This window comes from Methanosarcina sp., from assembly GCF_049706645.1.
Lineage (GTDB): Archaea > Halobacteriota > Methanosarcinia > Methanosarcinales > Methanosarcinaceae > Methanosarcina.
Window position 1 is genome coordinate 173,014 of the sequence record NZ_JBNAKP010000010.1, and the last position, 57,671, is coordinate 230,684.

Below are 57,671 nucleotides of genomic sequence, written 5' to 3' on the forward strand. Positions count from 1 at the left end.
GTCATCAAATAAGAATATCCATATCTGTGGCGAGGCTTATTCGGATTTTCAGGGTTTTATCGAAGGCGGTTTACGCACAGCCCTGCAAGTTATAAATCACATTACTGATTCTGGTAAAGACGTCTCGCCTTCATCGAGCGTGACAAAAACGACCCTGTATGGCGAATAAAGTTTTAAGGGTCAGAATTAAGGTTCAAATTTATGACCGGCTCTAAATTGAGATTCAAATTTATAACCGGCTCTAAAAAAAATAAAATAAAAAGCCGGCGTGAGTGAGGACTATTTTCATACGTCCTCAACTGTGCCGTTATCTTCAACCGTGCCGCTGCCTTCAACTGTGCCGTTGCATGAGACCTGCCAGTTTTTAACCTTCTTTACGCTCATCTTTATTGTTTTTGCAAGTTCTATGGGATCGGCTTCTGCCAGGGCTTCCACGCTTGTAATTCCGGCTTCTTCCAGTTTTCCTGCTGTGGCTTTTCCAACGCCTTCGAGATCCTTAATTGATTTCGGGCGCTCCTTTTTGGGCTGCTGGGCCTGCTCTTCCTGCTGGGTTTTCTGCCATTCTATGAAATTGCACTGAGGGCAGCCGAGGTCCCAGGGTCGTTTTCCGGAATTGATTATGCGAATATGGTGCAGTCCGTGGGCTTCACACATCTTGTCTATAACCACGATCTGTCCGCTTTTTGGCAGGGGGAGGGAAAAGGTACAGTTCGGATAGTTGCTGCAGCCTATAAAACGGCCTCCCCTTTTCGAACGCCTGATCATAAGCTCGTTTCCGCAACCTGAGCAGGTGCCTATTATCTTGTCTTCCCTGAGGCCCGCCTGGAGGGATTCCACGATATTATCCCGGTTTTTGTCGAGTTCCGAGAAGACCTGTTTTAACATCTCCCGCGACTCCTCAAGCACTGACAGCTCTTTGATCTTGCCCTCGGCAATCCGGTCCATGTTTTCTTCAAGCAGCTTTGTCATGTCCGGTTTTGTGATGGTAGGGGAGTACTTCTCAAGGGTATCCATTACTGCAAAAGAGGTATTCGTGGGCTGCACGGGGTTTCCGTGGATGTAAGCCCTGGAATAAAGCTTGCTGATTATCTCGTGCCGAGTTGCTTTAGTTCCGAGCCCGAGCTCTTCCATGATATTGATAAGCCTTCCCTGCCCGTAGCGGCCCGGAGGTTGGGTTTCTTTATCCAGCATCTCTTTCTTTATCACTTTCAGAGAATCGCCTTCATGAAGTTCGGGAAACAGCCTGTCTTCAGGTGCATTATAAGGATAATACCATCTCCAGCCCGGTTCTACAAGCCTTGCTCCGTTTGCCCTGAATTCTTCCCCCTGAATCTCAAGTTTCAAACGCATGGTTTCCCACTCACTTGGCCCGGCAAAAGTTGCAAAAAATCGCCTGATTACAAGTTCATACACCTTCCATTCTTCCTCTTTTAAGTCGGCCTTTTTTGCGAGTGAAACAGGAAAAATCGGAGGGTGGTCAGTAGTCTCTTTCTTGCCTCGCGTAGGAACAAGTTCGGCTTTCTCAAGCAGGGCGTTTGCATATTCTTTAAAGGGGCCCTCCCTGAAAATCTCGATCTGGGCTTTCAGGTCCAGGGTATCGGGATAAACCGTATTGTCGGTTCTGGGGTATGAAATATAACCGTTAGTGTAAAGAGATTCGGCTATGCGCATTGCGTTTGAGGGACTGAGCCCGATTGAGTTCGCTGCGCTTATGAAACCTGTAGTATTGAATGGAATCGGGGGCTGGTCAGTCTTCTTCCCTTTTTCGATTTCCTTTAACTGAGCCTGTTTCCCCATTTTCTTAAAGGCTCTTGCTGCCTCCTCTTTGTCCAGAAAGCGGCGGGTTGAGTGCTGAGCTGAAAAAATTTCTCCTTCGGCATTTTGAAGTTCGGCATGGATCTCCCAGTAAGGAGTCGGGACAAAAATATTCCTTTCTTTTTCCCTGTCAACAATAAGAGAAAGTGTTGGAGATTGTACCCTGCCTACCGACAGGAACATCTTCCCAAGCCTGCCTGCGGCAAGAGAAATGTAACGGGTAAGGGCTGCACCCCATACGAGGTCAATGACCTGCCTGGAATGGCCTGCATCCGCGAGATTAAAATCAACATCTGTAGGGTTTGAAAAAGCGGCTTCGATTGCTTTTGGAGTTATTGCACTGTAACGGACGCGGTCAAAGGGAGCATCCGGATTCACCTTTTTTATAATATTGAGGGCTTCGACTCCTATCAATTCGCCTTCCCGGTCGTAGTCAGTCGCGATCGTGACCCTGCCTGCCTCTTTTCCCAGGCTTTTCAGGGCAGTTACGATCTTCCGGTTGATAGGAGTTGTTATTATATCGGCGTCGATGAGGGCTTTAGCATCCACCTTCTGCCAGTTATTGTACTCCTTGGGGAAATCGATCCCTACGATATGGCCCGACAACCCTACAACCGCAGTCTCCTGCTTCTTCCCATCGGACGTGATCTCATACCGGTATACGTCCACTCCGCTGACTCTATCCTTCTTCGGGTTCTTTGGAGCCAGAATCGCAGCTATCCTCCTTGCTGCTATATTTTTTTCCGTTACGATAAGGTGCATTTAAAACTCCGGTATAATTTTTTTATATTCTGAGGAGGAATACTGGCGTACCCCAAAACTCCTGCCAGTCTGAGACAAAGCCTGCCTCCTAATTCTTGAAGTTTCCTTTTGCAATATAAATTTTTGGATTGACTCTCTAAATACACTGTCATCCGTGACTAAAATTATCCTCAGAGCTCTTTATCCCAGGCCTTTTTTTAAAAGGCTTGAGCGCAAACCTTTTTAAAAAAGGTTTGATCGAAAACCCCAAGAAACGGCGTGATCAACCGGCGCAACGGTTGGTGATAAACCGGTGCAACGCAAGCCTTTTTAAAAAAAGCTTGAGCGAAAACGCCTTCTTCCGTCTATTAGGATTTAGGATTTTTCATCACCTTCAATCAGGCTGAAAACAAGTTCTACTGCTTCTTCCGGACTTTTTGCCCTGTGAACGCCTTCGATTTTCCAGCCTGGTTCGAGAACCACTACAGGCTTTCTCATCTTAAGGCCCAGCGCTATCTCCGAAAGCGTTCCGTATTCTCCACTAACTGCAATCAATGCATCTGAGGACTGGGCTATGAGAGCGTTTCTGGCATGTCCCATTCCACTGACAACCGCGATATCTATCCAGAGATTTGCTTCCTCTCTCAGGGTGCCGGGCAGAATTCCCAGGGTTATTCCTCCTTCCTGCTTTGCTCCGTATGCTGCGGCTTCCATAACTCTTCCCAGGCCTCCGCAGAGCAGAACCGCCCCTCTTTTTGCTACCTCTCTCCCGACCGCCTCTGCAACTGCCCTGGACTCGCTGCCGCAAACCCCTGCGCCTATAACTCCTATCTGCTTTCTGGCCGCTATTTTCATCAATGCTCTCATAAAGTAGACACCTTTTTCTTTATTTCAGGTCTTTGATATGAAGTCTCCTTTTTCCAGGCAGTCCGGGCTTGCTGGCTTTCAAATATAATCAGATATAGTGGCTCTGGATTTCCACAATCTCAGTACTGTTCTTCGCGGTTGCATACTCCTCAAGCGGCTCTTTATTCAGCTCGAGAAAACTGTGCCCCCAGTTAAACTTGGAGAGGACTTTCTCAGCCTGTTCTTTATGCCCCAGAATGTAGAGAGCTGCTGCAAAGGCTTCGGCTGAGTTGAGTTTGAAGGGCCTTCCGAAATTAACAGGATTGCCTGCAAGCAGGTAAGGAAGGGCCCTGTGCTCAAGGTTCAACTTCGAAAGTTCGGGAAATATCCTTTCTACTTCTTCCCAGGAACAATCAAGTACGATAATCCCTTTACCGGCGTCATCGGCAGGAGAAAGAGCTTTTTCTGCAGTCGGGTCCAGAAGAATCGCTGATCTGGGCAGCCTTGATATCCTGTCGTAAAGACGGGCAAGGTCAAAGCGAGCCAGCTTCCTTCCGGTGCACTTTTTCGGGTCACACTGCCCGGCATGGTAGATGTAGAGGGAAATATCCCGTTGATTTGTCGGATTCATCACTGATCCTCTGAGATATAGAATTCTATTTAAACAGCTTCCTTATTTACCTGTTTCCTTGTTTTTCGTTTTTATCTGTTTCTTTGTCTATCTTTCTCGAACATTTATTCCCAACTAGCAAAGCATTTTGTGAGAATTAATAATAAGTTAATTTATATATAATAATTTGTATATAATTTTATATATTACTGCTTCGTGTTTGGCCAAGTGTGGAGAGGGAATTAATATTGAAATTGATGTCGTATAACATCCTCTCTTCATCATCCGAAGTGGTGGATAAGCAGTTTATTTTAGCCAGCGTCTTCCAGTGCTTTCATGATGGAAAAAATACGGTCAGTTAATACTCTTTCATAGCGAGGTTTGGGGTTTATTAGGGGTAGATTGCAAAGGTTGGTGAATTCCATTGGTTAATTCCATCAATGAATTGCTCCGGAAAGAGAATATTATTCTTCCTCGTGGGGGAAGGCTATATTCTCTTTAATTCTGGCTATTCCTGAGTGTAGATAAATCATCCGGAAACATGAAATCCGTATCCAGATAAGTGATACCTCTTTAGCTTTGCACACATCTGTATTCTGGCTGCGGAAGTTATGGCTGAAGAACTAAAGTTTGGGGAGATGGATTCTAATGGAACAACCAGTTGATGTTATGGAACAGTCAATTGATTCTGATTACGAGACTGGGTATGATATACTGCAGGTACCCTGGTGGGTGGTCCTTCTGGAAGGCATTATTGCTATTCTTGTAGGCTTATTCCTCTTATACAGGCCTGCAGCAACCACTATCTTTCTCGTACAGCTTCTGGGTATTTTCTGGCTGGCGGAAGGGATTCTTTCTGTTATAGGAGCGCTGATATTTTCGGGGAACAGGGTATGGAAACTGCTTTCGGGTATCCTGAGCATTATTGCAGGAGTCGTTATACTGACGTATCCGATCTACAGTCCTTTCATAGTTCTTACGTTGTTCATTATTTTCATAGGGGTATGGGCTGTTATCAACGGGGTCGTAAAAGTTGTCCTGGCCCTTAAAGGAGGGGGATGGGGTACGGGAATCCTCGGTATTCTTACCATAATCCTCGGCCTGCTCCTTCTAACCAACTCGCTGGCAGGAGTCCTGATACTACCCTGGATATTCGGTTTTTTCCTTATTATCGGGGGAATCGGGTCACTGATCTGGGGGCTAAAAATGCGAACCTGAAGAGGGAGTTTTTCAAGATAAAGACAGGAGACAAAGAAAAAAATAGGAGACAGGAATATGGATAGACCTATTGGTGTTACTATACTAGCCGCTCTGGCTGTATTGCTGGCATTTATAAACGCTATTGTAATGCTTCGTTTTCTTGGATTTTTGCCCTTTCTAGGGGCTTTGGATATCCGCATTTTCAACTTCTGGTACGCGCTATTATACGGTCTGCTCGCCTATATATGGGCGTGGGTGGCTCAGATGCTCTGGCAGGTAGACCGGGAGGCCTGGATGTTTCTGGCCATTATCACGATATTTAATCTGTGCCTGAGTTTTGTGGTGCTGGTTACAGGCGGCTCATGGTATGATGTAAACTTTACAGTTATCGTGAACGCCCTTATCCTCATCTATATCATGCTACCGGGGGTTAGGGAAGCATTCGGGACTGATTAAGGAGTAGCTGTGCCCTGGCTGTAGATTATGATTTTCAGAGTGATGAAAAAAAGGCTCCTGACTTCCAGTTCTATTTATCTGGAGGGATTTATCTGGAGGGCAGCCTGCCTGCGACTGGATAAGAGGATCTTCTTTACCGCAGGTCTCGGGTCTTATTCCCACTTATAGGGGGCGATAACATAGAGAGAAAGACTGTACTTGCTGCACTCGTACTTGCAATGTTTATACTCGTTATTGACACGACAATTATGAATGTTTCAATTTCGGCACTTATCGAGGAGTTTAATACGGATGTTGCCACTGTCCAGGCTGCCATTACACTCTATGCCCTCGTAATGGCGTCATTTATGATCACCGGAGGGAAGGTCGGAGATATTATTGGCAGAAAAAAGGCATTCAGGGTAGGACTGGTCATCTACGGTACTGGTTCTCTCCTTACTTCAATCAGCCCGACAATGGCTGTACTGTTTTTAGGCTGGTCGATCCTTGAAGGGTTTGGGGCAACCCTTGTCATGCCTGCTATCCAGACACTAGTGACCTCAAACTACAGTGGGAAGGACCGTGCCCTTGCTTACGGCATAATAGGGGGAATTGTTGCAGGCGCAATTGCCCTCGGGCCCATTATAGGAGGCTGGCTGACAACCTGGTACACCTGGAGGCTTGCCTTTGCCGGGGAGGTGGTGATCGTGGTCATTGTCCTGTTTTTAAGCCGATATATTCTTGATGCGCCTCTTGAGACTGAAGGGAAACCAAAGCTGGATATAACTGGTACTATACTCTCTGCACTTGGGGTGGGGCTTATTGTTTTTGGCGTATTACTGGCAGGGATCTATGGGTGGTGGAATGCACGTCAGCCTTATTATATAGGAGGGATTGAAATTTCCCCGTTCGGTCTTTCCCCTACCCCGGTGTTTGTTTTTGCAGGAGTTATTATCCTGCTGATTTTTGCCCTCTGGGAACGTCACGTCATCAGTCTGGGGAAGACGCCACTCATAAGGCTCGATGTACTCAGGGACCGTGGGGTTACTTCAGGCGTTTTTACTCAGATGGTTCAGACCCTTCTTTTTGGAGGTTTTCTGTTCAGCATGGCTCTCTTCTTTCAGATCGCCCTGGGCCTCAACGCAATGCAGACAGGCTTTCTCTACCTCCCCCTCTCCATACCGCTCTTAATTGCTTCGCTTGCAGCATCCCGGTTATCTGCCCTTATATCTCCAAAGCGCATCATCCAGGCTGGGTTACTCATACTTATTGCAGGGCTTTTTCTGGCTGTCGCTACCATTAATGTGGAGGTCAGAGGGCTCGGCCTGCTGACCGGGTTTGCCTTAATTGGTATAGGTGGGGGGCTTATAGCGTCTCAGGTAATGAACCTGGTACTTTCGCAGGTAGTTCCTGAAAGAACGAGCGAGACAGCTGCCCTTATGAGCGCTTCTCAGAACCTGGGTATGTCCCTCGGGACTGCCCTGATGGGCTCCATTGTCATTGCAGGTCTGGTGGTAGGAGCCACTGCCCTCATCGATGACAGTACTGTTATTCCGGAAGATCTCAAGCCCTCTGTGATATCGTCAGTAGAGGAGAATGCCCGCTTTTTGAGCGATGAAGAACTGCAGGCTGTCCTGAAAGACGCCCCTCCTGACGTTTCACAGGAGATCTTGAGGATCAACGAAACCGCCCGCATTGAGGGGATAAAAGCTTCGCTCTGGGGGCTGGTGATTTTTGCTGTAGTGGGCTTAATCGTTTCGATCTTCCTGCCACCTGAAATTCTGGTTCCTCCGCAAACCGAGCAGTAAGGCAGCCTATATTTGAAAAAACCTGAAAAGATTTAAGGCTGGAAGAATAATTTCTGAACTATATTTCAGTATGAAAATGCTTTTTCTTTTTTTCATTCATTTTATTGAGGGTAAAAATCTGTTTATCATTCTCGTGGCAATTCTCTTTTAAAAACAGGGCTTTTCTGCCAATTAAGCTCTTGTGTAATTTGCCATGAAATTAATAGATCGGGAATGAATAAATATATATATCTACAGTTCTTGCAGTAGAGATGATGAGATCTTCCCTGATCACAGTGCTCCTCTCTTCCGAAAAAAGGACCGAGCTGCTTCTCCTTCTCAAAGATAAGCCTCGGACCATTGAAGAAATCAATGATGAGCTAGATACAAATTCAGTCGCGATCCTGCCCCAGCTTAAAAAGTTAAAAGAAAACGGGCTCGTGATTCAGGAGGATAGGGTATATGAGCTTTCCCTGCTCGGGAGAATTATTGTCCGAAAAATGGAGTCCCTTGTGAAAGCCTTCAGGCAGCTTGAGGATGACCACGATTGAGCCGGTATTCAGATATATTCAGATATTTAGATATATTGTAACTTCGAGTTTTACAGAACCTTTTTTCCTGAGGCTGCGAATCCGGCAGACTGCTGAATACTAAAATCAAGATTCGGAGATGTATCCCGATTGCCAGTAATCTCCGCTGCCATCGGTCTTCACTGCCATTAATCTCTGCTGCCGTTAATCTCCGCTGCCATTAATCCTGCTGCCAGCTACCGAAAATTACTGATTTCATTCCGATTTGAAGCCGCTTTTAAGTTTATTTCCATATTTCAAGCTTTCCTGTCCTTACTCCTGCTTTTCCAGTTGCTTTTGAGCTTTTTCCCTTACCTCTGCAAAGATATCCTTTCCTTTTGCGTCAATTCCCACAATAAGCGGCCCGAACTCTTCCACCCTGAGCACCCAGACTGCTTCAGGCATTCCAAGGTCAAGCCAGTGGACGGCTTTTACTTCTTTGATTAACTCTGCGGCAAGGGCTGCACATCCGCCTGTATATGCCAGATAAACACATCTTTTCTTTAGGGCATAGGCTACGCCTTTCATTCCGCCTTTTCCGATGATTGCCCGAATTCCGTGAGCTTTCAGGAGAGGAGGCGTCATTTTTGACATCCTGCCGCTGGTTGTAGGGCCTGCTGAGACAACTTTCCAGCCACTTCCGGTTTGCTGCATAAGGGGGCCGCAGTGGTAGATTACTGCCCCTTGAAGAGAGAAAGAAAGTTCTTTTCGCTTTTCTCCCATTTCGAGAATTCTTGCATGGGCTTCATCCCTGGCAGTCAGGATTTCTCCTGAGATATAGACTATATCTCCGGCCCTGAGTTTCTCGATATCCTCGATTTTCAGCGGAGTTTGCAGGTAATATTCCATTATTCTTCCCCCCTGAACACAACCGAAGCATGCCTGTTCGCCCAGCACTGGATATTTACTGCAACCGGAAGGGATGCTGTATGGCAGTGAGAGGTTTTTACGTGCACTGCTAGGGTGGTTGTGCTGCCTCCAAGCCCCATGCAGCCTATCCCGAGAGCATTTACAGCCTCAAGGATTTCTCTTTCCAGGCCTTCCATAGGGGCATCAAGGGGCTCAAGCAGTGCTTCTTTTGCAAGCCTGGCTGCCGCATCAAAAGAACCTCCTATCCCGACTCCTATGGTCAGGGGAGGGCAGGGCATTCCTCCGGCGTTTACTACGGTTTCGAGCACGAAGTTTTTGATACTCCCGGCTTCTGTCGGATTTAACATACGTAGCGAACTCATATTTTCCGAACCTGCGCCTTTAGGGGCAGCAGTGATCTTTAACTGGTTCCCTGGTACGAATTTCCAGTGAATATCCGGAATTCCGGCTCCTGTATTGTTTCCACTGTTCTTTCGGGTCAGCGGGTCGACTGCATTCGGGCGGAGAGGGATTTCGGCTGTTGCCAGGATTACTGCCTCCCTGATTGCTGCCTCCAGGTCAAAGCCGGGCTGAAATTCGGTCCCGATTTCTGCAAAAAAGATCATTATTCCCGTATCCTGGCACATGGGAACTTCGTGCTTTTTTGCAATCTCAATATTCTTCAGGATTGCCTGGAGCTGGGATTTTGCAACAGGATTTTCTTCTACGGCTTCGGCTTTCCTGAGTGCGTCCACTACATCGTCAGGAAGTTCTATTTCCGCTTTTCTTAAAAGGTCTGCAATAGACCGGATAAAGGTTTCACGACTGAGTTTCGAAGACAAAGAATCACCAAAAACGGATCAAATAATAGAAAGATAAGTGCAGGAGAGGGAATTAATTTCCTTCATCGCCTGCAGAAATAAATTCTGAGTTTTTTGAGATTACATGCCTGGATTTAAATAAATCTTATCCTTATATGCCGGGGCCTGACTCTGTTTTATTCTCGCATGTTTTTAACTGTCGGCTTGTTTATGGCTATACGATTCTCAGGATACGCTATCCTGCTCCGCTTGCAGATAAAAGATTCTTCCAGGTCGGCTCCCATCTGCTGCGCCAGCCCCGAAGGAATGCCCATGATCATCAATTCGGGAGGCAGCCAGGGGTTTCCGGTAGGATCGACAGGCCCGACATAAGCCGAGTCTTTGGGCGCATTTTCTGACATGCCCGCAGGAAAAGCGATCATTGTAACGCAGGTAGGTCCTCCGGAGATTACAGTTTTAAAAAAGGGATCTGAGTTACTGAACTGCGCCAGTCCGCAGAGATTCCTTATTTGCTCGGCGCCTGCAAAGACAATAAAAGACCTGACAGTTTCCGGCATAAGGTCGGCAGTGCACGGGGCAATGACTGTGTATTTGCCTTGTGGGACAATTTTTCCTGCTCGCTCTCTCAGCTCATCGAACAGTTCAGGAGTTGCCTTTAAATGCTCGGCAGCGCCGCCATGGAAGTCTGGCGTGCCCACAGTCACGAAGTACTTCAGTTTCGGGTGCGGTTCTGCGAGCCCCATCCATACTAATCCGCCGGCGCAGCACTGTTCGTGGCCTGTTTCAATATATAAGGAAGGCGTCTCTTCAAAGAAAGCGGAAATATAAGCCGCCTTTGCTATACAGCGGTCTACCGTGTATGATGGAACGGCTCCTTCTGGAATCTCATCCGTATCGTAAACACATAAGGGGCGTAATTTCAACCTGCCGGCTTCTGTAAGCTTTTTCCCCATTTCTCCAGGGCTTAACATAATGAACCTACCTGTAAATTAACTGACAGTCTCTCTGAAAAACTATTATTCTTTCAACCAGCCTTTTTCCATCCAGTAATCGCAGTTATGCGCCCAGTGTTCTTTGTTGGCAGGATGACAGACCTGAACCGTTCTCTCCAGGCTTCGTGTCTGGCTTCCTGTTCAGGGTATTGTCGCTTTTCTTTTATCACTTCAACAAGCTCTTTGCCCATTTCACGCGATTTTACAAGGGCTGCCTCCATTGCTTCAGGCCCCCTCGCCACCGAACATCCCACCCCTCCGATAGTTTTGCCTCCGCACTGTACTATAAAATTATCCATAATTCCAAGGACAAAATCGAGTTCATCGCTGCCTGCGGTTGTCAGGGAAAAGCCGTATTTTCCGTCAAAGAGCTGTTCGTGAATAACAAGCGGACTTCTATCGAACAGGGTCTTGAGCTGGGCGGTCACATTCGTTATATAATTAGGGCTGCTCAAAACTATGCCGTCGGCAATTGCATGCAGTGCAGTATTTGATCTTCATCTTTGCAATATCGATTGACTCGATGTCTGCTCCCGCTCCTGCGGCTCCGTCCAGGGCTGCGTTCAGTAGTTTTAAAGTATTGCTGTGTTTGCCTCTCGGACTTGACTGTATCCCAACTATTTTCATAGCTTCATCTCTGTTTATTTTTACAAAAATTACAGTGCTGTATTCAACTGAAGTTTTATTATCTCCGTTATAACTTTTAAAGAGGTATATGTGATAAGGATAACTGTATCACAAAGCTTTCTATCGTTTTTGAATATTCTTTCCGTAATCTGAATGTCTTTAGATTCTTCCCATAGAGTATCAAGTATCAACTAAGTTCTTCGCAGGAAAACTTGTAATACATGTACAACATATTGACTAATTAAAAAAAAGGGGCATGTTATAGTGGTAGGAGTGAAAAAAATTATAAAATATTTAACCCTGGGCGGCTTCGTTGGAATTCTGCTGGTTTACCTTAAGTTTAAGAGAGTGAACATAGAGGAATAAACTTTAAAGAATTCTAATTAAAGGCTCTGAAAAACTTTATTTCTATTCTTATACGCTTTAGGGTACTCTCTCCCTATCTGACATGAAATCGGGAAAATCCCTATCCAGTGAGACACATGGAAGATAATATTAATAAAATCCTTGAATAAGCAGGGATGTCACGGCTGAGAATTACCCTGGGATGCACTGAAAGAAAATGGCGGTTTTTCTCTAATTTTTGCGATATCTACCTCAAAAACCCTGAACTCGTAGCAAGCAATATCACTAAAAAATAAGTACGCCACATTTTTGATGACCTTTATTATATAACGACTGCTAATTATAAATACTATTTTTCTCTATTGTAGTACAATATCAGCCGGGGAATTAATAAAAGCTGGTAATATAAGCATGTAATATGATTTCAAAGATACCCCGGACTTAGAGTAATTTATTATAGTTTCACATATTTATTTAACCCTTCCACTAGTGTGGAATTCTGTTGTGAGTTGAGAAAAATGGAGTGCATAACTGCATTAAATTATAACTTAATTCACTGGAAAAGTTGAGGTAGTTTAGGGTATGAAAAAATACGATGTAATTGTTGTCGGGGCGGGCATAAGCGGGCTTCTGGCGGCGCTGACGCTTTCAAAGCATGGGAAAAAAGTCCTTGTTCTCGAGAAAAAACGGCATCTGGGTGGGAACTGCAACAGCTACATGGTAGATGGCTATCAGGTGGATACAGGAGCACACGCTATAACCCATCTGTTTGAAGGGCCCCTGAAGAGGCTGATGGATAACTATTTTGATTTTCTGCCTGTATTTGAGGACTATGGGCATTACTATGTCAGGACCGAAAATTCCCTTATTAAGGTCCCCTCCAACCTGAAAGATTTTGTGACTTTTGATGTGCTTCCGAGAAAGGACAGGGTTCTGCTTTCCCAGACCCTTACAAAGGCTTTTACTCTTTCCTCATTCGGAATAGACTTGTCTAATCAATCAGTGTATGATTTCCTGCCGAAAAACCTTTCAAAGGATACCTATGACTTTGTGGACACGATATCAGCTTTCCTATCGGGCAGATCAATGAAAGAAACCTCTGCCCAGCGCGTCCTGTCGGGAAGCAGTTTTGTCAGGGACAGTATCACCCAGGAGCAGTTTGATGCAATGATCGGAAGACTGGAGCCGAAAAAACCCCAGTCTGCGGAGTCTATCCTTGCTTCAATCCTCCCGTATCATCTCCACGCTTCGCTTCAGGCCAGGATGACAAGAGTCACCCATCCTTTTGCCTCTCTGGAAAGGCTTGCAACAAATAATGTAAATTACTCCCAGGGCTACCCCAGAAAAGGCTTAAAAGCCCTGCTCAACGCTATCCTTTACTCCCTTCCGGAAACCGTTGAAATCAAAAAGGAATGTGAGGTTAAATCCATTCTTGTACAGGATGGAAAGGTTTCAGGTGTCGAGGCCGATGAAATTTATACCTCTGATCTCGTTGTCTACACCGGTTTCGCAACTGAACTTCCCAGCCTTATAAAAGATCTTCCTCAGGAATATAAGGCAAATCTGGGAGGTATAGTCCACAGCAAAAGCCTGACCATCTGGCTTGGACTGGAAAGAGAGCTTCCCGAATTCAATTATACAGGCTCGGAGATCTGGTTCAGGGATTTCGCCTACTGGGCGATGCCTATCAGTAACTATGACCCTTCGCTTGCCCCCAAAGATAAACAGCTTATAGGTTTTTCCTTCGTGATCGACGAAAATAAAAGCGAGGAGCAGGAGCTTAAAAAAGCCTATGAAATGGTTTTCCGTGCCCATCCGAATCTCGAAAAGCATATAGATATGCAGCACGAACAGATAATGGTCCCGGAAAAAGCCGCAGTCACGATTAACGGGAAATTCGCAGATATTCGAACCCCTGTACGAAATCTTTATGTAGCGGGCACGGATACGGATAAGCGCAGCATGGGAATTACCCGGGCTTCATACTCAATCATCGAGCTTTTGAAACTTCTTAACGAGGATGGGAATCTCCATTAAAGTTTCTGCTTTACATTAGAACAAAAGAAAAACACTCTGTCATGGTTAAAACTGAAGGGCAGACCGATTTTTTTGTCAAAGTTTCGGGCAGGAGGAGTTAAAATTAGCGGTGTTTCAGGATTGAAGGGGATTCTCAGCCTTACATCAGGAATAATAAGTGTAATTATTTCCCTTTCTTTCTGGCTCGGTGCAGGAAGCCTGTTCTCAACCTCTTTTGCAATACCTTTTTCCATTCTCGGGATCATTCTGGCCAGATTGAGGCTGAAAAAATCCGAAGATGCAGTTGCGAAAGCAGGGCTTATAGCAAGTGTCTTTGGCTTTTTGCTTAATATTGCGTCATTCATCTTTTTTCTTATCTTTTTCAGGTGAGGGCAGAGTTAATCGAACCCTTTTTCGTTTCTATTATTAAATTTTTTCACTTTTATCTCGATTTTCCTGTGAAAGAAACTATCCTGCTTTGAGCAAATTTGTTTTCCCGGCCGCTGAGATCTAAACCAAGCCTGATGACTGCTGACAAAACGAAGACAGGGTAGTAAGCCAGGTGCATTTCTTACAAGCAATGCTTCCATCCTGAAATTCGGATGGTAAAAGGATTTGTAAAAATATGGAGAGGGTAGCTGCTTAAGAGAAAAGATTACAGACACAAGGGAAGACGGGATGAGGCTTATTTTTCCAGTTTTTTCCTCTCCTTCAGAGAAAAAAAATTCATGAATAGTGCTTTTTTCTCATGATAAAGCTCATATCCTCACATATCCATACTTACTTGAGAGAGAACCTGGGGGCATGAAGGATTCTACCGCTCGATGAAAACGAGGCTTTGGAACTGGGACTTAATCTGGTTGATGAAAAGAATGAAGCCGACATTAAAGAAGTCCTTAACTACCTCTCCGAGCTTGCATTGAAATATGCAAAAGAAGGACAGGAAAGCGACACAAAAAGATTAATCGAATATATTAAAAAGATAGGAGAAGCGGCAGCTTTTTCCAGGCTTGAGCCGGTCGTTATTAATACGCTTCTGCTTTTTTCTCCCATTGCCAGAGAAGCTTGCAGGCAGCACATGGAGAATGCTCTTGTGAGCATAGCACTCGCATTTGGAGAAATCGGAAAGGCCGCAGCAGGACAAAAAATGGAGATTTCCCCAAAGATCGCAGCTTCCTGCCTTGGTGAGATGGGAAATACCGCGGCTTCCAGAAGAGCCAAAAAGGAAACAATTGCAGTTATTTTTGCTCTTGGGGAAATTGGAAAAAGCGTTACATGGCAGAGATTGGGGGATGTCGCAAGCAGCACAGTAGCCCTTCTAGGGGAAACCGGGAAGGTTGCGGCAAGCCAGAAATTTGAGGACGCGGCATTAAACGCCGAACTATTGCTTCAGGAGATAGGAACCGGGGCTATTGAAAAAAACCTGAAAGAAACTGCGGATATAAGTGTCCGCTCTATTCAGGATATAGGAAAGACTGCAGACATGCAGGGGCTTGATAAGGCTTTGCTCCAGGCAGCCTATTCACTTGAAACGATTAAATTTAACGCCGAGGACCGCTATCTGATGAGCGCGTCTATAATTGCTGAAGTGGCTCTCCTGCACTTTGAAAGATTGGAAATTGAGAGACTGGAAGATAAGCTGAATAAAATTTCAAGGGGAAAGAAGAGATCTCCAGGTACGGGCTTATGAACTTTTCCGCTCAGATTAGTGAGTATTCTTGTTAAGTTTATCAAAGTTAATCAGCTCAGTATCGAATCGCGATATCTGCTTTCTTCATAGGGAAAGGAGTGCAGGAAGAATTATCTGGCTTTACGGTGCCTTTTCCCGATATAAGAACTTTTAGTGGGGTGTTCTGAACGTCTATTTTAAACGAAACTGGGGCAATGAACCTCGGGTTAATTTCAGTTAAGGATAATGATGAACTTGGTGTACTACGATCCATAGATTTCCTTACGGAACGGGGAACCGAATATATAAACAAGAGACTCGAGCTCGATGCAAAAAAGGCCGTTATCAGCATAAGAGATATAGGTAGCGCGGCTGTCTTTCAAAAAATGGAAATCGGGGTATTTTTATCGCTTTTTTCGCTTGGAAAGATGGCTGAAATTGCAAGAGAGCAGAAAATGACTGACACCGGTTTAAGCATCCTTTACTCTCTCTGTGCAATCGGGAAAGCGGCAGTTGGGCAGAATATGGAGTCAGCGGTCAGGATCGCAGTCTCATACCTTGGGGAAATTGCGAATTCCGCGTCGCTTCAGAAAACGGAGAGAGAGGCTCTGGCTGCAGCTCTGGCTATAGGGTCAATAGGAAAAGAGACTTTCGGGCAGCAGAGTATCCGGGTTCCTGAAAACGGAGGATTCCTCCCTCCAAAATCATGCGTCCTCTTATCTCAACCTCATGGAAAAGAGGCGATTATCTTCTCCGGAGAATTTCCGGGTATTTTCAGCCTGTTTGTTCAACAGGGAGGAGAAGCCGATTTCCTTCAGCATATTCCTGCCCTTTCGGAAAACCAATCTTCTTACACGGATTTCAGTGATTTCGAAAATATAATCATAAAAGCTGCCAATTCTCTGGGAACTATGATTTTTGAGGTCAAAGAAAGGTTTTTAATAAGCCATATGCTTATGACAAAACTTGCCCTTGACACTCTCAACGGCTCGGAATATATACACGAAGCCGAATCTCTGGATTGAAGGCTTCGAAAAGGCTAATTCAGTTGCTCTGAATAGTTTCAATCTGTTTCCGGTCCAGGGAAGCCCTGGATTTCAGGAGAAGCTCTTAAACTAAGAATCCCGAACAAAAAAACTGTCAGATGGACTGCTCAGCAGGAAAAAACGGAGATACTCCTGATAATTCTAAATCAACCTGATAATTCTAAATCAATCTGATAATTCCAACTTAATCTTATCAAGTATTCAATCTTAACAAATTCGCACGTTTTTGCTTTCGGGAAGCCCGGTTACGGGTCGAAAAAAGATTTCAGTACAGGCTGGAAAGGATTTCAGTACAGGCTGGAAAAGAATTTTCAGCTATTCACAGGTTCGAAGCCAGGCCGCCATCTTTTTCACAAGCAGTAAAGTAGGATAATGGAAAGGCTATAAATCAGTTATCTCCGGTTCCTGAATCTGTCGACTGGGACAATTCATTTTATAATATGAGCCTATCCCATAACTCAAAATTTACTTCTTTGGATCCAGTTTTTAAGCAACCAATCAAGCTTATGACTATGAAACCAATCATGAATATTTCTGATAATTGAGAATAAATATGGGTTTTGGGATAGGCTCTATAAGAATAATATAATTTAATATGCAGAGCGCGAGCTACAGATAATGAGCCACACATTGTAAAGCTGGAGCTCCATTAAGTTAAGGGACTTTTTGTTATTTTTCGATTTTTGATTGACTGCATTAAGCGATTGTATCTGCAAATTACTGAAAGCAGTGCTAATTCTGGCTATTCCTGAGAATATTGAGAAAACTTAGAATTTAAGGTTCATTTTTCAGAATATATATTTCAAAATGATTTTATTATTCCAAATTATTATCCTTACGGGTTATTATAAAAGCAGGATTTATTTTTGCCGGGATAACTTTATTAATCAGGGGGTTATTGGTTCATGAAAGAGGAGTTAGCTCAGTTTATTCTCATAATTTTCCTTTTAATGCTTGGGACAGCAGTAACACAGGCCGATGCTGTGGTTATAACCGTAGGCAGCAATGGGGAAGGAAACTATAGTTCTATTCAGGAAGCTGTCAACAATGCGCAAAACGGAGATACAATCCTTGTAAACGCCGGAGTATACAGGGAAAATATAAAAGTAGATAAGGAACTCATAATTATCTCACATTCTGCTCTCTCAGGCAGCCAGAATAACTGTACTTATGTTATAGGCGTAGTGCCTGATAATGCTGTCTTCAGTATCAACTCAGGCAACGTGACAGTAGATGGTTTCCATATTGTAGGAGGGCCCTCCGGAACGGAGATGTCCGAAGAGGTCGGATTTTACCTTGAAAGCGTGCGGAACTGCTCACTAAGCAACAATACGCTGGTACTTAATGATCTGGGTATTGTTCTCAACAATTCTCAGGGCAACTACCTCAAAGGAAATCTTATAAGCCTTGGGAATAAGGGAATTACGCTTGATAACTCTAATGAGAATATACTGTCAAATAATCTGGTAGTGAAAAATAACCAGGGAATTTCACTGGGTAATTCCATTAACAATACCCTTGTTAACAATACAGCAGGCTCGAACGAAATAGGGATTTTCCTGCGGATGTCTCAGGGGAATAAGCTTGCTTATAATCTCATTTTGAAAAACGAATATGGAATTCGCGGCCAGAAGGCAGAGTCCAATCTTTTGACCAGTAACAATGTGTACCTTAACGGCATTGGGGTATATCTTAGCGGTTCATCTAACAATTCACTCTATGAGAATGAATTTATTAACAGGCTTAATGCCGTGGACGAAGGAAACAATATCTGGAACAGTAGCTCGACAGGTAATTTCTGGGATAACCATACAGGAGCGGATGCTGATGGAAACGGCATAATAGATGCCCAGTACTTTATCAACCGGACGGCCGGAGCTACGGATTATATGCCTCTGGTAAACAGGCTTTCTTCAAGCAATAATTCCGAAACTTTGAGCGCTAATGGCAATGACTTATTGACTTTATTTAATAAAAAATACCCTGTGAAGTTTCCGAGTACCCGGGAAAAAGGCGTTGTTGTCGAGACGACCGAACTTGAGCAGATAAACACATCCCTTGAAGAAGGTCCGGTCTTTTTGAGACTCGGAGCTGAATGGTGCGGAGCCTGCCAGTCCATGAAACCCATTCTTGACGAGCTGGCAGCCGAGTACGGAGAAAATGCAACGATTATGTCCGTAAATATAAATCAGAATGTCCAGCTTGCAACCTATTTTGAGGTCGGCTATATTCCGGACTCTTCGGTAATTATGGGCATTGAAAATGGAAAATACGTTTACATGCAGCAGGATGGAAATGTTACCACAGATAGAATCAGAGCAAGAATTGTCGGACTGGAGGATAAAGAAGTATTTGAAAAAGTTCTGGAACATGCCCTTGCCTACGAAGTAAAAGGTAAATCAGGATAAAAAGAAGCTTTGGCTAGCAAACTTAATCTCGACCTGACTCAAAACCCGTTTTCAGCAAAAAAACGGGTAATATTCTTTTTTAATGAATCGTCTAGCTTACAAAATAGTAACACTAATAATCTCGTAACTTCATAGAGTAAGCCAGACTCTATTTCCTGTGCAGGCCCTGTACCTTACACAACAATCCGAGATTGACAGTATGCGAATAAAACGTACAGGCAACAATTAAAAATCTGCTGGGAAAAATTTGAAGCTTAATGTATTGTACTACCAATAAAGAGGGGCAAAAAGAATGATTACACTAAATGAGGCAGAGGCAGTTGAAGTAAGTTTATCTGCAGTTGACGAAGGAGATGAGAGCAGAGCTTTCCAGGCCCTGGATTCCCTTACAGGAATTGCGGCAGATTTCCTTTCTGAAAATGAAGAGGCAGATGCCGAGAGAGTTATTCTGTCAATTGAGAACGCCGCACAGGCAGCTGCAGAAAGAGATATGGAGCTAGTTACCATTAATTCTGTCCTGTCCCTCGGGAAACTGGCAAGGACAGCAGCAGAAAGGGGATTTGAGTCCGCCCTGGGCAGGGCCTCTATAGCAATCGGGAAAATCGGGGAGGCTGCGGCTGCACATTCGCTTGAAGCCGGCTCAAAGGTCGCTGCTACAACCCTTCTGGAGATCTGGAACTTTTCCTCAGAACAGTGGGATCAGGAAAAAACAATTGCCTTTTGTTTACTCTTTAAAGAGATAGGAAGCTCTGCTGCCAGAAGAGGTATGGAGGAAATTGTGCTCAATGCAGTAACCGGCCTGGGAGAAATCGGGAAAAAGGTTGCGGCAAAAAGCCTTGAACTTGAAACTGTCAGCAGCCTGCTTTTGCTTGAGGAAATTGGTAAGCTAGCGGCGGAAAGTTACTTTGACGAAGCCCTGAGCTCAACAGCGCTTTCCATAGAAGAAATAGGAAAGCTATCTGTAAGGAAAGGGCTTAGTGACGCGGTTTTACAGTGCCAGTGGGCACTTGAAACCCTGCGTGTCCAGGCTGAGGAAAGGCTTCTAAATAACTCTTCAGTAGTAGCGGAAGTAGCTCTGGACAACTTTACAGATGCAGGCTCTATGGATTCTGAGGAAAAGATGGAGAAATTTCAGGAAATAAAAGCCCTTCAGAAAAAAATCCAATCTACCCTCTAAATTCAGAAAAGAGAGGCTATGTAACTCAGCTCTTTGCATAACAAACTCCTTATGTAAACAAACTCTTTATTATGGCTCTCGGGATAAAGCTGGCCAGTAAGAATGTGCTCCTACTCCTTCTACTTGCGGCTATTTCTCTGAAGAAAGTTGGTAAAGAGGCTTCAAGGAATGGAATGGAAAAGAGGTAATTTTAAGCCTAATCTTTGAAAATTTCTTACTTACTTGAAACCATAAGTTTTAAATAAATTACTGAAGTATTTCTCTAAAACAAATTATCGTTTCATTAATAAGAGCTTGAGGTTTCGAAGTGAAGTAATTCTACTTACCGTTTGTTTTTACCGTGTATTTGGTATTCAACACAGTTGTTCAGGTAGGAGGAAGGTAAGGAGTTGAACCCTTCCCCCTACCATGGAGGTTGATTTTACTCATGCAGGAGAATATGCCAAAAATCCCTCATGAGTTTTTTTACTCATATGATATATATTATGCATGAAATGTATTTAACTCTTTCTATTTTATCTACATGTTAGTTATTCGGTACAGATTCTATTTTAATTTTAAGCAAAAATATAACTAAAGTGCCCAGGCAAAATTGGCTATTTTCTATTTTACTATCTTTTATGCTAATACTCTTATTTTACGATTCTACCTTTTTAGCTTTTTAATTTATTTTAATTTATTTTTGCAACTGATCCGTTAATTAAATCAAATTTTTAAAACTTTTTTATTCAGTATTCAGGGCATTAAAAAGCTCTTTTTGTAATAACAACCTTGAAGTTCCCGACAAACTTTTAAAATTATAGGAAGGCTAATATCCGAGTAAACCTATATAAATAATTAAATTCTAAAATTCGAGAGTTGTTTAAAGGATTTTACTGGAAAGGGGATTTAATATGTTCTCACTGAACGAACAAAAGGCTATTGAACTTGGAGAATCTGGAGAGCGAGCGATAAGAGAACAGAATGAATATGATGCGCTCCAATATGTCGACTACCTCCGGGAATTAGGGGAAGAGCTGCTTGAGGCAAACTTAGAGACGGATTTAAAGAGAGTAGTTATCTCACTCCGGAATATTGGTAACAAAGCCATCCAGAAAAAGATTGACAATATTGCGTCCACGGTTCTTAACGACCTTAAATCTCTTTCTGAAACTGCACTCGAGAAAAATTTCTCAAACGCAATGTGGTCTTTTTCAAAAGCTGCGCAGGAAATCGGAAAAGGAGCGATACAGTTCAAGATGCTTGAACCTGTAAAAATTGCGCTCGATACGCTTAAGACAATAGGGCTGGGTGCTGTTGAAAAGAAAATGGAGGTTGTAACTCTGTGGACTACCCTTGCACTTGAGGAAATAGCTTATATTGCAAATCGGCAGCAGCTTGAAGATCTGACCAAGGAAGCAAAAGATGCCAGAGAAGAAATTATAGAAGCCTCAGAATTATCAGGTTTCAAAACACGAGAAGAAATAGAAAAATACCCCCAGCTTATTGCACAAACTGTAGGTCAATTTTCAGAGCTCCAGGATCTCCAGCCTGCAGGCTATGCGGCCAGGCCCAATGAGGAATTCACAGAAGAAGAATTCTTTGAGGACGAAGGAGATATTGGGGAGCAGGAGCCCGAAACTGAGGCTGGTAAAAAAGAAAAATAAGCCTGATGACCAGGGAAAACGAGCCTTGGAATAAGAAAATTCTGGCTGTTTATACAGCCGTCTGTCTTTTTTTGTAATTCTTGGAAATCTCCAGAAAACTTTCGATTATTTTCAGCCCATTGGGAGTAAGCACGGATTCGGGATGGAACTGCAGGCCATAGATAGGGTACTGCATATGTTCCACGGCCATGATGCTCCCGTCCTCGGCCCTGGCAGTAATTTTTATCCCGGGCGCAGGTTCGCCAATCTCAAGGGAATGATAACGGCCCGCTTCGAATGGGCCTTCAAAGGCTGAAAACAATGCAGATTCTTTATGCAGGATCTTCGAACTTTTTCCATGCACTGGCCCGACCTTACTTCTTCGGACCAATCCGCCGAAAGCCACATTGATTGCCTGGTGTCCCAGGCAAACTCCAAGAAGGGGAATTTCCCTGCCCAGCTCCCTGATTATTTCCAGGCAATTTCCTATATCCCTGGAGTCAGAAGGGCTCCCCGGGCCCGGAGAAATAACCAGGGCATCAGGTTTTATCTCCCGAAGTTCTTCCAGGGAAACCGTATTGGGAAGTACCAGGGTATCTTTTTCGAAATAAGAAATGTAGTCCACCAGATTCCAGACAAAGGAATCCTTATTATTAATGAAAACGACCTTCATATGAAAGCACCTCCCGAATTCACCGCTTGCCGTACTTTTTCTCTACACCTTTCTCCTTTAAGCTCTTCTTTTCTGAGAAGCCTGTTTCCTGAATTCCTTTCCTGTAAAAAGCCCCTGAATAAACTTTTTTTCATATATTCACCCCAGAATTACCTGTAAACCATTTTATAGTTCTCCGCCTATAGCAGCGAGCATTGCTGCCATCTTACGCTCGGTTTCCCGGAATTCATAACCTGGATCGGAATCCGCTACAATTCCTGCCCCAGCCTGTACTGAAGCTCTCTTACCCTGTATAAGCACGGTCCGAATTACGATTGCAAAATCGGCGTCCCCATTCCAGCTGTAATATCCGACTCCCCCGCCGTAAATCCCTCTTGGGGAAGCTTCAAGTTCGGAGATAATTTCCATTGCCCGGATTTTAGGGGCTCCCGAGAGCGTCCCTGCCGGAAATATCGCCCTAAAAGCATCGAACTGGTCGCATTCCGGCCTAAGGGTCCCCGAAACCGTACTTTCTATATGCTGGACATGGGAATACTTCAGGACTTTCATGAATTCGAAAACCTTTACCGAGCCGCTTTCCGTAACCATCCTCACATCATTTCTCCCGAGGTCGACAAGCATTACATGTTCAGCCCTCTCTTTTTCATCGTGCAACATGTGCGAAGCAAAGGCTTCATCTTCGGCTTCGGTTTTTCCACGGGGGCAGGTGCCTGCAATCGGGTTTGTGATTACAGTCCTTTTATGGACAGTCAGCAAAGTCTCAGGGCTTGCCCCGACAATTGCCAGGCCTCCAAATTCAAAAATGTACATGTAAGGGCTCGGATTGATTGCCCGGAGCTGCATATAGAGTTCGAAAGGCGATTGCTGAAGTCTGAACTCGCATTTCCTGGAAAGGACTGCCTGGAAGATATCTCCTGCAAAAATATGCTCTTTTGCCTGGAGTACCGATTCCTCAAACTCCTGCTTTCCAGTACTGCAGCCCAAAGCAGGTGAGCCTGAGCAAATCGATTCGCCTGGTACTGCTGTTTCTATCGAAACCCCTGAAAGGGCAGCTTCCTTCAGTATGGAGCAAAGCCTTTCAGCCTCCAGCAGGGCTTTTTCATAGATTTCTCCGGCATCCGAATCCGGATTTACAAAGGGAGTAATCGCGACATATATCTCTTCAGTCATATGGTCGAACACAAAAGTCTTCGAAACAAGCAGGTACTGAAGTTCAGGAATCTCGGATTCGAAACCTTTTTCGGCTCCAAGCCAGCTGTCGTAGATGGCATCATACGCCGTATAGCCTATGGCCCCGCCCAGGAAAGTCTGCCTGTCAAAACGCTGCGCATTCAGGAGCCCCATCCCGTTTGCAGGGGGAAAAGCCAGGCGAAGGGCATCGAAAGCATCTTTTCCGTGAGGAACTGGAGCCGTGAACTTTATATTTTTCAGTTCTGAGTTTTCTTTCTCCGGATTCTCCTCCTTCACGGTTTCAGGCCCGCAGGCCTCCTCGATTTTCGACCGGATTTCTTTAAAAAAGGGTGAAGCGTTCGGATTCAGGAGCTCAAGAGTAATTTTCCTGTCATTTATTTCGATTACGGCATCGGGGTCATTTCCAACAAAAGAGTACCTTGCCCGGCTTGCCTGTTTTTCCACGGACTCCAGCAAGTATGAGTAGCCCGAAGTCCCTGAAACCCGCAGAGTGCGGTAAAGTTCAAGGGGAGAACAGGTAATGGTATCGATTCTTGCAAGGAGCTGGATAAAGCCTGGCTGGTTTATCCCTGATGCAAGCTCTTTGAATTCTTCTTTTCCAAGGTCAAAGGAAAGCATTGGCACACCTCACTTCTTCAATAAAACTTTTAATTTTCACGGCGTCCTTTTTCCCACAGGTCTCTACCCCGGATGCCGTGTCCACAGCATAAGGGGAAACAGTCCTGATGGCTTCCTGCACATTCTCGGGCTTGAGCCCGCCTGCAAGGATCAGGGGAAGCCGTGTTTCCTCTGAGATGCGCCGGCTAAGGGTCCAGTCGTGCACACAGCCTGTGCCTCCGGGCTTTTCGTATCTCGCCGTATCCAACAGGATAGAATCTACAGTATCGGCTTCTTCCAGAAGGCTGACCTCTTTGAGCAGGCTTGAGACAGAAGCCCTGTTTCCGGCTTTTTCGTCTGAACTTTCCTCCTGCACAGGTACGGATAGAGTTTTTATGATAGGGATGCCCGTTTTTTCCTTTATTATTTCAAGTTCGAGAAGGGGCAGCCTGGAATGGATCTGCACAATATCGGGGTTTGTCTTTTCAATCAGTTTCACGGCCGTATCCGAGTTTTCAGGCATAATTACCAGTACGGAACTCAGGGTTTCGGGGACTCTGGAAATGAGATAGGCAGCAGTGTCAGAATCGAGCTTTCTTGGGCTCTCAACAGGGACTTCCGTGATAAAGCCAACCGCATCGGCTCCGTAAAGGGCTGCGAGTTCGATTTCTTCAGGGTTGCGGATTCCACAGATTTTAGTTCTTGTTTTTAATTTCAAGCCCTCTCCCCCGAGGCCGGGCTTAATACGGAAGTTCCGGAGCGCATAACAATGCCTCTTCCCGGAAGAGTGCCCTTACTGTTCTGTTCGTAAAGCCCTGACGTAAAAGTCCTGAACTGGTTGAATTTAACCATAACCTTTCCACTGTCAATGGCATCCTCGGCAATAGGAATGGCCTGCCGGATAGAGCCCACGATCCCGCTCACGTAAAGGGCTGCGGCTGCATTCATCACTACCAGGTCCCTTTTCGGGCCTTTCTGGCCCTTAAAAATCCTCAGCAAATCCTTGGCATTTTCTTTCGGAGAACCGCCCACAATCTCGTCGGGGCTTGCCCTCAGCATACCCAGAGACTCAGGGGTCAGGGTATAGGTTGAGACCCTGCCATGCTTGAGCTCTGCAACATAGGTCTCACCCGTGTTTGAAATTTCATCCATCCCGTCCCCATACACCACAAGGGCATGTTCGGTTCCAAGTTCAGCAAGGGCAAAAGCTATTGGCTCGCAGAGCTTTTTATCAAAAACCCCTATGACCTGTCCTTTCGCGCCTGCAGGGTTGGTCAGGGGCCCAAGGATATTGAAAACCGTACGTACTCCGAGTTTTTTCCTGATCCCTGCAACCCTCTTCATAGCCGGGTGGAAGACCGGAGCAAACATAAATCCTATTCCTATCTCTTCTATTGTTTGCCTGACAGGTTCGGGTGCCAGGTCAATTTTAATTCCCAGGGCTTCAAGCACATCCGAACTTCCCGACATCGACGTGGCAGCCCGATTTCCGTGCTTGGCTACAGGGACACCTGCTGCTGCGGTCACGATTGCGGCTGCTGTCGAGACGTTGATGGTATTAAGGCCATCCCCTCCTGTCCCGCAGGTATCTACAAGCCTGAAAGGGGTTCTGGGCCGGATCGTGTTTGCAGCTTTCTTCATTCCTCTTACAAAGCCCGCAATTTCTTCGGGCTTTTCACCTTTTACCCTCAGGGCAAGCAGAAATGCCCCGATCTCCTCATCCTGTGCAGTACTCAGGATTTTGCCTACTGCAGCTTCGGCTTCGTCTGGGCTCAGGTCACGTCCTTGTTCCAGCTTTTTAATGTATCTCTGCATTTTCTCCCGCCTCCTTCGAATTCCTGATTTTTCCGCTTCCGATTTGTCTTAAATCCGAGCAACTGTCCTTTTTTATATTCCGGGTTTTTTCCTTCAACTGGCTCTCCTTATCCCGGATTTGAGCTCTTTTGCAAGGGCTTCCAGCCTTTCGTTTACGTCTTTCCCCTCTTCTATAATCCTGACAAAAGCCGAGCCGACTATGACTGCATCCGCTCCTGCTTCTCTAACTTCTGCAGCCTGCTTTCCTGTGGATATCCCGAATCCCACAGCCTTTGGAAGCCCGGTTTCTATTCTGGAAAGCAGCTCTTTGGTAGATGACGAGATATCTTCCCTGGCGCCCGTGACACCAAGCCTTGAGACAAGGTAAAGGAAACCTGAGCCCTTTTCCAGGATTTTTCGGACCCTTCCTTCGGTTGTTGTGGGCGCAACCAGAAAGATCAGGTCAAGCCCGTGCTTCTCACAGCTGGTTTTCAGGTCAGCCGCTTCTTCTACCGGGATATCGGGCACTATCAATCCGCTTACTCCGGCGTCTGCAGCCTGTTCTACAAATTTTTCCACTCCGTACCTGAACACAGGATTGTAATAGGTCATGCAAACAAGGGGAATCCGGACATCAAGGGCTTTAACAAGCTCAAAATAACGCTGCGTATCCATGCCGGCTGCAAGTGCCCGCTGGCCTGCCACCTGGATGGTCGGGCCGTCCGCTACAGGGTCTGAAAATGGGAAACCCAGTTCTATGATATCCGCGCCCCCGTCGACCAGAGCCTTTACAATCTCCCCGGTTCTTTCTACGGAAGGATCTCCTGCCATTATGTAGCAAATCAGGGCTCCTTCTTCTCTTTCCCTGAGTTCGGAGAATTTTTCGGAGATTTTTTGCCTTTCCATCTCAGATCCCCCCTCTCAGGCCCAGGACGGTTTCCAGATCCTTATCGCCTCTTCCGGAAAGGTTTACGACAACTACCTCTCCCAGTTCCCCGGTTTCCGACGCTTTCTTCAGGTAAGCAAGGGCATGGGAAGATTCCAATGCAGGAATTATTCCTTCAAGCCTGCTGAGCTCATGGAAAGCTTCAAGGGCTTCATTGTCGGTCGCATACCGGGCTGTAACCCGGCCGCTCTCGGACAGGTAAGCCAGTTCAGGCCCGACCCCTGAGTAGTCAAGCCCTGCAGAAACGGATTCGGATTCAAGGATCTGCCCGTTTTTATCCTGCAGTACTTTTGTTCTTGCTCCGTGCAGGATCCCTTCTTCTCCTGCACAGAGGCAGGCTGAGTGAAGGGCTGCTTTTTCCGTACATTTCAGGGATTTTCCTCCGGCTTCGACAGCAATAAGTTTGACTTCCGTATTCTCTACAAAGGGGTGGAAAATTCCCATTGCATTACTTCCGCCACCTGCACAGGCAATAATGGAATCAGGCATGCGCCCTTCTTTTTGCAAAATCTGTTCCTTTACTTCGCGCCCTATAACGCTCTGGAAATCCCTTACTATTACAGGATAGGGATGAGGCCCCACAACCGAGCCTATAAGGTAATGCGTGTTTCCGATGTTCGTGACCCAGTCCCTGAATGCCTCGTTAATGGCATCCTTAAGGGTTTTTGAGCCGGTCTCCACGGGTTTTACTTCCGTGCCCATGAGTTCCATGCGGTATGCGTTCATCTGCTGGCGTTTGATATCTTTGGCACCCATGTACACAACGGTTTCAAACCCGAGATTCGCCCCTGCCATAGCTGTTGCAGTCCCATGCTGGCCTGCACCGGTTTCGGCAATTAGTCTGGTTTTCCCCATGTATTTTGCAAGCAGGGCCTGCCCAATGGCATTGTTTAACTTGTGTGCCCCTCCGTGCACAAGGTCTTCCCGTTTAAGGTAAATCTTTGACCCGTACTTTTTGCTCAGGTTCCGGGCAAAATAGAGTGGGGTCTTCCTGCCTGCAAAATCCTGCAGGTAATGGTCAAGCTCGGCAAGAAATTCTGGGTCGTTTTTGTACTGCTCGTATCCTGCTTCCAGTTCTTCTAAGGCCGGCATAAGGACTTCGGGTACGTACTGTCCCCCGTATTTCCCGTATTTTCCTTTTACCTGGCCTGTTTCACCGCTTTTCGAATTTTTCTTCGAACCTGCGAGTTCATTTAAACATGAGTCTTCTGTCGGAAATTCTGAAACTTTAGTTCCTGTCAATTCAATTGCTCCCTTGTCTTTTTGATGTAATCCTGTAGCATAATTTTGATACTTCATCTGGCGTTGTGGTTTTTGGTGTCATGATTGAAGCAAAATTTAGTTTTGAATGGATTTTGTGTGGATTTTTCAACCCTGTCCAGCAGGCTGAAAGCTCCGAAAAAATCTGGAAAAACAGTTATTAACGCCAGCAAACGCTCTGGACAAATTCTCTCGTTTTATCAAAAACAGAAGCACTTTCCATAAGTGCAGACCCTATCAGCACGGCATCCACTCCTGCCTGGATTACCCTTCTTACATCCCCTGTGCTGTTCATTCCGCTTTCGCTTATTATAAGATGCTTTGTTCCGTGGTCAAGGTCGTATTCCCGGATAAGGGATGCCAGTTCTTCTGTGGTGCCGAGCTTGATTTTAAGTGTTTCAAAGTCCCGGTTATTAATGCCTATAACTCTTGCATCGGTTTCCAGGGCAGAATCAAGTTCTTTTCTATCGTGAACCTCAACCAGCGGCTCAAATCCCTTTTCAAGGGCAAGCTCGACAAAAGAGCCAAGTTCTCCCCCAAGAATACCTGCAATCAGCAGCACAAGATCGCTTTCGGTTTCTTCAAGCTGTGCCCTGTCAATAATGAAATCTTTTCTCAGGACCGGCAAGCATACCTTTTTTCGGACTGCATCCAGGTTTTCAAGCGAACCCCGGAACACTCCGGGCTCGGTCAGGACCGAAACTGCAACAGCTCCGGCTTCTTCCATCTCCCAGGCGAGCTCGGCAGCCGTTGCAGGCGTGATATCCCTGAAAGTTTTCCCTGGCGATGCGGGCTTGACCTCTGCAATTACAGGCACTCGCCCATCGGCCTTTGCATCTGCCACCGCAGAGAAAAAGTCCCTTTTCTCAAACCCTGCCTTCGTGCTTTCAGGATATATCTGCGGCCCGAAAGTCCGGATGCGGGTTTTTGTTGTGTTGAGGATATGGAGGATCGAAGCGTGCATTATTTATCACTAAGGTATATTTGTGTACATCAACGTCTAATGAAGTACTTTCTATAAAAAGGTTTTGGACGAGGGTTCTGTAAAGTATGTGGAGTTGATATGTGCCTGAACCACTATGAGAATAGGGGCCAGAATTAGTGTATATCAATAAACAAACCGTATTCTGCTTCAAATTGCAGTGTAGAAGCTTAATCCACAACCTTACAAACTCTTTAAATTCTCTCGTTAATATTTCGTAAGGTTACACAAACCTTAAAATGCATTCTTCTATCAAATTAAGGTACGAAAAACAGAAAAGAGATCTACAAGAGACTTGTTTTAAAATTAAGGCCTTTAATCGAAAGTTGGGAGAAGTCAGGCCTGTTAATCTCTAATAAAAACGTGTTTAAATTAACCAAAAGAAGTCATATGGCAATCTACACCGGTATACAATCATTCTGTAAAATTACTGCTTTTTGGCTGTACTTTTGACAGAAGCGGTTATTTCCTGTTTATGGTGATAAAAACAGACCACAAAGCCCGGCTGTGTGTTAGAAAAGCGAATCCAAAAAAGAGAAGCCTAATAATATAGTTTCTAATTACATCTTCTCTGGCAATTTTATATTATTATTTCCAATTATAGTAAGTATCTTATATTGAGCCGGTTGACGAAACGCGACCAGTAAAAATGTTAAGAAAAAAATTAATTACCTGCAGAAAGCAGGGTAAAATTAACACATCTGGGTTCAGTTAAGATAGAAGCATTCAAAAAGTATCATTTTTTATGCAGCATATAAGGATATATTGGAAATTTGCCGCATATAAGATTTAAAACCGAGCATAAAATAGTTAAAATTAAGCATTAAATTTGTTAACTCGCGACAAATAATAGCGATATAATCTAAAAACCAGGTGATAAATATGGCAGTTGTTGGGCAGTGGACATTTCATTATGACTGGGGATGCAGTGGAAGCTACGTTCAGGTGGGAATAACTTTCAATAACAATGGCACTTTCAATATTCCGTCACAGGGCCTTGCCGGAAAATGGGTGCAGAGCGATGGAATGATACTCTGGCAGTTTGATACCAGTAAGACAAGCTACGGAGGAAATTTTGCCGGGAATGCAATGGCTGGTTTAATGTCCACCTTTGCCGGATTAGATGGTTGCTGGTATGCGATAAAAGCAGGAAGTACAACAATGCTGGCCGAAGAGCGCAAGGCAGAATTTGATGCTTCCGGTGATAAGGCAAAATACTAAAAACCAGCAAATCAGGAATGCAAGGGGAATCTCCTCCCCCTCGCAAATTCCCCAGGAAACAAGAACCAGGAAATAGGAATATTATTAGCAGGTTTACCTATTAATAGACTTACGCAGTTTAAATCCAAAATCAAGCAAAATAGACTTTTTAATTAAACCCATGCTTTAGACAGTTGAAGGTATAAATATTGATTTCTCAATTCAACCATGTAACTTCTTATTGATATAGAATTTTTTATGTTATTTTTTACGGGAATTTTCATCGAGCAGTTAGTTACAAGGGTTAATGCCTAACCGATTTAGTTTTGACTGGCACTGAAACACCACTTATATTTTCTTATTTATTTGCTCAAAGCCAATCGGCCAAACCGTACCGTCATGCAAAACAGTACCGTGTACAAAACAGGATCGTAGTGCAAAACAGGATCGACTGAGAGATATTGTTTACTCTCCCCCAGAGTAACATTCTCTGATTTACTGAGTATCACCAAAAAAGAAATTAATCTGCCGACAAGATCATCGGCTTAAACATATTAAATTATCGACCCGTCTATTTTCTAAATACCTGTCTATTAAGCCACAAATTCAATAACGACACCCCGATTTAAGCATCGAGTTTGAGTATCGAGTTTGAGTATCGAGTTTGAGTGTCGAATTTGAGCATTGAATGTGAGCATCGAATGTGAGTATCGAATTTCAGTCAAGAACCTCTACCATGCCCCCAGGCTTCGGGATATATCTTCACTCGCAGGCACAGTACTGTAACTTTCTCCAGACGTCGAATTAGCAGCTTCAATCATGCCATCCAGGTACCCAACGCTTGAGTTAAGTTCTGCCACGTTTTCATTTAAGGAAATCAGGGCTTCCTGCATCTCACTCAGGTTTTCTGGATTCGATTTCAGCACAGTAACTATGGAATTTACTGTTTCTATGCCTGTATCCGTCCCATTGGCCTCAGGCTGCAGAAAATTATCTCCCTCAAGCTCGGAGTTCGGGATTTCATTTATCGGGTCAAGATTATTGTCAGATATTTGAAGCACGGATGCAAGCAAATCGAAACTCAGGAGTATTTCCCTTTCCATTCGCTCAATTTCATTGTATCTCGATGTAAGATCGGTTTGACCGACTTTATCCCCCAGAATATTCTCCATCTCATAGTTTAACGCTACTGAAACCGGTAGCATTGATAGCATAACCAGAAGAATTACTGCTATCCGCAGGTAAAAAATCCGGCGTCTGTTCATATAGTTTCCCCCACTATTACTTCTCGCAATTTAATAGAATTTCCCATTGTTATAAATAACCCAACCTGGCTATAAAAGTTTAATCATTCGTATAAAGTTATAGAACAAGTAGAAGGCCTTCAAAAAGATAAACGGACTGTTAAAAGTAGATACTAAGATTGAGACATTATCTTATTTCTAAGCTGTTAATTCGCCTGAGCAAGAAAAGTAATATTGTTTATTCATGAATTATCCCTCTTATTGAACTGAAACATAATTTTTCCTCCCAGTAAATTAGTTCTCCTGAGCTCTCCTGAGCACAACTCAGTTTCTTTATTTGTAAATATTCCGCTTGAGCGAACGAAGTGAGTGAAACGGACCCCGTCCTCCCGAGACGGGACTCGGGCAGCGAAGCATTTACATGTAAGGTGAGCATAGAATGCACAAAAAGCCGACAAAAAGACCGGCACAAACAAAAATAAAACTCAAAGACTGGCAGAGGAAAAATAATGGCTGTATGGAAGGGAAAGAAAGTGGTTCTGCATACCACTATGGGTGACGTAACAATCGAGCTATTTGAGGACATGCCGATTACGGCAGGGAATTTCGCAAAACTCGTGGAGAAAGGCTTCTACGACGGAGTTGTTTTCCACAGGGTTATCGACAAATTTATGATCCAGGGCGGAGACCCGACAGGCACAGGCATGGGCGGGCCAGGCTATGAGATTCCGGATGAATTCACGAATCACAACCGGAACGAAAGGGGAACTCTATCCATGGCAAACGCAGGTCCGAACACAGGCGGCAGCCAGTTCTTCATCAATCTTGTCAACAACAATTATCTCGACAAGATGCACCCTGTCTTCGGGAAGATAGTTGAAGGCATGGATGTCGTGGATTCGATCGGAAAGGTGAAAACTGACCGCCAGGACCGCCCGAAAACCGAAGTGAAAATCATAAAGGCTGAACTGGTCTGAAACTTCTTGCACTTCAGGGCAATCCCTGCTCTGCAATTTTTCTATTTTCTATTTTTTACTCTCTATCCTATACTTTCTATCTTTTTCTGAATCCTTCTTTCTGATCATAAATTCTGATCGGATTTTCGGATACAATGATAAAAAAGCCCGTCCAATATGAATATAACTTCTTTTAGCGGAGACTGAAGCCTGCTGAATGTTCACAGGAGAAGAGATTTTTGTGTGGGAAACAGAAGAAGGGTTAGATTTTCTGGCCAGTGAAACCCTTAAAGCCAGGTATCTGCGTGAGGGGGAAAAAGATTGGGAGGACGTCTGCAAGAGAGTTGCAGAGGCAATTACAGTAACTGAGGACGAGTCTCTGGAATTTAAAGACCTGATGGTCAGAAAGATTTTTCTTCCGAGCTCGCCCACACTCATGAATGCAGGCACCGAACTCGGACAGTTTGCAGCCTGTTTTGTAATTCCTGTGGAAGATAGTGTTGAGGAGATTTTCGATTCGGTTAAAACCGCAGCCCTGATCCAGAAAACCGGAGGAGGCACAGGCTTCGATTTTTCGAAAATACGCCCTGGCGGTTCCTCCAGCTCCTGTGGGGAAGAGGCGACGAGCGGCCCTGTAGCCGTCATGAAATTTTTTAATGAGGCAACTGAAATCGTAAAACAGTTCGGGAGGCGCCGGGGAGCCAATATGGGTATCCTTGACATTTCCCACAATGATATCCTTTCTTTCATCAGTGCAAAACATGTTGAAGGAGAGTTGAGAAATTTCAATCTCTCGGTTATGGTGCCTGATGCTTTCATGGAACTCGTTGAAGCCGATAGAGCCGATGAGATCTGGAACAGGCAAACAGGCGTGACTGTAGGGCGCATATTTTCCGAGATTGTCGAGGGGATCTGGAGAAACGGCGAACCGGGAATTCTTTTTTATGACCGTATAAACAGGGATAACTTCACGCCTGCACTTGGAGATATCTCGGCAACGAATCCCTGCGGAGAAGAGCCGCTTCTGCCTTTTGAATCCTGCAACCTGGGCAGCATAAATCTTTCACTTTTCGTTGTAGACGGAAAAGTAAACTGGGATTTTCTCAGGGAAGTGGCCGGAAAAGCTATCCGCTTCCTGGATAACGAAATTGATAAGAATACCTATCCTGTTCCGGAGATCGAGGCTGCAACAAAGAAGACCCGGAAAGTAGGGCTTGGGGTAATGGGGCTTCACGATATGCTTTTAAAGCTTGGGCTGCCCTATGACTCCCCGGAAGCTCTCGAGCTTTCGGAAAAGCTTATGGAACAAATCACCTGGGCTGCAATCAGGGAATCAAGAAAACTTGCTGCGGAAAAAGAGCCTTTTCCGGAATATGAGGATTCCACATGGGAACTTCCTATAAGAAATGCAGCCTTAACCGCGGTCGCTCCGACAGGCACAATCAGCATTCTTGCCAGTTGTTCGGCAGGAATTGAACCTGTTTTCAGCTGGGTATACAGGCGGACCCAGACCGTAGGCAAGGAATTTACGCTTGTTCATCCGTTTTTCACGGCACATTTCAAATCAAAACTGTCGGAAACTGACTTTAACTGGCTTCTTGAGCACGTCTATAAGTACGGTACCCTGCAGAATGTGGAAAACCCGGAACTCGTAAATGAAGAAGAAAAGCGGCTTTTCAGGTCGGCGCTTGATATCGATTGGAAAGCTCATATTGATGTGCAGGCAGCATTTCAACGGCATTGCCATGCCGGAATTTCGAAAACTATCAATATGCCCGATTCCGCAGGAAAAGAGGACATCAAGCAAGCTTTAATTTATGCCTGGAAACAGGGGCTCAAAGGGCTTACTATCTACAGGACGGGAAGCAGGCAGCGTGTTGTGCTTAGCCTGCAAAAACCTCAAAACTGAACTGTAGCCTGTAAAATGATATCTGATCCCAAGACCGAACTTGTAACCTGTAAAGATCGTTATGCTCTCAAGATTGAATTTGTAACCCGCACGCCGAACTGACTAATAATTATTAGAAAGTATTATCTTACTAAAAATATATATACATTCGTTCCCTCTAAATAAACTATGACTGCCGCCTTTAAACACCACTTTGAACTCTTAACCGCCTGCATTATTTACGGTACTGTCGGAATTTACATGCAATGGCTGGGGGATATGTCCGTAGGCTCAATTATTTTTTACAGAGTCCTCTTCGGACTCTCAGCCATCTTATTTTACCTTGCAATTACCGGAAATTTAGGTCAGCTTGCTCTAAAAAGAAAGAAAAATTACCTGCTCCTCCTGGGAATCTTTTATGTTTCGCAAATGTTTTCCTATTATTCTGCAATTCGTTACCTAGGAGCTTCTTCAGCCGTTCTGCTGCTCTATACGGACCCGATTTATCTAACCATTCTTGCCCCTCTCCTGCTGGGAGAAAAAAATACGGGAAAAACGATTCTTGCTCTTTTCCTGGGCCTGGTAGGCGTTTTCTATGTAACAAGGCCGGAAGGAGGCTTTGAACAGCTTGATTTTGGGAGCAATTATCTTAAAGGAGTACTTTTCGGGCTTACAGGAGGCCTCTTCAGCAGTGGCGTAATAATCTCGGTTCGATACCTCCGAAATGAATATAATGGGCTTACCCAGCTCTTCTGGCAAAGTATAGTCAGCCTGTTTTTCCTTTCACCATTTGCAGTTTCCGTCCCAAGAGATGTGCTTGCCTCAAACCTACCAGTCCTTATGCTCTTCGGGGTACTGATTACAGGCATCGGGGCAGTGTTTTATATAAGGGGTGTAACAGGAGTGAGCGCTATTACAGGCAGTATCCTTACCCTGCTTGAGCCGGTCTCCTGTATATTCTTCGACTATACGGTACTAGGAAACCCGATTCACCACGGAATGCTTATCGGCTGTATTTTCATCCTTGCCGCGGCAATTGTTATAAGCCTGGACGATTCGGTCTCCCTGAAAAAATTAGTCTTTTGGGACAGAATAAACTTTGGCAAAAGAACTTTTGTCAGGAAAAAACCTGTTTTAAGAGTACACAATAAATAAATTTTATCTTTTAACCCTATCTTTTATTTTTATTTATATTTTTTAAATTTTCCTTCAATTTTAAACCCTACTTCAAGGATTCTGATCCTGTATTTTCCCGACGCCCAAAAAAGTATATATCTGCAAGCTTTTAATTCTCGACCATGACTGCGCAGGAAAACTCTTTAAAACCGTATTTGGAGGTTATAACTGGCAGCATAATTTATGGCACGATCGGGATCTTTCTGGATAGAATTGAGGACATGTCAGCCGGATCTATCCTTTTCTCCAGGCTCTTTTTTGGGCTTTGTGTGGTTTTTATTTACCTGCTGTTCAATCGAGGGCTTGGACAGCTGAAACCCGAAAAGAAAAGAAGGTACCTTCTGCTCCTGGGACTTTTAAACGCGATAACAGGAATGTGTTATTTTTCATCTATCCGATATAGCGGAGTCTCGGTTGCCGTCCTCCTGCTTTACACGGCTCCGGTATATGTTAATTTACTTGCTCCCTCTATTCTCGGGGAACATAGAGGAAGCGACAGCTTTCTCCCCCTCCTGCTCGCAATTGCAGGAGTTTTACTGATTGCCCGCCCGGGAGAAATTCTGGTGGATACGGGCCCTGATTTCCAGAAAGGCCTTATCTTTGGGCTGCTGTCAGGGCTGTCATTCGGTGCGACTATAATAACGATCCGGTATCTCAGGGATGATTACTCAGGGATAGCTCAGACTTTCTGGCTGACCGGAATAAGCCTTCTCTTCATGCTGCCGGCTGCACTCGCCACTCCACCTGCCGCCTTCGTTAGAAACCTCGATACCCTGCTTCTCTTCGGCTTAACCATTACCTTCGCGGCCGTAATTTACCTCAGAGGGATCTCAGGAATCACGGCACAGACAGGAAGTATTCTTGCCCTGGTCGAGCCGGTCTCCGGAATTTTCTTTGATATTACTGTTCTTAAAAATCCGCTCTATATCTCGACTTTCCTTGGCTGCAGTTTAATTCTCACAGCAGCTTATATTGTAAGCAAAAGGAATGGAGTAAACGTGTGAAATGGAAGGACAGAATGCAGGGATTTCGTCTCTAAATAAAAGAGAAAATAAAGAGGAGGCTGCATCAGAATAACGTTTTTCCGCAGGATCTTGCGCTCTGCCCAAAAGCTATTTACTTAAGAGGCCCTCTATTTTTATTACAATGGTTTTGAATACGCAGGAAAAGCATGACTGAAGAAAGCCCAATTATCGAGCTTAAAAACCTGACAAAAATATATAAAAACGGAATGGAATTTAGCGCGCTCGACAATGCAAATTTAAGAATCAAAAAAGGGGAATTTGTGGCCGTTGTCGGGCCATCGGGTTCAGGTAAAAGCACTCTTATGCATCTGATAGGCCTGCTGGACACCCCAAGTTCGGGGACGCTCCTGATAGACGGCAGAGATGTAACGAAAATGTCGGATAAGGAACGCTCCGAGTTGCGGAACAGGATGCTCGGCTTCGTCTTCCAGTACCATCACCTGCTTCCGGATTTTACGGCCCTGGAAAATGTAATAATGCCGCTCTTAATTGCGGGAAAAAGCAGGAAAGAAGCAAAAGAAATTGCCGAAAAACTCCTGAAGGAAGTAGGGCTTGAAGACCGGATGGATCATAAACCCGGTGAACTTTCAGGAGGACAGAACCAGAGAGTTGCAGTAGCAAGGGCGCTGAGCTGCTCGCCTGCAATCGTACTGGGGGACGAGCCTACAGGCAACCTTGATACAAAAACGGGTGACCTGATCTATGAGTTGCTCAGGCGGCTGAACAGGGAGTATAATCAGACCTTTATCGTGGTTACTCATAATGAAGACCTGGCCTCAAAAGCCGATAGGATTATCAGACTTGTAGACGGGAAAATTACAGATCAGTGAGGGGAAAAGATGGAGTACGCAAAAGGAAGAATAGGCAGGGTATTTACCGTCAGGATCGATCACGGAGATGACCTGATTCTGGAGCTTATCAAACTTGCTGAACTGGAGCGCATCGAATCTGCTGTTTTTATGCTGCTGGGCGCGTTAAAAGAAGCAAAGCTTGTTACGGGCCCGAAAGAAAGTAAGACACCGCCGGAACCTGTATGGTTCGGCTTTGATGATGCCCATGAGGTTCTGGGTATAGGAGATATTTTTTTAAAGGATGGAAAACCGAAAATCCACCTGCATGCAGGCGCAGGCAGAGGAGATAACGTAAAACTTGGGTGCTTGAGAGGTGAGAGCGAAGTTTTTATGGTAGTTGAGGTTTTCGTCTTTGAGCTGGAGGGTATTTCTGCCAGAAGAATTGAGGATCAAGAACAAGGTTTTGCTCCTGTAGGTTTTGAGCAGATCTCGAACCTGGAATGACATTCAGGTAAAACAAGTGCTATAGTCAGTGCTCGAAAGTCCGGGTGTAATAGCGAGAATTAAAATTACAGTCCTGCAAAAGAGTCTGGCAGTTTTTCTCAAGCTTAATTCTGAAATATTGTCTCCAGTTCTCGAAGCCTTTTGAGTGCAATTATTTTTTCTTTATTGTCTTTTAAATATTCTTCTTCAAGGACCTTTACAATTTCCGGGAAGGGAACTGTTAACTGGTAGTACTTCACTGGTCTGCCTTTTCCTTTATTCTTTTTTTCAGACCTTTCGTCCACCCAGCCTCTATCCCTCAGGGGACGCATGGCTACACTCACTTCCGGTTGTCTCAGCCCTGATACAAGTTCGATGTGAAGGGACCTGAGCTCCCTGCAGTCTTTCAGACATACGATCGCGGTGGCCTCCGTCCTCGGGAGTCCCAGGCTCTGGAGCATATCAATGATTGAATACTCTTTTTCGGTTAAATTAACTGGAGAATCGTCGGTCATCGAAAGTGAATAATACTTTCATGTTTATATATTTTATGTAGATAATATTATTTCTTTGAATAAATTGAGTATTGTTAAGAAGTAAAATAGCTATCAAACCCGGATAAAACCTTTTTTTGGAATGTTTTAATATAAAAACTCGTATTAGTAAATCTCTGGAAAAAAACCGGTTTTGTAATCCTGACCAAAACCTTTAAAGCTAGTGTTTGCAGGAAATGAACATTCCTGAAATTCGGAAAGCCTGAGTTAAGGATTACAAAGTAAGAAATCTCCTGTAAACACCCGAGGTACGATATTCCCGGATTCACGCAGGTACGGACGCCCGAGACCTGAGGAAAAAGTATTTCTGGATTTGGGAATTCAACATGTAATCTTTATGTGTTAATCAGGCTTTCTTATGAGAAAATAGCGTAAAACTTAATTAAAATTATTCGCGTTAACCGGATAAAGAATTAAATACAATTCGGACATCTAACGGTTAAGTTAAGGTTAAGCTTCAAATTAAGACTAAGCTTCAAATTAACTTTAAGCTTCAAACTAAGGTTAAGTTTCAAATAACAGAATATATGTATATAGATCAGAGATTAAAAAGGGTGAAATGATGTCGTATATCGGTCTACAGCAGGATTCTGGAGAATATAAAATCCAAAAGATACATGCTCGGGAGATCCTGGATTCAAGGGGAAATCCCACTATTGAAGTTGATGTGTTTACACCGAAGGGATTTGGCAGAGCCAGTGTCCCTTCAGGGGCTTCCACTGGTACGAATGAAGCCCTTGAACTGCGGGATGCAGACCCTAACAGGTATGGAGGAAAAGGAGTTCTCACTGCAGTAAAGAACGTGAACACCATCATCCAGAAGGAATTGCTGGGGCTTGATGTGCGAAACCAGCGGGAAATCGATGAGCTGATGATCGAGCTCGACGAGACCGATAACAAATCAAACCTGGGGGCTAATGCAATCCTTGGAGTATCCATGGCTGTTGCAAAAGCCGCTGCCGATTCCCTCAATATTCCTCTCTACCGCTATTTTGGGGGCTCAAATGCCTTTACTCTGCCAGTACCCACAATGAATGTCCTTAACGGGGGCAAGCACGCAGGCAACGAGCTTGCAATCCAGGAATTCATGGTTCAGCCCAAAGGTGCGGAAACCTTTTATGAAGCTCTCCAGATCGGGGCAGAAATCTATCATATTCTTGGAAAATTACTGGAAAAGAAATACGGCAGGTCTTCTACTAACGTGGGCTATGAAGGAGGATATGCTCCCAAAATGAGCGAGTCAACCGAAGCTCTTGATGCCCTTGTCCAGGCTATTGAGGAAGCCGGCTATACCGACACCGAAGTCACAATCGGGCTTGATGCTGCAGCCTCCGAGTTTTACGAAGACGAACTCTACACAATTGACGGGAAGAAACTCGCTGCTTCCGAACTGATGGATTACTACGTCGAACTTGTGAATTCCTATCCTATCCTCTCCATTGAAGATCCCTTCTATGAGGAAGCCTTTGAGGATTTCGAAGCCCTGACCAATGAACTCTGGGATACGATTATTGTTGGTGACGACCTCTTTGTTACAAACATTGAGAGGCTTTCAAAAGGCGTTGACATGGGAGCTGCAAATGCACTTCTCTTAAAAATCAACCAGATCGGAACACTTTCCGAAGCTTTTGATGCCGCAAGCATGGCTTCCAGGAATGGCTATACCGTAATAGTAAGCCACCGTTCTGCCGAAACCGAAGACACCACAATCTCGGACCTCTCAGTCGCTATCGGGGCAGAAATGATCAAGACCGGAGCCCCGGCCCGTGGAGAAAGGACTGCAAAATATAATCAGCTTCTCAGAATCGAGGAAGACCTGGGTGAGGTTGCACATTACGTGCAGATCTAACCTTTTTAATTTTTCATTTTATTTTCTTTTTTAGTCTTTTTTAGCCTTTTTTTAGCCTTTTTTAGCCTTCTTTTTTGGATTTGTCTCGTTTTCCATCTTTTTTTGCTTTACTGCAACTTTATACACTCTCTCAACTACTTTCTGAATCTATCTCCTGAGAGTACTGGAAACTAATTTATAATCAGCTTCACAAGAATAATTACAGAATAATTTCAATTACAGAATAATTTCAGGTACCTGGTAAATCATGAATATCTGAAGTAAGAGCTAAATCTAAGTAAGAGCCCGATAAAGTTAAAACATATATTTTCTGATATTTTTGAAATCCCGCAGGATTTAACCTTCTAGAAATTGTAGATAGATCGATGACCGAGACTGGCTGGAAAACTTTCTTATACATCCGGAATTCACTCAGATAGGATTTATCAAATAGGGCTTATCCAGATGGGATTTATTAGATCGGAGTTTATCCACATGTACGAACTGAAAATCGCTTTGAGGCAGGTTTTGTCCAGAAGAAAGCAAACTTTTTTCGCCATTCTGGCAGTTGCCCTTGCCGTAGCCGTTATTACGGTGATGATGGCTATGCTTTCGGGTTTTCAGACTGAACTCGTACAGTCAAGCATTGAAAATAGTCCCCATATTGTTATAACTCCTCAAGACGAAGAAGAAGAGTTTATTCATCTTTACAGGTACAACTCGGCGCAGGTTGCGGAAAAAGAAGGAGTTCTAGCGGTATCTCCCAAATATCTGGGCCAGGCAGCCCTGGAATACCGGGATAATGCCGAAGGAGTTTCGCTTCAGGGGATTGAACCTGAGGCTGAAGATACGGTTATGCGAGTAAGCGAGGATATGGTAGAAGGGAGCTTCCTATCACTTGTCCATACAGGGTACGGGATCGTGCTTGGAGATAAGCTTGCAGAAAACCTTGAGGTTCAACCTGGAGATCGTGTGGATGCGGTTTTTCCAGGGTCTCAAACCACTTCCTTTAAGGTTGTAGGCCTTATTCACACCGGGACTGGTGCAGATGAGGTAACAGCCTATGCAAGGCTTGATTCGGTGCAGCAATTCTTTAATGAGCCCGGGGTTGTGAGCACGATAGGCGTCAGGGTTACAGACCCATACCAGGCCGAAGCTATCGCAGGGTCGATTGAAAGAGAGTCCGGGCTTGATGCCGTCAGCTGGCTCGAAACAAATGCGGAAATTCTGAACCTGCTGAATACCCAGAGGATCTTTGTAAATATCTTCTATTTATTAATCTATGGAATTGCAGGTTTCGGGATAGCAAATACCCTGATTACCATCGTTGCCCAGAGGACCCGGGAAATCGGCATCCTGAAAGCCATGGGAGCCTCTCAGAAAAGCATAATGGCTGTGTTTCTTTTCCAGTCCGTAATCCTTGGAGCCATTGGCCTGGTGCTCGGCACTGTTCTTGGTTACGTTGCAATTGTCATACTTCAAAACTACGAAATCGAGGTTCCGCAGGAAATGTATTTCGGGCTCCAGACCCTGCCTCTTGAAGTCGAAGCCCTTAATTTTTTATATGCGGCTTTCTTCGCTTTCATAATCAATATAATTTCGGGCATCTACCCTGCGCGAAAAGCTGCAAAACTCGATCCTGTGAAAGCTATCGAGAGTGCCTGAATGGAATTTTTATTCCTGAGTTTTATCTCAAAAGTCTCATTTTTACCTTTTTTTAGAAACTTCCTTCAGCAGTTCGGCTTTCAAATAATTCCTATCATTTCCAGCCCTACGTAAATCATTAAAAGCACAAAAAGGTGTTTCAGGTGTTCCGGGTTTACCAGATGGGCAAATTCCGCTCCCCCTCTTGCTGCGAGAAACCCGGGGACTGCAAGCAAAATCCAGTCAATGAGATTGATATACCCAAGAGAATAAGGAGGAAGCCCTGGTTGCCCCCAGCCGTTGATTATATACCCTATCGACCCTCCAAAAGAGGTAAAAATTATTACCGCAGCCGAGGTTCCGACAGCTTTTCGCATATCAAAATGCAGAAAAACAAGCATTATCGGAATTGCAATTACTCCTCCGCCTATTCCAAGAAGCCCTGAAAAAAAGCCTATGGAAATGCCGGTAAGGATGTAAAGTACCGGATTGGTACTTATTTCACCCCCTTCTCGAACAGCAGGCACCATGTAGGTTCTTAGCGCTCCGATTATGATCACGATCCCGAAAATTGTGCTCAGGGTTGAAGCCGATAGCTGAGAAGCTACAGCCGCTCCCCCAAAGCTGAAAATCAAGCCTGAGATTCCCATAATCGTTGCCTGTTTCCACTGGACTGCGTGTTTTTGCTGATACTTTAAAGTAACACTTATGGAGTTTGGCAGGATCACGAAAAGGCTTGTGCCGAGAGCTATCCGTATAGCCAGGTCAGGCTCCAGCCCGGTTTCCTGCAAAAGCCAGTACTGGACAGGAGTCATGACAAAGCCTCCCCCCACGCCCAGCAGGCCCGAGATAATGCCTGTAAACGCGCCTGTTAAAATCAGAATTGCAAGATAAAGAGGTTCTGCAGGAGTCATTTCAGTTTGATATTTTTTTCTGTTCAGTATTTTTCATTTTTATTCTGGGATCTGAAAACAGCCAGATTTAAGAAGAGGTCTCTGGCTGCTTTCTAAAAGGGGTTGCGAGTTTATCTAAGTTAACAGTCTCGTACTTAACAGTCTCATACTTAACAGTCTCATACGGATAAAATACAATACAGCTGCTCATATTCAAACGGAAATACCCGGAACTTGCAGAAAGGTTATACTTGAAAGGATAAAGCATGGGTTAGAGGGTAACTATTTCTTTTAAATAATTTCCCCTCCGAGAATAATGGCTAGTTTCTTTAAAGTCCCTGGGCTCAATTTCCCGGCTGTTTAAAAGTTAGTTTGTTTAAAAGTTAGTTTGTTTAAAATCAGTTGATTTATGTAGTTAGTTTATTTACCATGGGCAGGTTTATAAATTATTTACCACGTCGGCTTATGAATTATTTGCAACAAACAGATTTATAAACTGCTTATCGTAATGGGTTTAAGAGGTGCTTTTATGATCAAAATGGAATTACACGGTACATACAATATCTATTATGCTATTCTTGGCATGCGAAATCCTATGAACTCCTGGCACCTTATAGACAGCAGTGAGCCTGATGAGGCAGGGAACTGCAAGCTCGGAGAAAAGGACCTGAACCTGGCCCAGCGCCTGACCCTTGCAGGGAACGAGCACGGCAAGTTTTTAAGGTTCATTACGGTCTGTTTCGACCTCACAGCTCCTCTCTACTGGTGGAAGGAGTTTGATACCTACAAATTCACAGAAAAGAATTCCACTTCAACGATGCATAAGCTGACCAGCAAGGAGCTTGCACCTCACGACTTCTCTTTTGATACGCTGACCGATTACAGGAATGACCAGATCCGGCACCTGAATAGCCTTATCAAAGCCTACAAATCCCGCGAGGGCGACAGCGAAGATGACAATGCATATCGGAAGGCGGTTTTCAGGGAACTAGTCCAGGACCTGCCGAGCGCATTTCTGCAGAAAAGGACCGTTATAACCAATTATGCCGAGCTCCGCAACATTTACTTCCAGCGCCGCCACCACAAGCTTGACGAGTGGAGAGATTTCTGCGCCTGGATGAAAGAGACGCTGCCGTATGCAGAAGAGCTCATCTGCCTGGAAAAGAAGGAGTAAAACCGGGAATATCCTTTCAGCGACCCCTGCCGGAAATAGATTGATTTCAGAAACCCAGGCTCTTACCGGTCGTGCGAACACGACCGGCTTTTTCTTAAAATTATAAAAAAATCAGTAGAATATCTGGAAATTTGCCTCTCATAGCTTTACATTACAGGTCCTCGATATGGTTTTTACAACATTTTTACTGTGCGTGCTCCTAAAGACAAAGGCTTATATATTTGAGATACTTGCTTCTTCCTGTCCATCCCTGTAAATCAGAACTTTATTTTCATGCCTTTTTCAGGTGTTTTCCATGTTTAGTTCTTTTCTTTACTGAGGGGCGGGGTAGAACGTATCTAATGACGCATTAATGGTCAGAGAACCTGTTATGGTCAGAAGGCCTGTTTGCGAACAAATAAATACACCGAACATTTTACAAATATACCGAACATTTTACAGATAATTTAAGAGATAAAAATGACTGAACTTGAAAAAACAATTTCCTTCAGGCGGGGTATGGGGCTTGCAATCTGCATGCTTATAGGGACAGGGATTCTGGCGCTGCCGGGCCTGGCGCTTGATGCGGGAACTGTCCATGAGGCAATTCTGGGCTGGTTTATTATAGCCGCTGTCGCAGTCCCGCTTATTGCGATCTGCTCCCGCCTTGGTTTAAGATTTCCTTCGACAGCCGGGCTTGCCGGGTATGCTGAGGAGGCTGTGGGGCCCTGGGGAGGATATGCGGTTTCCTATCTTGTGGGAGGCTCTTTCTTTTTCGGGCTTCCGGCGGTTGCCCTTATAGGCAGTGAATATATGAGGCAGCTTTTCCAGCTGTCTGAAGCCGGAGCAGCGCTTTTTGCGGTCCTCCTTGTAACCCTTATGTTCCTTTCTAACCTGGCAGGAATGAGGGTTATCTCCATGATCAACTATGCAGCTCTGGCTGTTCTTTTCCTGCTCATAGGCCTGCTCATTGCCTTCAACCTTGATTTTCTGGGCTCAGGCCTCGGGATTGCCAGCGAAGCTATTAACGGTAAAGGGCATGTAGACCTGAGTAACACCTGGAAAGTTGCAGCTCTCCTCTTCTGGGCTTTTCTGGGCTGGGAAAACCTTTCTTTTTCGCTGGGCGAGATAAAAGATCCTGAAAGGAACGTACCTCGTCTTTATTGGCTGAGCTTTGTCCTTGTGACCTCGATCTATCTTGTGCTTGCCCTTATCAGCACTGGAGCCAGTGCTTCAGGCACTCCCCTTCAGGGTGCAGCCGGACTTTCCGGGCTCGTGCTTTTTACGCCCGGAGGAAATCTCCTCATCTGGCTCATGATAATAGTTATTGCAGCAAATGCCTGTTCCTGGAATTTTACTGCAAGCCGCCTGCTCTATGCGGGAGGCAGGACAGGTATCTTCCCTCAGGCTTTCGGAAAACTTTCAACAGGGAATATTCCTGTATCCAGCCTGGTCGGGCTGTATATTCTTTCAATCTGCCTTATTGCCGGAAGTTACCTCTTCAAAATTCCCGTATCAGCCATGATGCTGCTCGTAAACCAGAACTTTGTTTTCCTTTACGCCTTCATTATAATCGCCTACTGGAAAACCGAAGCTGGCTGGCAGAAATGGGTCATCACGGCTCTTTCAGTAGTATCCCTGAGTTTTTTAATTTCAGGGTTTACCTGGAAAATCGTTTATCCTATCTTTTTGATAGGTTTCGGGTACTTAAGGTTTGTCAGGAGTACGGATAAAATCCCTGAATCCAGATTCCCCGCATCCGGAAGTTCCGAATCCCGAAGTCCAGTATCCGGAAAATAAGATGCTTTATAAATATAGAACCTTTCAAAAAGATTTGAGGGAAAGCTATAAATTATATGTTTTCTCAAATAATAAAACAGTTTACCCTCAATTTTTTAAAGCTTGCAGGAATCCGGTCATATGAAGCCAATAAGCGTGAAAGACTCACCTGGAAAAGGTAGAGGGGTATTTGCACAGCGAAATATTAAAAGAGGCGAGGTAATAGAAACCTGTCCTGTCATAGTTTTACCCGCTGAAGAGATAGATTCACTTGAGCTTACCGAACTCTACAATTACTACTTCGCCTGGGGGCCCGACTCAAAGGATGCGGCTATCGCTCTGGGCTATGGCTCCCTTTACAACCACTCGTACACCCCGAATGCGAGGTACTGCAAAGACTTCGATAATAACCTTTTGAGATATATCTGTATAAGAGAAATCAAGGAAGACGAAGAAATCACAATAAACTATAACTGCGACCCTGAGGATACAACTCCTGTCTGGTTTGATCTTGCAGGCCAGGAAGATATCGAGGTTTGCTGAAAGAAATAACTGTTGGCTACTAAACGTTAACTACTCCAACTATCGGCTGTTCTCAAGAAAGAAGTGATTTCTTCTTTCTAGCCCTGATTTCAGGTTTTTAAGCTCTTTTTTCTTCTCAGGCTGCCTGCGTTTATACGCGAAGGTACGAAGACTATATTTTCTTCAACCGCCTTGTAATAAGAAATTGCCTGTGGAATCTTATTCCGGGCCAATTTGAAACTGAGTTTCTCCTGAAAATATAGGTAAAAAGGAATTAAAAATGGAAAGTGCACTTCTTACGGTTTTTCGGGTAAGCCTGTTCGAAACCTTTTGCGTCACAGGATCTTTGATCCTTATCGGCATAATACTCGGCCTTCTTGAGAACCGGGCCAACTTCTACGTCCAGAGGGCCTTTGGCAGGAAAGGAACCCTGGTAACAGCCTGGATAGGCACTCCAATTCATGAACTCGGCCACCTGCTGATGTGCTATTTATTCAGGCACAAAGTAAATAAGTTCAAGTTATTTGACCGCAAAGCAAAGGACGGAGTCCTGGGATACGTCAACCACGGCTGGAACCCGAAAAGCTTCTACCAGAACATAGGAAACTTTTTCATAGGCATGGGCCCGATCTTCAGCGGGACTGCAGCCCTCATCGTCGGGATGCACCTGCTCCTGCCGGATTCCTTTGCCAGGGTTGCCGACTATTTTGCCCTTGAACCCGCCCGGCCGGATCAGTATATGTTGACAAAAATCTTCGCCCTTACCGCGGGCCTCTTTGAAAGTATTTTTTCGGCAGAAAACCTGCTTTCTCTCAATTTCTGGATCTATTTTGCTCTCGCAATCGGAATCTCTTCCCATATAGCCCTGAGCCGGGAAGACCTTAAAGGGGCAGGCAGGGGCTTAATAACAATCTTCACTTTTATTTTACTGGTAAATCTGGTTGCCCTTATCTTCAATGCCGATCTTTCCGGGCTTTTTACAGGCATCCTGGCTCTAAACGTATATCTGCTGGCTTTCTCAATGATTTCGATTGTTTTTTCTTTAATCAGGCTGGTTTTAAGCGCTTTTGTGTATTATGCGGCCTATCTTCCTTAACTGGTATAACGACCCTGCATTGTAAATTTATTAAGGGTTAGAATGGGAGTAGAAATAGCAGCAAGAACTGAAGGGAAGGACGGATTGCTCTTTAGAGGGGTCTTTGCTGCTTATTCAAAATCGGTTCATAGAGCTAAACACGGAACTAAAAGAGCAGTAGTTTTCATATTATTTGTAAAACAAATACTCCCCACTCCCTCTAACTTTGATTTTTTTATTATTCTTTAATTAATATGTTCACTTTATTTTGGAGACAGAGTATTAATTACAGAGTTTGCGTCATCAATCAATGCCTGTCCTTCCTCTTGTGAAAGTAATCCACTGTTGATATAGCCTTTTACCTCGTTAATGAAAGAATTAAGTTTATTAATTGATTCATTCGTTTTTCCCAAATTCAGACTTTTTACCGCTTCGTTAAGTTTAACAATTAAATTATTACTTTGTCCAGAATTCAGGTCCAGGCTTTGTACCATAGAAATTGTTTGCTCGATTTTCTGCGCAGGCGTCAGGACATTAATTGTAACGTCCTTTGATGTTGTGTTGTAGTTTGCAGTATCAGTGGGAGTAAAATCTACATGCAATGTTTGAGTGCCTGCACTCAGTACAGTGCCTTCTGCTGGAGTATAGGCAAATGTTCCAGGCACTGAAGCAACTGCATTTAACTGAGTGCTACTTAATGGTGTTCCTTGGATTATATCAGCAGGATTGCTCCAGGTAACTGTTGGAGTAACCTTCAGAACATTGATTGTAGCATTTCTTGAATCTGTACCATTTTCGTTACTTGCAGTCAAATTAACAGTATAAGTTCCTGAATTCATGTACACATGAACAGGAGCTTCTTCCGTCGAGTCAATAATTCCAGCATTTTTAAAGTCCCAACTTCTTGATGTTGCATTTTCTGAAAGGTCAGTAAACTGGACTGAGAGAGGAACATAACCTTGAGTAACATTGCTACTGAAGTTCGCTAAAGGAAGTACTGGTTCCGTTTCTTTGTATGAGATAGTGCCCATATATATGTCGGCGTTTTCATAGCCATGCCTCCACACTATCCTGTCACCATATATAGCAGGATATAATCCGTCTGCGTGAGGATCGATTGCATGATCTTGGGTCGAAATTTCTTGGGAAGTAGACAAATCATATAAGACAATATGATATCCATTGAGCCCATCCATCCAGACTATCCGGTCACCATATATGTCAGGATTTTCCCCTGCACCCTGCTGGTTAATCTGAGTTTTCTGTCGAGTAGACAGATTATACAAGTAAACCTTGTCGTAGATAACACTGTCACCAACAATACTTGCCTCTGACCACACTATTCTATCACCATATATTGCAGGACTTAACGCTGAACTGCTAAAGGATATCTGATTTCTCTGTTGAGTCAAGAGGTTGTACACATAGGTACCTCCAGATCCCGGTTGTAACCCTTTGCGATTATCACACCAAACTATCTTGTTATCATAAATAGCAGGACTACTCGCATATCCACTACCAATAATTTGAGTTTCTTTCTTAGTAGACAGGTCATACATGAAAAGAGTACTCTGACCTATAAACAGATCTGACCACACTATTTTATCTCCATATATTGCAGGACTTGATGCTGATAGGCTTTGTGAGATTTGAGTTTCCTGTTGAGTCGATAGATCATACATGTAAATATTTCTACTATTATTACGTCCCTCTGACCACACTATTCTATCACCATATATTGTAGGACTTAACGCTGATCCGCTGTGCGTGATTTGAGTTTCCCGTTGAGTCGATAGATCATACACGTAGATATCAGGGTGCCCATATTCATTACGCTGATCCGACCACACTATCCTGTCGCCATAAATATCGGGATGATCATTGTACGCTTTTCCACTATGAGTAATCTGAGTTTCAGTTATCGTAAGCTGAGTATTTTGTGCAGTAGCCGCCGAAGCAGTAGACAAAGCAAGAATTAACAGCGCCAGCACCGTTATTCCTAAAACTCCAATGAGAGCACAACCTCTCCGTGTTCCATTACGTTTTATTTCTTCCATTTAAACTCTCCACAAATTAATTTTAGAATTTATAATGAAACACAGTTAAAAGTAAAATCACATAAGCTTTTCTATATAATGAAATAGCTTTGAATAAGAATGAATTTATTACTATCTGTATAACTTTATATTAATTCAACCCTTTCGATAATACAAGCTTCTCAAACTTCCAAACTAGCAAAATTTGAAAAGACCAGCCAGGATAAACATTAAACTCCTTCGGAGATTCATAGAACAGGGTCTGGAAAGATTCCTCGGTTTCCTCCCCCAGATGTATATTTTATATTTTTATGTCGTGAGCTTTTACTAAAAAACTGTTTAGACACTTTATGATCAGTTACATACTAAGGATAAGCAAATAGAAACGCGGATGAAAGTACACATGATATAAATATGCAAATAAAACCGATACATAAATAATTTCTGATTTCCCTTGAGTGGCGGAAACAAAACAGAAATTATATCTGTAAGAATGTTATGATATCTTAATACTATTAAGTAAATTTGCACCAGAGGCGTTTAATTGTGGATTTTATCGATCAAATAAAAGTACTAGCTGCTAAGATTCCTAGTTTATCAATGAATATAAAAACAGAAGAGGCAACAAAAAACGCTCTTGTTTTGCCTCTCCTAAATATATTAGGATACAATGTTTTTGATCCAACAGAAGTTGTTCCCGAATTCACAACTGATTACGGTACGAAAAAAGGCGAAAAGGTAGATTATGCAATTTTTAGAGACGGGAAGCCAGTAATATTAATTGAGTGCAAAAATATTGATGCTGATTTGGACATAGTTCATGCATCTCAGCTATTCCGATACTTTACAGTGAGTGATGCAAAAATCGGAATTTTGACAAATGGCATTATATATCGTTTTTTTACAGATATCGATGCTCCAAATAAAATGGATGAAAAGGCTTTCTTAGAAATAAACCTTCTGGACATTAAAGAACCCTTGATAAATGAATTGAAGCGATTTCAGAAGGAATCATTTAATATTGATGATTTAGCGAGTGTAGCCTGCGATTTAAAATATACCAAGGAAATAAAGTTAATACTTGCTAATGAAATAAATAATCCTTCTGAAGAGTTTGTTAAATTTTTTGCCAAAAAAGTAAAGGATGGAGTTTTTACTCAAAGCGTTCGTGATAAGTTTACAATTATTACAAAAAATGCTCTGAATCAGTTCATTAACGATAGAATTAATGACAGATTAAAATTTGCTATGACTGATACGGTTAGTTCTACTTCAAATACAAATGATAATATTGAAAAACCACAAACCGAGACTGAAAACGTTGTTCAAGATGAAATTGTAACTACAGATAAAGAGTTAGAATGTTATTATATTGTAAAATCTATTCTTCGTGAAGATATTGATATAAAAAGGATTACTATTCGAGATAAGAAAAACTACTGCGGTATTTTATTGGATGATAACAACAGAAGACCAATTTGTCGTTTGTATTTCAACACTAAAAACAAATATCTAGGATTATTTGTTGATAACAAAAATGAAGAAAAGGTTTCTATTGTGGATTTAAACGATATTTATAATTATGCAGATAAACTAAAAACCACAATTAGCAACTATGAAAATAACAACAAAATTTAGGCTAGTATAATATTTTAATGTATAGGATTTTGTGCATAAGAGTACAAAATCAAGTAAAATGGATTGTAGTTGGACTAATATGTTAAATTATTAAGGGTCTAGTGCCATTATATCTGTTTAAACGCGTAAGTTTTACTTTAATGCAAACGGCTCTGCACCTACAGTACTCACCAGCATTAAAAGCGCCAGCACCGTTACTCCTAAAACTCCAATGAGAGCATAACCTCTTCGTGCTTCATTACGTTTCGTTTCTTCCATTTAAACTTTCCACAAATTAATTTTAGAATTTATAATGAAACACAGTTAAAAGTAAAATCACACAGGCTTTTCCATATAAAGAAAACAATTTAAATAAAAAAGAATTCTTTTCTATACCTCTCAAATCGCATCTAATTCAATCTATTTTTAGTGTATCTCATGGTCTTTAATTATTAGTCAGTGGAATCCTAATAGTGTCAACTCCAGAGTGGCTAATTTAAATATAAATGAAGATGTTAAAAACAAAAAAGACAGAAAATAAAAACCTCCCAGAGATTGCCAAAATTTCCACTTAACCTTCAAGTCGGTGTGGCCCAATCGGCGATGTGAGAATGCAAAGAACCGCCCTTTAATTTATTTCGCACATCTTTCATAGAGCTTTGTACATTCCGTAGAGCAGTATGCACGCTATTGCGCCTAATATCAAATAAAAAAACGATCATATGTCCATTAGATAATATAACCGTACAAACTATTTAATTTCTTTTTATCTATTGTGCCTTCTCGATTGTAACTAATCCCGGAGGGGATAGCACGTTAATATCAAGCTTCTGTCAAAGAATATGGATACAAAGAAGCTGTGGTGGAAGTTTTTGTGATATTTATGGGTAAAAATTGTCTATTGTCTTTATTGTGAATATCTCCCTCGATAATCGCACCTTTAAAATGAGCCTCTTTCTGGTTTAAAGATTGGAGTAAAATGTCATCAATTTATATATAAGTCTCGCATTAAATATTAAAAATTCAAGTATGTAATAAATATGAGATGAACACATGCATGGAATAGCATCAAAAGGGAAGAAAAATACAATAGTCCGTTGGCTTTTCGGGATCTTGTTTTTACTTTTAAGTATAACTTCTATATCGTCTTCTTTTATTGCTGCCTTGCTTTTTCTTTTAGCAGGTATTATATCAATTCCGCCGACAGCAGCCCAATTGGACAGAAAATCGAATTTTAAAATGTCTGGCACGGTAAGGTTTTTCGTTGTTTTTATAATAGTAATGTTTGCATCTGCTGCATTGCCTTCTGCAGATTCAACGATAGAACTCAATAATAGTACAGATACAATAGTAGCACCTCTTACATCTGCTAATGATACAACCCCGATATCAGAGCCGGCATCGACAGTAGTAACAACACCTGACAATAAAGGAATATTAGACATAGAAACAAGTCCTACAGGCGCTGTTGTTACAGTTGATGGGGTTTCACGGGGTTTATCTCCGGTAAAAGGGTTGTCTGTGGATGAAGGAAAACACGTTATAGACTTATATCTCTCAGGATACAACCCTAAATCATTAACGGTGTATGTAACGAATTCAGATACAAAAACAATAAGCTGGACTTTTACCCCATATGTAAGTCCTGATCCAACACCCACAGAAACATCTGAAGTAACACCAACAAATGATTACGATAGTTCATTGGTCAAGAATTACGATGTTATAGAAGAGAATGATATAAGCATGAAAGCTTTAACTAAGTCTTTATCTGCATATACAACAGAGGAACTTAATTCCTTACCACTAAACACAAGGAAAGAATACAGAGTCGTAATTTCTCCTGATGTTTCAAAAGAAGAGTTAAAATCTACGTTAATTCAAGTGGTAATGGATAAAACATCTGCAAATAGTGATATTGATGAAGTTGTTGTTTTTGCCTATGATAGAAAGGAGGATGTAGATGATGCATTCACTTTAGGCAAAGTTGAATGGTGTCCAAATGGTGATTGGGGCTCTATGACCCCAGAAATTGCTTCTAGTAATGATCGATCTTCTTATCAGTTTATATTTGACATTAAAGATAAAGTTGGAAATGTAGATGCTTCAGACAGCCCTACAGAAAGAGAGTATGAAATCTATAATTATTACGAGAAATGCTACGATGCTGCATGGGATAATATTGACTTGAGTGATCCAACAGCAACTCCAGATGAAGACTTAATAATGGAAGAAGTTGCCAAAAAGTATGGAATTACTAAAGAAGAAGCGAGTAGAATTTGCGATAAAGTAGTGATTTATAAAATTAGTTGATTTGGATTTGGACAAAAGTTATGATTTGAAGTAATAGCCGACAAAAATGATTTATTTGCAGGTTAATATTTCCTTATTCTGCAAATAAATTTCTATTTTTTAAAATTCTGGTCGTGCAACACTAGCTGGTTGATATTTCATCTTTAAAATAATATTGCTCATCTACATTTGTTTTTTAACTTCATCTGCTACAGGAAATTGAATTCATATAAACTCAAAAGAGAGGTTCTGGGCGCGATTATGTAAAGCTACAGGGAAATATTAACCTATTATTGATGGGCTACCAGATTTTTAGTGATGCACCTAAATTTGTGGACAATAATAAAAAGGTTATATAGAACAACCTTTAAATTTTAAGATGATATGGCTACAACAGCATTTGTATTTGTACTAATTACAGAGACAGTATCATCACCGGCATTGGCTGCATAAATTTTTTCCCCACTTGGACTGGCAGCAACGTCCACTGGACCGAAACCGACATTCACCGTGGCTATAACACTGTTTGTAGTAGTGTCAATTACAGAAACAGTACTGTCTACGTCGTTTGAAATATATGCACGGGTTTGCACCAGCAATACTCACCAGCATTAAAAGAGCCATTAATTTTATTCCTAAAACTCCAATGAGAGTATAACCTCTTCGTATTCCATTATGTTTTATTTATTCCACTTAAACTCTCTACAAACTAATTTTAAAATTTATAATGAAACACAGTTAAAAGTAAAATCACATAAAGGCCTCTCTTTAAAGAAAGGGTTTTTAATGAAAAAGTAAGGAGTACGAGTTGTCTTTGCTCTTTTTCGCAGGAGATCTACAGCATTAGTAAATATTTTTCTTTTGGTGCCTGTACAAAACTCAAAATTGCTTCTTTAAATCCCCATTTTATAATCAATCGAGATACTTATCATTAAACAAAAATATAACTTATATACTTATTTTAAATAGGATACTCTATTTGATAAAGGAAATGCACAAGGAATAAAGAATACAATTATTCTCAAAAGAATTAATATCGGTATACTTTTTAAGACCCATGCTGCTCCCTCGCTTTCTTCAATTTCACTGAAATCCAGACCATGTGCCGCCTGTTTCAACCAGAGCCCAGTTTTCCCGAATCTTTCAGTAAGCCTCTGGATATCGCAATTCGCAAGCTCTTCAAATTTATATCCCTATCAATTTAAGGGCTTCTATTTCATACTATAGTTCTTGACGTCCATCTCAGTATTTTTGTATCCACGTAATATCTGAAGAATTGGTCAAACAAAAAACTCACGAATCCAAGAAGAAGTAAATAAGCAATTACATAATCAGTCCTGTGCAGATAATTGTTATGCCAAATTTGATATCCAAATCCGTTTGTACTAACCCCCCACATCAAATACTCTGCAACAAGGATACACATCCAACCCATTCCCGAGGCAATCCTGATTCCTCCTACAATTGAATGCAAGGCTGAGGGAGTTCCAATTAAATTCTTAAGGTCGATGTTTTTTGTATAACCAGAAACCTCTGCAGTTTCGACATAAACTGCAGACGTGTTTTTTAAACCCAAGTATGTATTAATAAGGATAGGAAAGACCATTCCTACGAACACAACAAAACCTATAGCTTTATGTGTTAATCCAAAAAATACAATCGCCCAAGGAACCAAAAAAATAGCAAAAATAGTCCAGGCGAAAGGAGATATCAGGCGCAACATTTTGATTAAAGGGTCGATTGCTCTGCTTGCTTGTTTGAACCATGCCATAGCTATTCCAAGAGGGATGCCAATTGTTAACGCAGCAACAAATCCGATTGAAAAGTGAAGTAAGCTTGTTAATGTATCAGAAAAAATTAGCCCGCTTGTGACAGTGTCGAAGAAAGCAATTATTACATCATAAAAACTAGGCAGAATAAATTTGTTTTGTACTACTCTATCCGCTACAAGCTGCCATATAATGATTGCGATTATGAGATATAATGCTTCAATGACTTTTTCTTCTGCAGGTCTTGTGAAAATATTTTTCATATTAGATTAATAGGACTTACATTCTTGAGTATTTTTCTGCAAATTTTTTAAAGTCGAAATTGTGTTGATGTACATGATGAGAATTTATTTGGCACTGTAAAGTTTTCGTCGGCTATTTGAGAATGCTCTTTTTGTGAAGTCGACAACTAATGTTATTAGGATTTATATAATATTAGCCGACGAAGACTTTACAAAACCCTATTTTTATTGGATCGTTCGTATTCTCCTTAAAAGTAGTACTGCTCCAGCTAATTGATTTTACAGCTTCCTCACTTTCCCCAATTTCACTGAAATCCAGACCAAGTGCCGCTTGTTTTAACCAGAGACCCATTTTCCCGAATCTTTCCGTAAGCCTCAGATCGCAATTCGCAAGCTTTTCAACTTTACTTATTCCCATGAGTTTAAGTGCCTCTGTTGTTTATAGACAGTATAAATAGGAAAACAATATAAATCCTCAAAGAGGTGAATAGTCAGACTAAATATCCAGTACTGCATTATAAGAGGTAATGGGGGATTATGATTATGGCAGTCAATGAGAAAGAAATGAAGATTAAGATAATCAAAGATGGACCGTATCGGGTTACAGGTGGAGTGCCGCTTTTCGAACAGGTAATTATCACAGACGACGCTGGCCATACCAGAGAATTAATTGATATAAAGGAATACCCTCGGAAGGAAGCCTATATCTTATGCCGCTGTGGCTCATCCGAAAACAAGCCCTTCTGTGATGGGGCCCACAGCAAGGTCGGTTTTGATGGTAGCGAAACAGCCAGCAGAAAGCCTTACCTGGAAAAAGCGGAAACGTTTGAGGGTCCTGATTTAAAACTCACTGATGTCTACGAGCTCTGCGATCATTCCCGTTTCTGCCAGCGGTCTGGCGGAATAAGGAATCTTATACAAAAATCAGACGACCCGGAAGCCCGACAAACCGCCATAGAGGAAGCTATGATCTGCCCGTCGGGACGGCTGGTCCTGTGGGACAAGAAGACAGGCGAACCCTTTGAAAAAGAATTTGAACCATCTATTGTACTGGTTCACGACAAACAAAAAGGTTGTGAAGGTCCCCTTTGGGTTCGAGGCGGTGTCCCCATTGAATCCGCAGATGGCAGCATGTACGAATCCCGGAACAGAGTAACCCTCTGTCGCTGCGGGAAGTCAGAGAACAAGCCCTACTGTGACGGCAGCCACTGGATGAACAGCCAGCAGAAGCTCGAGTTCAGGAAGAAATGGGGCCTGGAATGAGTGAGTTCGTTGGATTCATAGTGGTTGTTAGCTTGCGGAAATATTAGTCTCGCACAACAATCAGGCAATCCAAAAGCCAAAGTGAGAGCAATCAATGGGCGATTCCGCGAAAAAAAATAGAAAATTCGAGGGTAGCCTTCTTTATTCCATAATATCCTCGAACTCCTTTTGGCTCTACAGATGCTGCCAAAGTCTCATCAGCCTACCTTAAGTTTTCGTTTTCACGTCTCTGAATAGATTGAATTGTGACGCGGCTCAGGTCGCCCATAAGACTGCCAATCATATGTTCCTTCCCTATCTGTCAAACGATCGATACCTTTCTCCAGCTTGAGCAAAGTCGTTTGTTTTGAATATCTTCAAAGGGCTTGAAGACGTTTATGCTACGATCAGGCGAGGTCGAGACGCTTGAACTCTTTTGCGTAGTTGAAGTCCTCACCCATCGGGTTGGTCCTGGAGGAATGCTGGTGCAGGATTTCGATCTTCAACTGTTCAGTCACCAGTCGTGGTTCGTCATGCCTCTACCGGTTTTATAATTTATTAATTTCTTATGCAACTAAAATACATACTAAGAATTTTAGTTTCCCACTCTATGTTGAAACTAGTTTTTAATCTATGAACATTTTATCGCATAAATGGTATTTTTAAAGGATCTTGCAGGATGCAGTGTTAATAAATAAATTCCATATACCGAATTTTTATTTGTTTTTATTTTTTATAAGATAGTTGAGGATCTCGCACACTAATTATAATCCCGTAGTAACTATTATATGCCTCATAAACCTATCAGGAATCAGATTAGTTTCAGACGTAACGATTATATAAATTTTCTTTATTTAAAAATAAGCTCATCCGGTTCAAAAATTAAAGGATAAATTATGGAAAAATCAGGAGAAATAGACCCGAGGGAGATACTGGGTCCGATTGCCCACATCTACCGGAGCCATCTGGCATATATGACAAAGGAACTTGAAGCTTACAGGGTCGGAAGCGGGCAATTTGAGTTTTTATTGATTTTATATCATAGAGACGGTGTCTCCCAGGAAACCCTTGCAAAAATCCTGAAAGTGAGCAAAGCAACAAGTACCAGAGCGATCCAGAGCCTGGAAAAAGAAGGTTATGTATACAGACAGAGGGACGAAAGTGATCTTCGGGCTTACAGGGTTTACCTGACCGAAAAAGGAAAGGAAATGAGAGACTTCATTCTTGAAAAATTGACTTCC

52 protein-coding genes and 1 pseudogene (2 of these 53 only partly in view) are annotated in these 57,671 nt (G+C 43.1%); 29 read left to right on the forward strand and 24 right to left on the reverse strand.

The window, feature by feature from the left end; genetic code table 11:
- Positions 1-169: the end of a flavin monoamine oxidase family protein gene (locus ACPK8D_RS04170; RefSeq protein ID WP_424716581.1), read on the forward strand. Its footprint begins 1,397 nt before the window's first position; the window shows 169 of its 1,566 coding nt (coding positions 1,398-1,566); its start codon lies off the left edge, out of view; its stop codon occupies positions 167-169.
- A 116-nt stretch (positions 170-285) separates the two neighbouring features.
- Here ACPK8D_RS04170 and ACPK8D_RS04175 read toward each other — a convergent pair whose 3' ends face one another.
- The 3 genes from ACPK8D_RS04175 to ACPK8D_RS04185 all read right to left on the reverse strand — a co-directional run bounded on the left by ACPK8D_RS04175 (position 286) and on the right by ACPK8D_RS04185 (position 4,033).
- Positions 286-2,577, reverse strand: coding sequence for a DNA topoisomerase I (locus tag ACPK8D_RS04175; protein WP_424716582.1), 2,292 nt, complete (start codon positions 2,575-2,577; stop codon positions 286-288).
- Between the two features lie 354 nt (positions 2,578-2,931).
- Positions 2,932-3,411 carry a TIGR00725 family protein gene (locus tag ACPK8D_RS04180; protein WP_424716649.1) on the reverse strand — a complete coding sequence of 160 codons (480 nt, stop codon included), beginning with the start codon at positions 3,409-3,411 and terminating at the stop codon, positions 2,932-2,934.
- 100 nt (positions 3,412-3,511) lie between these two features.
- A complete protein-coding gene (locus ACPK8D_RS04185; RefSeq protein WP_424716583.1) occupies positions 3,512-4,033 on the reverse strand; it encodes a DUF367 family protein in 522 nt (173 codons plus the stop codon).
- Positions 4,034-4,681: 648 nt separating this feature from the next.
- Between ACPK8D_RS04185 and ACPK8D_RS04190 the strand changes: the two genes are divergently transcribed.
- The 4 genes from ACPK8D_RS04190 to ACPK8D_RS04205 all read left to right on the forward strand — a co-directional run bounded on the left by ACPK8D_RS04190 (position 4,682) and on the right by ACPK8D_RS04205 (position 7,985).
- Positions 4,682-5,230 carry an HdeD family acid-resistance protein gene (locus ACPK8D_RS04190; protein WP_424716650.1) on the forward strand — a complete coding sequence of 183 codons (549 nt, stop codon included), beginning with the start codon at positions 4,682-4,684 and terminating at the stop codon, positions 5,228-5,230.
- Positions 5,231-5,398: 168 nt separating this feature from the next.
- A complete protein-coding gene (locus ACPK8D_RS04195) occupies positions 5,399-5,668 on the forward strand; it encodes a hypothetical protein (protein WP_424716584.1) in 270 nt (89 codons plus the stop codon).
- A gap of 218 nt (positions 5,669-5,886) precedes the next feature.
- Positions 5,887-7,455 carry an MFS transporter gene (locus ACPK8D_RS04200; RefSeq protein ID WP_424716585.1) on the forward strand — a complete coding sequence of 523 codons (1,569 nt, stop codon included), beginning with the start codon at positions 5,887-5,889 and terminating at the stop codon, positions 7,453-7,455.
- Between the two features lie 251 nt (positions 7,456-7,706).
- Positions 7,707-7,985 carry an ArsR family transcriptional regulator gene (locus ACPK8D_RS04205; protein ID WP_424716586.1) on the forward strand — a complete coding sequence of 93 codons (279 nt, stop codon included), beginning with the start codon at positions 7,707-7,709 and terminating at the stop codon, positions 7,983-7,985.
- A gap of 291 nt (positions 7,986-8,276) precedes the next feature.
- Here ACPK8D_RS04205 and ACPK8D_RS04210 read toward each other — a convergent pair whose 3' ends face one another.
- From ACPK8D_RS04210 to ACPK8D_RS04225, 4 genes and pseudogenes are all read right to left on the reverse strand, one after another.
- Complete coding sequence (locus ACPK8D_RS04210) at positions 8,277-8,852, reverse strand: FumA C-terminus/TtdB family hydratase beta subunit (RefSeq protein ID WP_424716587.1); 576 nt, start codon at positions 8,850-8,852, stop codon at positions 8,277-8,279.
- The gene (locus tag ACPK8D_RS04215) at positions 8,852-9,694 is read right to left on the reverse strand and encodes a fumarate hydratase (RefSeq protein WP_424716588.1); all 843 of its coding nucleotides are present in this window, start codon (positions 9,692-9,694) and stop codon (positions 8,852-8,854) included. Before ACPK8D_RS04215 ends, ACPK8D_RS04210 begins: the two co-directional genes overlap by 1 nt.
- Before the next feature lie 155 nt (positions 9,695-9,849).
- Entirely contained in the window at positions 9,850-10,644 is a 795-nt protein-coding gene (locus tag ACPK8D_RS04220) for a DUF169 domain-containing protein (protein WP_424716589.1), read from the reverse strand.
- Positions 10,645-10,697: 53 nt separating this feature from the next.
- Positions 10,698-11,292 (reverse strand): annotated as a pseudogene (locus tag ACPK8D_RS04225) (flavodoxin family protein).
- 927 nt (positions 11,293-12,219) lie between these two features.
- Here ACPK8D_RS04225 and ACPK8D_RS04230 point away from each other — a divergent pair.
- Positions 12,220-13,674 carry a phytoene desaturase family protein gene (locus tag ACPK8D_RS04230; protein ID WP_424716590.1) on the forward strand — a complete coding sequence of 485 codons (1,455 nt, stop codon included), beginning with the start codon at positions 12,220-12,222 and terminating at the stop codon, positions 13,672-13,674.
- Here the strand turns inward: ACPK8D_RS04230 and ACPK8D_RS04235 are convergent.
- Complete coding sequence (locus ACPK8D_RS04235) at positions 13,671-14,018, reverse strand: hypothetical protein (RefSeq protein ID WP_424716591.1); 348 nt, start codon at positions 14,016-14,018, stop codon at positions 13,671-13,673. The genes ACPK8D_RS04230 and ACPK8D_RS04235 overlap by 4 nt on opposite strands.
- A 473-nt stretch (positions 14,019-14,491) precedes the next feature.
- On the opposite strand from ACPK8D_RS04235, the gene ACPK8D_RS04240 reads away from it, so the two are divergent.
- The 5 genes from ACPK8D_RS04240 to ACPK8D_RS04260 all read left to right on the forward strand — a co-directional run bounded on the left by ACPK8D_RS04240 (position 14,492) and on the right by ACPK8D_RS04260 (position 21,599).
- On the forward strand, positions 14,492-15,343 hold the full coding sequence (locus ACPK8D_RS04240; protein WP_424716592.1) for a hypothetical protein: 852 nt from the start codon (positions 14,492-14,494) through the stop codon (positions 15,341-15,343).
- A 194-nt stretch (positions 15,344-15,537) separates the two neighbouring features.
- Complete coding sequence (locus ACPK8D_RS04245; protein WP_424716593.1) at positions 15,538-16,347, forward strand: hypothetical protein; 810 nt, start codon at positions 15,538-15,540, stop codon at positions 16,345-16,347.
- Between the two features lie 926 nt (positions 16,348-17,273).
- Positions 17,274-18,776, forward strand: coding sequence for a NosD domain-containing protein (locus ACPK8D_RS04250; protein ID WP_424716594.1), 1,503 nt, complete (start codon positions 17,274-17,276; stop codon positions 18,774-18,776).
- A gap of 292 nt (positions 18,777-19,068) precedes the next feature.
- Entirely contained in the window at positions 19,069-19,953 is an 885-nt protein-coding gene (locus ACPK8D_RS04255; RefSeq protein WP_424716595.1) for a hypothetical protein, read from the forward strand.
- Between the two features lie 893 nt (positions 19,954-20,846).
- Complete coding sequence (locus ACPK8D_RS04260) at positions 20,847-21,599, forward strand: hypothetical protein (protein ID WP_424716596.1); 753 nt, start codon at positions 20,847-20,849, stop codon at positions 21,597-21,599.
- Positions 21,600-21,648: 49 nt separating this feature from the next.
- Here ACPK8D_RS04260 and ACPK8D_RS04265 read toward each other — a convergent pair whose 3' ends face one another.
- The 8 genes from ACPK8D_RS04265 to ACPK8D_RS04300 form a co-directional block, all read right to left on the reverse strand.
- Positions 21,649-22,251 carry an aminodeoxychorismate/anthranilate synthase component II gene (locus tag ACPK8D_RS04265; protein ID WP_424716597.1) on the reverse strand — a complete coding sequence of 201 codons (603 nt, stop codon included), beginning with the start codon at positions 22,249-22,251 and terminating at the stop codon, positions 21,649-21,651.
- The gene (locus tag ACPK8D_RS04270) at positions 22,248-22,385 is read right to left on the reverse strand and encodes a hypothetical protein (protein ID WP_424716598.1); all 138 of its coding nucleotides are present in this window, start codon (positions 22,383-22,385) and stop codon (positions 22,248-22,250) included. Before ACPK8D_RS04270 ends, ACPK8D_RS04265 begins: the two co-directional genes overlap by 4 nt.
- 31 nt (positions 22,386-22,416) lie before the next feature.
- Positions 22,417-24,060 carry an anthranilate synthase component I gene (gene trpE, locus ACPK8D_RS04275; RefSeq protein WP_424716599.1) on the reverse strand — a complete coding sequence of 548 codons (1,644 nt, stop codon included), beginning with the start codon at positions 24,058-24,060 and terminating at the stop codon, positions 22,417-22,419.
- Positions 24,047-24,757 carry a phosphoribosylanthranilate isomerase gene (locus ACPK8D_RS04280; RefSeq protein WP_424716600.1) on the reverse strand — a complete coding sequence of 237 codons (711 nt, stop codon included), beginning with the start codon at positions 24,755-24,757 and terminating at the stop codon, positions 24,047-24,049. Before ACPK8D_RS04280 ends, trpE begins: the two co-directional genes overlap by 14 nt.
- Positions 24,754-25,854 carry an anthranilate phosphoribosyltransferase gene (trpD, locus tag ACPK8D_RS04285; protein ID WP_424716601.1) on the reverse strand — a complete coding sequence of 367 codons (1,101 nt, stop codon included), beginning with the start codon at positions 25,852-25,854 and terminating at the stop codon, positions 24,754-24,756. Before trpD ends, ACPK8D_RS04280 begins: the two co-directional genes overlap by 4 nt.
- Before the next feature lie 93 nt (positions 25,855-25,947).
- On the reverse strand, positions 25,948-26,739 hold the full coding sequence (trpA, locus tag ACPK8D_RS04290) for a tryptophan synthase subunit alpha (RefSeq protein WP_424716602.1): 792 nt from the start codon (positions 26,737-26,739) through the stop codon (positions 25,948-25,950).
- 1 nt (position 26,740) lies between these two features.
- A complete protein-coding gene (gene trpB / locus ACPK8D_RS04295; RefSeq protein ID WP_424716603.1) occupies positions 26,741-28,021 on the reverse strand; it encodes a tryptophan synthase subunit beta in 1,281 nt (426 codons plus the stop codon).
- Between the two features lie 178 nt (positions 28,022-28,199).
- On the reverse strand, positions 28,200-29,003 hold the full coding sequence (locus tag ACPK8D_RS04300) for an indole-3-glycerol-phosphate synthase (protein WP_424716604.1): 804 nt from the start codon (positions 29,001-29,003) through the stop codon (positions 28,200-28,202).
- A 900-nt stretch (positions 29,004-29,903) separates the two neighbouring features.
- On the opposite strand from ACPK8D_RS04300, the gene ACPK8D_RS04305 reads away from it, so the two are divergent.
- The gene (locus ACPK8D_RS04305) at positions 29,904-30,242 is read left to right on the forward strand and encodes a hypothetical protein (RefSeq protein ID WP_424716605.1); all 339 of its coding nucleotides are present in this window, start codon (positions 29,904-29,906) and stop codon (positions 30,240-30,242) included.
- A gap of 710 nt (positions 30,243-30,952) precedes the next feature.
- Here ACPK8D_RS04305 and ACPK8D_RS04310 read toward each other — a convergent pair.
- Positions 30,953-31,486, reverse strand: coding sequence for a hypothetical protein (locus tag ACPK8D_RS04310; protein ID WP_424716606.1), 534 nt, complete (start codon positions 31,484-31,486; stop codon positions 30,953-30,955).
- A 488-nt stretch (positions 31,487-31,974) separates the two neighbouring features.
- Here ACPK8D_RS04310 and ACPK8D_RS04315 point away from each other — a divergent pair, with 488 nt between their 5' ends.
- From ACPK8D_RS04315 to ACPK8D_RS04340, 6 genes are all read left to right on the forward strand, one after another.
- A complete protein-coding gene (locus ACPK8D_RS04315; protein ID WP_424716607.1) occupies positions 31,975-32,442 on the forward strand; it encodes a peptidylprolyl isomerase in 468 nt (155 codons plus the stop codon).
- A gap of 196 nt (positions 32,443-32,638) precedes the next feature.
- Positions 32,639-34,330 (forward strand): adenosylcobalamin-dependent ribonucleoside-diphosphate reductase, encoded by a 1,692-nt coding sequence (locus ACPK8D_RS04320; RefSeq protein ID WP_424716608.1) that lies wholly within the window; start codon positions 32,639-32,641, stop codon positions 34,328-34,330.
- A 168-nt stretch (positions 34,331-34,498) separates the two neighbouring features.
- Positions 34,499-35,464: a DMT family transporter gene (locus ACPK8D_RS04325; protein WP_424716609.1), complete on the forward strand. Its 966-nt coding sequence runs from the start codon at positions 34,499-34,501 to the stop codon at positions 35,462-35,464.
- 143 nt (positions 35,465-35,607) lie between these two features.
- Positions 35,608-36,489 carry a DMT family transporter gene (locus ACPK8D_RS04330; RefSeq protein WP_424716610.1) on the forward strand — a complete coding sequence of 294 codons (882 nt, stop codon included), beginning with the start codon at positions 35,608-35,610 and terminating at the stop codon, positions 36,487-36,489.
- A gap of 167 nt (positions 36,490-36,656) precedes the next feature.
- Positions 36,657-37,340 (forward strand): ABC transporter ATP-binding protein, encoded by a 684-nt coding sequence (locus tag ACPK8D_RS04335; protein WP_424716611.1) that lies wholly within the window; start codon positions 36,657-36,659, stop codon positions 37,338-37,340.
- A gap of 9 nt (positions 37,341-37,349) precedes the next feature.
- A complete protein-coding gene (locus ACPK8D_RS04340; RefSeq protein WP_424716612.1) occupies positions 37,350-37,805 on the forward strand; it encodes a PPC domain-containing DNA-binding protein in 456 nt (151 codons plus the stop codon).
- Between the two features lie 104 nt (positions 37,806-37,909).
- Here ACPK8D_RS04340 and ACPK8D_RS04345 read toward each other — a convergent pair whose 3' ends face one another.
- Complete coding sequence (locus ACPK8D_RS04345; protein WP_424716613.1) at positions 37,910-38,299, reverse strand: transcriptional regulator; 390 nt, start codon at positions 38,297-38,299, stop codon at positions 37,910-37,912.
- 601 nt (positions 38,300-38,900) lie between these two features.
- Here ACPK8D_RS04345 and eno point away from each other — a divergent pair.
- Both eno and ACPK8D_RS04355 read left to right on the forward strand, forming a co-directional pair.
- Positions 38,901-40,187 carry a phosphopyruvate hydratase gene (gene eno / locus ACPK8D_RS04350; protein ID WP_424716651.1) on the forward strand — a complete coding sequence of 429 codons (1,287 nt, stop codon included), beginning with the start codon at positions 38,901-38,903 and terminating at the stop codon, positions 40,185-40,187.
- 474 nt (positions 40,188-40,661) lie between these two features.
- Positions 40,662-41,831, forward strand: coding sequence for an ABC transporter permease (locus ACPK8D_RS04355; protein ID WP_424716614.1), 1,170 nt, complete (start codon positions 40,662-40,664; stop codon positions 41,829-41,831).
- An 80-nt stretch (positions 41,832-41,911) separates the two neighbouring features.
- Here the strand turns inward: ACPK8D_RS04355 and ACPK8D_RS04360 are convergent, their stop codons facing one another.
- Positions 41,912-42,724 carry a sulfite exporter TauE/SafE family protein gene (locus tag ACPK8D_RS04360; RefSeq protein ID WP_424716615.1) on the reverse strand — a complete coding sequence of 271 codons (813 nt, stop codon included), beginning with the start codon at positions 42,722-42,724 and terminating at the stop codon, positions 41,912-41,914.
- A 508-nt stretch (positions 42,725-43,232) separates the two neighbouring features.
- Between ACPK8D_RS04360 and ACPK8D_RS04365 the strand changes: the two genes are divergently transcribed.
- The 5 genes from ACPK8D_RS04365 to ACPK8D_RS04385 all read left to right on the forward strand — a co-directional run bounded on the left by ACPK8D_RS04365 (position 43,233) and on the right by ACPK8D_RS04385 (position 47,481).
- Positions 43,233-43,877 carry a hypothetical protein gene (locus ACPK8D_RS04365; protein ID WP_424716616.1) on the forward strand — a complete coding sequence of 215 codons (645 nt, stop codon included), beginning with the start codon at positions 43,233-43,235 and terminating at the stop codon, positions 43,875-43,877.
- Positions 43,878-44,336: 459 nt separating this feature from the next.
- A complete protein-coding gene (locus ACPK8D_RS04370; RefSeq protein WP_424716617.1) occupies positions 44,337-45,656 on the forward strand; it encodes an APC family permease in 1,320 nt (439 codons plus the stop codon).
- A 120-nt stretch (positions 45,657-45,776) separates the two neighbouring features.
- Complete coding sequence (locus ACPK8D_RS04375) at positions 45,777-46,178, forward strand: SET domain-containing protein (protein WP_424716618.1); 402 nt, start codon at positions 45,777-45,779, stop codon at positions 46,176-46,178.
- 259 nt (positions 46,179-46,437) lie between these two features.
- Complete coding sequence (locus ACPK8D_RS04380) at positions 46,438-47,253, forward strand: hypothetical protein (RefSeq protein WP_424716619.1); 816 nt, start codon at positions 46,438-46,440, stop codon at positions 47,251-47,253.
- A 42-nt stretch (positions 47,254-47,295) separates the two neighbouring features.
- On the forward strand, positions 47,296-47,481 hold the full coding sequence (locus tag ACPK8D_RS04385; protein ID WP_424716620.1) for a hypothetical protein: 186 nt from the start codon (positions 47,296-47,298) through the stop codon (positions 47,479-47,481).
- 14 nt (positions 47,482-47,495) lie between these two features.
- On the opposite strand, the gene ACPK8D_RS04390 is transcribed toward ACPK8D_RS04385, so the two are convergent.
- Positions 47,496-49,289 (reverse strand): PKD domain-containing protein, encoded by a 1,794-nt coding sequence (locus ACPK8D_RS04390; protein ID WP_424716621.1) that lies wholly within the window; start codon positions 49,287-49,289, stop codon positions 47,496-47,498.
- A 525-nt stretch (positions 49,290-49,814) separates the two neighbouring features.
- Here ACPK8D_RS04390 and ACPK8D_RS04395 point away from each other — a divergent pair.
- Positions 49,815-50,906, forward strand: a complete 1,092-nt coding sequence (locus ACPK8D_RS04395) for a type I restriction endonuclease (protein WP_424716622.1) — start codon at positions 49,815-49,817, stop codon at positions 50,904-50,906.
- A 132-nt stretch (positions 50,907-51,038) separates the two neighbouring features.
- Here the strand turns inward: ACPK8D_RS04395 and ACPK8D_RS04400 are convergent, their stop codons facing one another.
- The gene (locus ACPK8D_RS04400) at positions 51,039-51,164 is read right to left on the reverse strand and encodes a hypothetical protein (RefSeq protein ID WP_424716623.1); all 126 of its coding nucleotides are present in this window, start codon (positions 51,162-51,164) and stop codon (positions 51,039-51,041) included.
- A 774-nt stretch (positions 51,165-51,938) separates the two neighbouring features.
- Here ACPK8D_RS04400 and ACPK8D_RS04405 point away from each other — a divergent pair.
- Positions 51,939-53,198, forward strand: coding sequence for a PEGA domain-containing protein (locus tag ACPK8D_RS04405; RefSeq protein ID WP_424716624.1), 1,260 nt, complete (start codon positions 51,939-51,941; stop codon positions 53,196-53,198).
- A gap of 353 nt (positions 53,199-53,551) precedes the next feature.
- Here ACPK8D_RS04405 and ACPK8D_RS04410 read toward each other — a convergent pair whose 3' ends face one another.
- From ACPK8D_RS04410 to ACPK8D_RS04420, 3 genes are all read right to left on the reverse strand, one after another.
- A complete protein-coding gene (locus ACPK8D_RS04410) occupies positions 53,552-53,770 on the reverse strand; it encodes a hypothetical protein (protein ID WP_424716625.1) in 219 nt (72 codons plus the stop codon).
- Positions 53,771-54,393: 623 nt separating this feature from the next.
- Positions 54,394-55,209, reverse strand: coding sequence for an ABC transporter permease (locus ACPK8D_RS04415; protein WP_424716626.1), 816 nt, complete (start codon positions 55,207-55,209; stop codon positions 54,394-54,396).
- 172 nt (positions 55,210-55,381) lie between these two features.
- Positions 55,382-55,606 carry a hypothetical protein gene (locus ACPK8D_RS04420; protein WP_424716627.1) on the reverse strand — a complete coding sequence of 75 codons (225 nt, stop codon included), beginning with the start codon at positions 55,604-55,606 and terminating at the stop codon, positions 55,382-55,384.
- A gap of 125 nt (positions 55,607-55,731) precedes the next feature.
- Here ACPK8D_RS04420 and ACPK8D_RS04425 point away from each other — a divergent pair, with 125 nt between their 5' ends.
- Positions 55,732-56,451 carry a CDGSH iron-sulfur domain-containing protein gene (locus tag ACPK8D_RS04425; protein WP_424716628.1) on the forward strand — a complete coding sequence of 240 codons (720 nt, stop codon included), beginning with the start codon at positions 55,732-55,734 and terminating at the stop codon, positions 56,449-56,451.
- A gap of 875 nt (positions 56,452-57,326) precedes the next feature.
- Positions 57,327-57,671 carry the 5' portion of a MarR family winged helix-turn-helix transcriptional regulator gene (locus ACPK8D_RS04430; RefSeq protein ID WP_424716629.1) on the forward strand. It continues 135 nt past the right edge of the window, so the window shows 345 of its 480 coding nt (coding positions 1-345); its start codon is at positions 57,327-57,329; its stop codon lies beyond the right edge, outside the window.

Bases quoted from the DNA above. Each gene is read 5' to 3' on its own strand.
- ACPK8D_RS04175 (WP_424716582.1), bottom strand. From the start codon at position 2,577: ATGCACCTTATCGTAACGGAAAAAAATATAGCAGCAAGGAGGATAGCT.
- ACPK8D_RS04180 (WP_424716649.1), bottom strand. From the start codon at position 3,411: ATGAAAATAGCGGCCAGAAAGCAGATAGGAGTTATAGGCGCAGGGGTT.
- ACPK8D_RS04185 (WP_424716583.1), bottom strand. From the start codon at position 4,033: ATGAATCCGACAAATCAACGGGATATTTCCCTCTACATCTACCATGCC.
- ACPK8D_RS04190 (WP_424716650.1), top strand. From the start codon at position 4,682: ATGGAACAGTCAATTGATTCTGATTACGAGACTGGGTATGATATACTG.
- ACPK8D_RS04200 (WP_424716585.1), top strand. From the start codon at position 5,887: ATGTTTATACTCGTTATTGACACGACAATTATGAATGTTTCAATTTCG.
- ACPK8D_RS04205 (WP_424716586.1), top strand. From the start codon at position 7,707: ATGATGAGATCTTCCCTGATCACAGTGCTCCTCTCTTCCGAAAAAAGG.
- ACPK8D_RS04210 (WP_424716587.1), bottom strand. From the start codon at position 8,852: ATGGAATATTACCTGCAAACTCCGCTGAAAATCGAGGATATCGAGAAA.
- ACPK8D_RS04220 (WP_424716589.1), bottom strand. From the start codon at position 10,644: ATGTTAAGCCCTGGAGAAATGGGGAAAAAGCTTACAGAAGCCGGCAGG.
- ACPK8D_RS04230 (WP_424716590.1), top strand. From the start codon at position 12,220: ATGAAAAAATACGATGTAATTGTTGTCGGGGCGGGCATAAGCGGGCTT.
- ACPK8D_RS04235 (WP_424716591.1), bottom strand. From the start codon at position 14,018: ATGAATGACGCAATATTAAGCAAAAAGCCAAAGACACTTGCTATAAGC.
- ACPK8D_RS04245 (WP_424716593.1), top strand. From the start codon at position 15,538: ATGAACCTCGGGTTAATTTCAGTTAAGGATAATGATGAACTTGGTGTA.
- ACPK8D_RS04250 (WP_424716594.1), top strand. From the start codon at position 17,274: ATGAAAGAGGAGTTAGCTCAGTTTATTCTCATAATTTTCCTTTTAATG.
- ACPK8D_RS04255 (WP_424716595.1), top strand. From the start codon at position 19,069: ATGATTACACTAAATGAGGCAGAGGCAGTTGAAGTAAGTTTATCTGCA.
- ACPK8D_RS04260 (WP_424716596.1), top strand. From the start codon at position 20,847: ATGTTCTCACTGAACGAACAAAAGGCTATTGAACTTGGAGAATCTGGA.
- ACPK8D_RS04265 (WP_424716597.1), bottom strand. From the start codon at position 22,251: ATGAAGGTCGTTTTCATTAATAATAAGGATTCCTTTGTCTGGAATCTG.
- ACPK8D_RS04270 (WP_424716598.1), bottom strand. From the start codon at position 22,385: ATGAAAAAAAGTTTATTCAGGGGCTTTTTACAGGAAAGGAATTCAGGA.
- trpE (WP_424716599.1), bottom strand. From the start codon at position 24,060: ATGCTTTCCTTTGACCTTGGAAAAGAAGAATTCAAAGAGCTTGCATCA.
- trpD (WP_424716601.1), bottom strand. From the start codon at position 25,854: ATGCAGAGATACATTAAAAAGCTGGAACAAGGACGTGACCTGAGCCCA.
- trpA (WP_424716602.1), bottom strand. From the start codon at position 26,739: ATGGAAAGGCAAAAAATCTCCGAAAAATTCTCCGAACTCAGGGAAAGA.
- ACPK8D_RS04300 (WP_424716604.1), bottom strand. From the start codon at position 29,003: ATGCACGCTTCGATCCTCCATATCCTCAACACAACAAAAACCCGCATC.
- ACPK8D_RS04305 (WP_424716605.1), top strand. From the start codon at position 29,904: ATGGCAGTTGTTGGGCAGTGGACATTTCATTATGACTGGGGATGCAGT.
- ACPK8D_RS04310 (WP_424716606.1), bottom strand. From the start codon at position 31,486: ATGAACAGACGCCGGATTTTTTACCTGCGGATAGCAGTAATTCTTCTG.
- ACPK8D_RS04315 (WP_424716607.1), top strand. From the start codon at position 31,975: ATGGCTGTATGGAAGGGAAAGAAAGTGGTTCTGCATACCACTATGGGT.
- ACPK8D_RS04320 (WP_424716608.1), top strand. From the start codon at position 32,639: ATGTTCACAGGAGAAGAGATTTTTGTGTGGGAAACAGAAGAAGGGTTA.
- ACPK8D_RS04325 (WP_424716609.1), top strand. From the start codon at position 34,499: ATGACTGCCGCCTTTAAACACCACTTTGAACTCTTAACCGCCTGCATT.
- ACPK8D_RS04330 (WP_424716610.1), top strand. From the start codon at position 35,608: ATGACTGCGCAGGAAAACTCTTTAAAACCGTATTTGGAGGTTATAACT.
- ACPK8D_RS04335 (WP_424716611.1), top strand. From the start codon at position 36,657: ATGACTGAAGAAAGCCCAATTATCGAGCTTAAAAACCTGACAAAAATA.
- ACPK8D_RS04340 (WP_424716612.1), top strand. From the start codon at position 37,350: ATGGAGTACGCAAAAGGAAGAATAGGCAGGGTATTTACCGTCAGGATC.
- ACPK8D_RS04345 (WP_424716613.1), bottom strand. From the start codon at position 38,299: ATGACCGACGATTCTCCAGTTAATTTAACCGAAAAAGAGTATTCAATC.
- eno (WP_424716651.1), top strand. From the start codon at position 38,901: ATGTCGTATATCGGTCTACAGCAGGATTCTGGAGAATATAAAATCCAA.
- ACPK8D_RS04355 (WP_424716614.1), top strand. From the start codon at position 40,662: ATGTACGAACTGAAAATCGCTTTGAGGCAGGTTTTGTCCAGAAGAAAG.
- ACPK8D_RS04360 (WP_424716615.1), bottom strand. From the start codon at position 42,724: ATGACTCCTGCAGAACCTCTTTATCTTGCAATTCTGATTTTAACAGGC.
- ACPK8D_RS04365 (WP_424716616.1), top strand. From the start codon at position 43,233: ATGATCAAAATGGAATTACACGGTACATACAATATCTATTATGCTATT.
- ACPK8D_RS04370 (WP_424716617.1), top strand. From the start codon at position 44,337: ATGACTGAACTTGAAAAAACAATTTCCTTCAGGCGGGGTATGGGGCTT.
- ACPK8D_RS04375 (WP_424716618.1), top strand. From the start codon at position 45,777: ATGAAGCCAATAAGCGTGAAAGACTCACCTGGAAAAGGTAGAGGGGTA.
- ACPK8D_RS04380 (WP_424716619.1), top strand. From the start codon at position 46,438: ATGGAAAGTGCACTTCTTACGGTTTTTCGGGTAAGCCTGTTCGAAACC.
- ACPK8D_RS04385 (WP_424716620.1), top strand. From the start codon at position 47,296: ATGGGAGTAGAAATAGCAGCAAGAACTGAAGGGAAGGACGGATTGCTC.
- ACPK8D_RS04390 (WP_424716621.1), bottom strand. From the start codon at position 49,289: ATGGAAGAAATAAAACGTAATGGAACACGGAGAGGTTGTGCTCTCATT.
- ACPK8D_RS04400 (WP_424716623.1), bottom strand. From the start codon at position 51,164: ATGGAAGAAACGAAACGTAATGAAGCACGAAGAGGTTATGCTCTCATT.
- ACPK8D_RS04405 (WP_424716624.1), top strand. From the start codon at position 51,939: ATGCATGGAATAGCATCAAAAGGGAAGAAAAATACAATAGTCCGTTGG.
- ACPK8D_RS04415 (WP_424716626.1), bottom strand. From the start codon at position 55,209: ATGAAAAATATTTTCACAAGACCTGCAGAAGAAAAAGTCATTGAAGCA.
- ACPK8D_RS04420 (WP_424716627.1), bottom strand. From the start codon at position 55,606: ATGGGAATAAGTAAAGTTGAAAAGCTTGCGAATTGCGATCTGAGGCTT.
- ACPK8D_RS04425 (WP_424716628.1), top strand. From the start codon at position 55,732: ATGGCAGTCAATGAGAAAGAAATGAAGATTAAGATAATCAAAGATGGA.